Origin of the sequence: Streptomyces sp. NPDC088725 (genome assembly GCF_044751305.1) — a bacterium.
Lineage (GTDB): Bacteria > Actinomycetota > Actinomycetes > Streptomycetales > Streptomycetaceae > Streptomyces.
Map to the genome: position 1 here is coordinate 1 of NZ_JBIVLO010000016.1, position 57,056 is coordinate 57,056.

Below are 57,056 nucleotides of genomic sequence, written 5' to 3' on the forward strand. Positions count from 1 at the left end.
GTCCGCCGCGGCCGGCGCTTCTCCCGCGGGGGGCGGGGCGGCGGGGGCGGCGCCCGCCCCCGCGCCCCGGGGGGGGGGGGGGGGCCGCGGGGGGGGGGGGCCCCCCCCCGGGGGGGGGGCCCCCCACGCCGCGCGTGGAGCGGAACCGGTCAGCGCAGGCGGGCGACCTGGGGGTCGTGGTCGCTGGCCTGTTCGGCGAACTCGGCGTTGATGTGGACCACGTCGTAGTCCGGCTTCTTGATGGCCGGGCTGGTCAGGATGTGGTCCAGGGTCTGCGAGTTGCCGTCGTAGACGTAGCTGTACCGCTCGTTCTTCGGCAGGGTGTTCATCAGGTCCTTGAGGACACCACCGTCGGTCAGCGCGGCGAGCGGCGCGGAGAACCCGTAGTCGTTCAGGTCGCCGAGGACGACGACCTTGGCCTTCTTGTCCTTGGCCAGCAGACTCGTGACGAAGGTGTTGACCTCCTTGGCCTGGGCCAGGCGCTGGACCTCGGAGCTGAGGACCGGGGGCTGGAACCGGCCGTAGATCGGCTGGTCGCCGCCCTTGGAGTTGAAGTGGTTGCCGATGACGAAGTACGGCTCACCGTGGAAGGTGAACTCCCCGACGAGCGGCTTCCGGCTGCTCTTCCAGGCGTCCGAGGCCGGGTTGATCCGGCCCGGGGACACGGACAGCGTGACTTCCTTGCCCTTCTTGCTGTTCGTCACGGCCTCGACCGCCGTGGTGGCGTCGCCGCCCGGACGGTCCACGAAGGAGACGCGCTTCGGGTTGAAGAGGAAGACGTTGCGGATGTTGCCGCCCGGCTCACCGCCGTCGAGCTTGTCCTGCGGGTCGATGCCGCGCCACTCGTACGCCGGGCCGCCGGCCGCCTTGATGGCGTCGGTGAACTGCGTGAGGGTCCGGTCGGCCGCGACCGTGCCGTCGTCCTTGGCGCCGTTGTTGTCCTGGATCTCCTCCAGGCTGATGATGTCGGGCGACGCGAGGTTCTTGACGACGGCCTCGGCCAGCTCGTCGAACTTCGACTGCGGGTCGGTCGGGTCGAGGTTCTCGACGTTGTACGTCGCGACGGACAGCTCGTCCTCCTCGGCCTCGCGGGTCACCTCCCGCTCGATGCCGCCGGACTCGACTGTGCCGAGCTTGGTGGTCTGGAGGCTGTAGCCGCCGTAGTTCGCGTAGTCGAGGACACCGGTGCTGTCACCCGTCAGGGTGTCACCGACGTTGGCCTTGACCTGCTCACCGGTCAGCGAGGTGACGAGGAGGCGGCCCTGGTTCACCTGGTCGTACGCGTTGTAGAGCGTGCCGCCGCGCGAGGTCTTGTTCTGGTTGGGCTTGGTGGTGATCCAGGTCTCGCCGTACGAGTTGGACGCGCCCACGACCCGGCTCGTGCCGACCCGTACGAGCATGCCCTCGCGGGACTCCAGCCAGTCGAGTGCGTACTTGGTGGGGCGCAGCGCCAGGTTCTCGATGTTGCCGTCGGCCTGGTTCGGCGTCGGGGAGTAGACGTCCGCGAGCGTCTTGTTGTCGATCAGCTCGGCCGCGGGGAGAGCGTTGCCGGAGGACACGACGGTGGTCGCCGGGCCGCTCAGCTCGGTGACGGACTGCCCGCCGGCGCTCGCGCCGCCCGGGTAGTACTCGGAGATCTTGCCGGTGACGACGACGGAGTCACCCACCTTGACCTGCGGGGTGACCGAGCCGGTGAAGACGAACAGGGCCTCGCTGGTGGAGGGGTCCGAGTCGGGCTTGGTGTCCTGTACCCAGAAGCCGCGCGAGGAACCGGTGGCGCGGATCGCGGTCACGACGCCGGGCACGTTGGTCACGGTCGCCCCGTTGTACGGGGAGAGCCTGGTGGTGCCCTGGATGTCGTGGATACGCAGGTCGCCGGGGGTGGGGTCGGCGGGCGGTGCCGGCGGGGCAGGGTCGCCGCCACCGGTGCCGCCCTCTTCGCCGGCGCTGTTGCGCGGGGACGGGGTGGCGCCGGACAGGTCGGCCGCGTTGTTGTCGGTGTCGGTGAGGGCGGCGTCCCTCGTGACCGAGGTGGTGTTGCCCGCGCCGGTGGCCGGAGAGGTCTCGCGCACGACGGCGGTGCCGAAGCCGACGAGGTCCTTGATGCTGTCGTTCGCCGCGCAGTCGGCCGCGGTGAGGCAGGTCAGCGGGGTGGTGGAGTGGACCAGCGCGACGGTGCCGCTGGTGCCGGACAGGGCCAGGGTGCCGGACGCGTCGGGGGTGGGCAGGGCGGTGTCGCCGCCGGCGCCCTTGGCCTCCGCGACGAGGTAGCTGCCGCCCGCCGGGATGGCTCCGCTGAGCGGGGTGGCCTGCCACTTGGAAGTGCCGGTGGGGGCGCCGCTGAGGTACTGCACGGACCAGCCGGTGAGGTCGAAGGGAGCGCTGCCGGCGTTGCCCAGCTCGACGAAGTCGTTGGTGAGGGTGGCACCGGAGTTCCCGCCGCCGCCGTACACCTCGGCGATCACGGCGTCCGGGGAGGGCGTCGCCTGAGCTACGAGCGGGAACCCGACCAGGGATCCGGCCAGGCCGACGGGGAGGGCGAGGGCAGCCACCTTGGCCCGCCGGCCACGGAAGGCCGCAGGGATGGATGAGGGCACGATGAAACTCTTTCTCTAGCGTGTTCTCAGTTGCGTTCTCCCGCCTGGTCCGCCACCCGCCGGTCTTCGCCAATTCCCGCGCGGGCGACCGCACATGCAGCCGCGCGTGGCATGCGAACGTGGTGAGCGGAGAGGTACGAGAGGGCTCTGGAGTCGGCTCAAGATACGCGCGTAGATACGCGCCCAACAAGGGGCGGACGGCCCAAGATGTAAGTGTTTACCGGCCGTTCGCCGGATTTATGCGAAGTTCTCTGTGTCGGTCGGCTCGTCGGGCTGGTCGTGTGGGGCAGGCGTGCGGGTGATTCGTCCGGTTTCGCTACGGGAGTGAACGCTCCGTCAAGTTGCCGTGCACCACACGTCAATGACAGCGGTGGACCACGCGGCACAGGATGACTGCGTAAGGCGGCGTAAGCGCCGGTGCGGGCTCGGAGGCCGCCGTCCACGGGGGTGACGGCGGCCCTGGTGCCGCGTGTGCGTACGTGCGGAGCAGGTCAAAGAGGGGAGCCGAGGGCCTGGTGGCGGTAGTCGCGGGGCGGGAGGCCGTAGGTGGCGCGGAAGGCGCGGGTGAACGTGGCGTGGCCGGGGAAACCCCAGCGGGCCGCGATCCGGTGCACGGGGACGGTTCGCAACGTGCGGTCGGCGAGGTCGCGGCGGGCGTGTTCGAGGCGCTGGCCGCGTATCCAGGCCGCGACGGTGCTGTCGTGCCCGCGGAAGAGCCGGTGCAGATAGCTGACGGAGATGTTGTGAGCTGCGGCGATGATGGCCGGCGACAGCCCGGGATCGTGCAGATGCCGCTGAACGAACGCCCTGACGCGCAGAAGCAGGGCGCGGTGCCCGCGCCGTCCGGCACGTGCGCGCCGGCGTCGAGGTGATGGGCGAGCACCGCGGTCAGCAGGTCGGGGGCGACCGTCCCCAGCCGGGCGGCGTCGGCGGGCCGGCAGACGCCGGAGCCGGTGGTCAGACCGGTCAGGAACTGCGTGAGCGGTGCCCCCATGCCCGCGCGGCCGGGGAGCGGTACGGCCATCAGCTCCGCACTCCGGTCCGCGGGCAGCGGCAGCAGCGCACGCGGTACATGGGCACGTACGAGCGCGGCCGTCCCCTGGTCGGCGCCGATCTTCAGGTCGAACGGCCGCGAACTGTCGTACAGCGCGAAGTCGAACTGCCCCAACTCCGCCTCGCGGGCGTCCTGGACGACTCCGAGCCGGCCGCGCAGGGCGAAGATGACCGAGTACAGCTCGGGATCGCACTGCCGGATCAGCCGCGGGGTGCGGCGTACGTCCGAGGGCGAGCACGTCAGGTCCACGACGTTCAGCGCCCGCGCCGTGGCGGTGAACCGCTCCGGCTCGCCGCTCTCCACCCGCATCGGGTGCGGGCTGCCGACCTGGAACGCGTCGAAGCGGGCCAGCCGCTCCGCCGGCGGAAGGTCGTCGCCGCGAAAGACGGTCTGCATCATGGTGCCCCTCCCCGGGCGTCACCGTAGTGGCCCGGACGGCGGGCGGACACGAGGACGGCCGTTTCCGGCCACGCGCGTGCCGTCATGCAGGCTGGGGAAAGCGGGTCGTCGCGTCCTCCGTGGGCCGGACGCGTACGGTGTGCGGCCGTTTCCCGGCCTGTTTGGGCCTGTTCCGGGGCCGCACACCGCCGGGTCGGCCGGCCTACGTTCCCTGGGACACGCCTTCCGGTTGCCGCCCGGCGCCCGCGCGTTCGGCCCGGCTCGGCTCGTGCGGCTCGGGTGCCCGGTTCGGTGCTCCACCGGCTCCCGTGTTTCGGGGGCGCAGTGTGAACAGCAGGACGGGCGCGGTCAGCAGCGCGGTGACGGCCCCGATCCACAGGATGACGTGGAAGGCGTCGGTGAAGACCGCGGCGGCTTCGAGCGAGGTCGTGTGCAGCCCGGCGTTGAGCGCGTCGGCGACCGCCCGCGGGTCGGGGACACGGCCGGTCAGGCCGGCGGCGGTCATGCTGATCATCAGGGACCCGCCGACGGCCGCCGCGGCCGTGTCCGCCGTCAGCCGCATCGCGTTGAACATGCCGGACGCCATGCCGGAGCGGGCCAGTTCGACGCTGGACACGGCGGCGCCGTCGAGGACGGCCAGCGTGAGTCCGTATCCGACACCGATGACGATCAGCGGGGCGGCCAGTGTGCCGAGCCCCACATGCGGTGCGATGACGGTCAGCCAGCCCATACCAACGGCCATGATCACCATGGCGGCGGCCAGTTGGACTCGCAGGGAGACCACCTGCGGGAGCCGGGCGGCGAGCATCGAGACGATCACGGCGGGCCCGGTGAACAGCAGCAGGACGGCCCCGCCGCGTACCGCGCTGAAGCCCTCGACGGCGCTGAAGTAGGTCGGCAGCAGGACCAGCAGCGGCAGCAGGCTGAAGGCGAGGACGATCACCGCCACGTTGACACCTACGAAGCCCGGGTAACGCAGCAGTGAGAGGTCGAACATCGGCGCGCTCTGCCGGTGTTCGACGATCACGAAGCCGGTGAGCAGCAGGACGCAGCCGATGAGTGAGCCGATCACGAGACCGGAACCCCAGCCCAGGGCCGGAGCCTGCACGAGGGCGAAGATGAGCAGGAAGAGTCCGCCGGTGAAGGTGACGGTGCCGGCCCGGTCGAGCGGGCGCGCGTCGGGGTTCTTCGACTCCTGGAGCACACGAGAGGTCAGCGCCACGGTCAGGCCGAGCACGGCCGGGATGGCGAAGACGCCGCGCCAGCCCATGACGGAGAGCATCGCGCCGGAGAGCAGGGGGCCGAAGGCGAGGCCCGCGCCGAGCGCCGTGCCGAAGACGGCGAAGGCACGGACCCGTGCCGCGCTCTCGAAGCGGGCGGCCAGCAGCGTCGATCCGCTGGTGAGTGTCGCGGCGGCGCCGACGCCGGCCGCCGCACGCGCGATGTCGAGGAAGACGATCGACGGGGCCAGGGTGCAGAACAGGGCTGCCAGGCCGAACAGTCCGACGCCGGCGCGGAACACGCGGCGGCGGCCGATCCGGTCGGCGAGCGTGCCGAAGGCGAGCATCAGCGAGGCGAACGTGACGTTGTAGCCGTTGATCACCCACTGCAGCGACTGCGCCCCGGGGTGCAGGTCACCGGCGATATCGGGGATCGCCACCGCCGGGCCGGTCAGCGACAGCGGTACGAGGGTGACCGACAGGCTGATGAGCAGCAGCGTGACCCAGGCGGGACGCTGCTCGCCCCGATGGGATGAAGATATCTTCAATGAGTTAGGTTGCTTCACAAGGGCAGGACCATACAGGCAGGCGGAGATCACGGAAGACAGGGGGGTTCCTCGGTGGCTACAGTCACTCGGGATGACTGACGACGCGACGAACGAGACGAGCCGGGAGACGGGGGCCGACGCCGATGCCGGTGCGGTCGGTGAACTCGGCTTCCACCTCAAGGTCGCCGAGCAGGCGATCATGGCGCGCAAGGCGGAACTGCTGCGCGGTCTCGACCTGACCGTGCCTCAGTGCAGGACGCTCGCCGCTCTCATGGGGGGTCTGTCCAAGTCCTGCACGCAGCTCGCCCGGGAGGCGCTGGTCACATCGCAGACGATGACCACCAATGTGAGCAAGCTGGAGACGAAGGGGCTGGTCGAGCGCCGGATGTCACCGGACCACGGGCGGGTCGTCCTCGTCTCCCTCACCTCCTCCGGTGTCGAGCGCGCGCGTGCCGCGCACCGCCTCTCGGCCGCGGTCGAGAGAGATGTGTGGGACGCCTTCTCCGCCGGTGACCGCTCGCTCCTGCTGGCCATGCTGAACAGGGTCGTCGAGGTCGCACCGGCCGCGGGCCCTGAAGCGGGCACGGAGGCCTTCGGCGCCTGACGCTTCAGGCCCGCACGCCGTCATCCATCCGCTTCCGGGGCCCGGACGAGGACCCGTGGCCCAGCCGGCGCGGGGCCCTCCGGTTCCGTGCGCGTCGCGTCCGGGGCGTCCGTCGCCCGGGGGTACCTTTCAGGCGGAAGAAGGCACAACCCCTCCGACCGAGGTGCGATCATGCCGCCACCCTCCTTCGTCTACCTGTTGAGAAGGCTGCTGAGGAGCACGCACGGGCACCGGCTCCACGTCCAGGCGGCCGTCTGGGCGGCCGTGATCACGGTGCTGTTCCTGCTCGGCGGATCCTGGCTGATCGTCCCGGTCGAGGAGTCGGCGCCGCATGCGACGATCACGTCGTTCCCGAAGGCGCTGTGGTGGTCGATCGAGACAGCCACTACCGTCGGATACGGGGATTTCTTCCCCGTCACGGCGGCGGGGCGGGTCATCGCGTCCGTGGTGATGGTGGTCGGGATCGCTTCGTTCAGCATCGTCACCGCCGCGATCGCGACCTGGTTCGTCGGCGGGGCCATGCGGCGTGTACGGCGGGCGGCCGCCGGTTTCGAGCTGGTGGAACGCAAGGGCAGGACGGAGGCGTCCGACGAGATGCGGGTACTGCACGAGCGCTTCGACCGCCTTGAGCGCCTGCTGGAGGATTCCGGGCGGCCCGGAGACAGCTGAACCGGCGTGCTCCCCTGCGCTCCACGGCCTCCGCGTGCTCCCGCGCTTTCCGGAAAAACACTCCCCGAGCAGATCTCCTCCTGGCTGACAAGGAGGACAATTGTTCTCGGGAAGAGTCGTACTGGAGATGACGATGGCACGGAGTCGCTACATTCCCGACCGCGGTCTGACCACGCGCATGGTGGGCACCATGTTCCTCATCGGACTGCTCTACGTGGTGCTGGTCGGCGTGCTGCTGGCCGTGCTGCACGGCGCGTGGCTGATCATCCTGATCGCCGCCGGTGTTCTGTTCGTCGCGCAGTTCTGGTTCAGCGACAAGATCGCGGCCGCGAGCATGGGCGCGCGCCAAGTCACCGCCGAGCAGGCCCCCGAGCTGCACGGAGCGGTCGACCGCATCTGCGCGCTGGCCGATATGCCGAAACCCCGGGTGGCGCTCGCCCAGAGTGACATCCCGAACGCCTTCGCCACCGGACGCAGCGAGCGCACGGCTCTGGTCTGCGCCACGACCGGCCTGCTGCGCAGACTGGAGCCCGAGGAACTGGAAGGCGTCCTGGCGCACGAGATGTCGCATGTCGCCCACCGTGATGTCGCGGTCATGACCATCGCGTCGTTCCTCGGCATACTCGCCGGGCTGATCACCCGTGTCGCGCTGTGGAGCGGGCTCCTGCGCGGAGCCAGAAACGCCGGCCCGGCGGGTCTGGCGATCCTGCTGATCCCGCTGGTCAGCGCGGTGGTCTACGTCATCGGGTTCCTGCTGACCCGGCTGCTCTCCCGCTACCGGGAACTCTCCGCGGACCGGGCGGCCGCCCTGCTCACCGGACGTCCCTCGGCGCTCGCCTCAGCACTCACCAAGGTGAGCGGCCAGATGGCGCGGATTCCGACGCGCGATCTGCGGAAGGCCGAAGCGTTCAACGCGCTCTACTTCATTCCGGCGTTCTCGTCGAAGGAGAGCCTCAGCCACCTGTTCTCCTCCCACCCCACGCTCGAACAGCGCCTTGAGCAGCTTGCCCGCATCTCCGCCGAACTCGCCCGTCCGTGAGCTTGTGCCGGCGAGCCCGTGAGCCCGGCTGCCTGCCGGGCCCGCCCCCAGCAGCCCCGCCCAGCAGCGAGGAGTTTCGTCCGTGGGTCTTCTCGACACCATCCTCGGCCGCAGCAAACCGGTCCGCCCCGATCTGGACCAGTTGTTCGCCCTGCCCTCCGCCGCGCTCACCCTCCAGGCCGGTGCGGGCTTCACCCCCACAGGCACCGGCTCCGTCTGCTTCGCGGGCGTCGAGGGCGGCGGTTTCGCCCGGATCAAGCAGGACGTACAGGACCTGCTCGACGCGGACGTGGCCGAGGACGGCTCACCTGTCCGGTTCACCAGCGACTCGTACGGCTATACGTGGCTGCTCGCCCGGCAGGCCCCCGACAACCTCGCCGCCCTGGTCAACGACTTGCACGCGGTCAACACACTGCTCCAGGACGGCGGCTTCGGGCCCCAGCTCCTCTGCTCGCTGGTCGGATTCCGGGACGCCGGGCAGCGGCCTCTCGCCCTCGTGTACCTCTACAAACGCGGCACGTTCTTCCCTTTCGCGCCCGTGCCCGGTGGCGCGGAGAAACGAGACAGCGAACGCGAACTCCAGGTGAGGGCCGTGCTGGGGGACGATCTGCGGATCGAGCCCGACCTCAGCCGCTGGTTCCCCGTCTGGGGAGCACCGGGCCTTTGACGGCGCCGACAGCCTCGGCCGGGGCGCCACCGGCGGCCGTCAGCGGCGCCACCAGCGCCTTCCCGGTTTCGGCCGGGGCAGCACCGGTACGTCGGGCAGGGGCACGGCGGAATCGGAAGGACCGGCGCCGGATCGGGGATGGAGATCCCCGGCCGAGTAATCGGCCGCCGCGATGCAGTCAACGATCTGCTCTTCCGTGAAGTCCTCGGATCCGGCCACGTGCGGTACGTAACCGATGAGCACGCCGTTACTGAGTACTTCCGCGTCCAGCCCCGCCGCGCCGTCGGTGTCCCACAGCGCCTCCGCGTCCTCATTGATGACCACACGGATACCGAATTCATAGACCCCGACTTCGGCCACATGCGCCATCACCCTGCGGGCGCGTAGCGCGGTCACCAGCCGGTGGGCACGTTCCGAGTTCATGAGCGCCGCTGCCTTTCCGTTCCCATTCCACTGTATTCCTCGGCTCAGACGTGGAAGGGAACCGTGGTCACCACGATTTTCGGCAGAGGCCGAAGCGCCCGGCGCAGCCGTCCGCCGAGCGGGCTGTGCAGGAGGCGGTACCGCCAGGGACGTACGACGATCTCCGGCAGGATGACCGTGATCGTCAGGTCGGTGCGCTGGTGGTGCAGGGCCTCGATGTACGAGACGAGCGGCGCCACGGTCGCGCGATAGGGAGACAGGAGCACCCTGAGCGGGAGATGGTCGCCCCACAGGAGCCAGCTCTCCCGGAACCGCTCCGCGTCCTGCTCGCTCGCGCTGACGTGCACCGCCAGGACGGGCTGGTGCAGGGAGGCCGCGTAGGCGAGCGCCCGCATGCTCGCCTGGTGCAGCGCGTCGATCGCGACGACGGACAGATGAGTGACCTCCTCCGGGGAATCCTCGGACTCCCTGTCGGCGGCGCCCCCGGAGGACGGCATCGGGCGCGCCGGCGGCGGTACGGGCGCGGGCGAGCAGACGCCGGAGCGGGGGGTGTCCGTACGGCCGGGAATCTCGATCGTCTGGGGATGCAGCCGCAGCGCGTCCCGCACCCGTTCGTAGTGACGGCGGATCCGGGTGGTCAGCAGCAGGAACAGGCCGACGGTGAGCAGGGCGAGCCAGGCACCCGCGGTGAACTTGACGATGCCGGCCGTGATGAACACGACGGCGGAGAGGAAGGCGCCGGTGGCGTTGAAGCACAGACTCTTGCGCCAGTGCCGTTCACGGCTGCGCCACCAGTGCACCACCATGCCGCTCTGCGAGAGCGTGAAGGCGAGGAACACCCCGACGGCGTACAGCGGAATCAGCGAGGCGGTCTTGCCGTCGAACGCGACATAGACCACGGCCGCCGCGACGGAGAGCACCATGATCCCGTTGCTGAAGCCGAGCCGGTCGCCGAGCCGCAGGAAGATCCTGGGCGCGTGGCCGTCGCGCGCCAGCAGGAACAGCACCCGGGGGAAGTCGTTGTACGCGGTGTTCGCCGCGAGCAGCAGTACCAGCGCCGTGGCCGCCTGGGTGAAGACGTACATGCCGCCCGACCCGAAACTGCGGTGGGCCAGCTGGGACAGCACGGTCTCCCGTGTCTGCGGGAGCACGCCCTCCAGGCGGACGATGGCGATCGTGCCGGCGAACATCGAGACCAGCAGGACGATCATCCAGGACAGGGTGGTGCGCGCGTTGCGCCAGGACACCGGTTTGAACGCCGGTACCGCGTTGGAGATCGCCTCGATACCGGTCATCGCGGTCGACCCCGACGCGAAGGCCTTCATGATCAGCAGCAGACCGACCCCTTCCACCGCGTGCGTCGGCGGATACGGTACGGCGGCGAAATTCCGCCCCGCCGCGTGATAGATGCCGAAGCCCACCAGCGCGAAGATGGCGATGATGAAGGCGTACGTGGGCGCGGCGAACAGCGCGCCCGCCTGGCGCACTCCCCGCAGGTTCCCCGCCAGCAGGACGGCGATGACCAGTACCCCGATCGGGACGATGTCGCCGGTCAGCCCGGGAATCGCCGATGTGACCGCGGCCATTCCCGAGGACACGGAGACGGCGACGGTCAGGATGTAGTCCGTCATGAGTCCGGCCGCGGCCACCAGTCCGGGCACCCGCCCGAGATTGTCCGTGGCGACGATGTAGGAACCACCGCCGTGCGGGTACGCGCGGATCGTCTGACGGTACGACAGCCCGACGGCCAGCATCAGGAAGACGATCGCCAGGGCCACCGGCACGGAGTACGCCAGCCCCGCGCTGCCGCCGGCCGCGAGCACCAGCACCAGCGCCTCGGGACCGTACGCGACCGACGACAGCGCGTCCGCCGAGAGAACCGGCAGTGCGACGATCTTGCGCATGCGTTCCCGGGCGATCGCGGTGCTCTTCAGCGGCGCTCCCAGCACCGCGCGCCGCAGCCGGGAGCCGAGCCGCCCGGTGCCCGTCTCCTCCGGCTCCGAGGGCTGCTCGTCGCCGAGCGGAGGCACCGGCACGAAGCGTCCGAAGCGGGCCGGCACGATCTGGGAGGGTTCCGGATAGCTGCCGACCTCGGGATCCACCGGCAGCGCGCGGCGCCAGGCCTCGGGAGCCGCGGACACCCGCCCCCACTCCCGCCCCACCAGCCGCAACAGCATGGACTGCTCGGCGGTCAGCTTCGGAACGGACACCAGCGCACTGGAAGGGTCGCCCGCCGCTTGAGCGCCCTGGGAGTCTTCGCCCTTGGTATTCGTCACCCTGCGAGTCTCATGGGCCGACGCCGTCGCCGGTCGCTCCTGACCGGGCGACACACGCGCGAGAAGGCCGACCACCCGTCCGGACGTATGCCGGACTCCGCACGCGAAGGCCCGCGCTCCGTCCTGATAACCGCAAGGACGAAGGCACCGTATGGTGACGTATGTGGCGAATCATCCCGAAGGGCAACAGGATGATTCGGGACGCCCTTCGGCCAGGACGGTGCGCCCGATCTGGTGGGTGGTCTCCGGGGGTCTGCTGGCGGCCGCCGTGGTCATCGCCATTTCCCGGCGCCATGAGCTGCTCAGCGCCGTACACCTGATCACCGATGTGCGTCTGTCCGGACTGCTGCTGGCCGCCGGGTTCGAGGCGGGGTCCCTGGCCGCCCTGGCGGCTCTGCAGCACTGGCTGCTGCGGGCCGGAGGCGTACGGATCCGCTTCCGGGCCGTCGTCGCCATCGTGCTGGCCGCCAACGCGATCGCGGGAGGACTGCCCGGCGGGGCGGCGTTCGCGGCGGCCTGGGGGTTCCGTCAGCTGCGCCGCAGGGGCGCGGGGCAGATGCTGGCGGGCAGCGTACTCGCGGTCTCGGGACTGCTGTCGGGGCTGACACTCTTCGTGCTGCTGATGTCGGGTGTGCTGGCGGACGGTTCCTCGGGGCCCGTCACCGCACTGCGTCCCACCGTCGTGGGGCTCGCGGTCGTCGCGGTCGTGGTGGTGGGCGCGGCGGCCCTGCTGTCACGCTTCCGCCGGGTGCGGCGCCGGGCCTGGCGGGTCTGGCGGCGGATCGGCCTGCGGTCCCGGCGCCTGTGGGACATGGAGCAGTCCCTGTCCCTGCTCGGCCGTCACGTACGCGCCACCAGGCCCGGGGTGCGCCCGTGGCTGTGGCCCACCGCCCTGGCCCTGCTCAACTGGACCCTCGACATGGGGTGTCTCGTCGCCTGCGCGTGGGGTCTGGGGATCGGTGTGCCGTGGCACGGCATCCTCGTCTCGTACACACTGACGCAGTTCGCGGGAAGCCTGCGCCTGACACCGGGCGGGCTGGGCGTGGTCGAGACGAGCCTGACCGCGCTGCTCGTGCTGTACGGACTGACCACCGATCAGGCGATCGCCGTCACGCTCCTGTACCGGGTGCTGAGTTACTGGGCCCTCCAGCCGGTCGGCTGGGCGAGCGGGCTGGCGCTGATCGTGAACCGCAGACGCGGAGCGCGGCGGACGCCGGCCGGCTGAGAGCGGACGCCCCCGGGGAGGTCAGCGGGGACCCGCGTGCGACGCCTTGCGGGCCCGCCAGGTGAGGAAGGAGCCGATGGCCCCGCTGACGACCAGCAGGCCGGCCATGGTCAGTGATCCGTTGCCGGGGAAGACGTACGCCGCCGGGACGGACAGCAGGAAGGCCACCAGGTCGAGCCAGAGTTCGTGCTTCTGCGTCTCGGTTCCGACGTCCGGGGAGGACCGGTGGCGCCCGGCCACGTAGCGGATCATCAGGAGAGACGCGACGGCGCATGCGTTCACCCCGGCGTAGGTGACCAGGGCGAAGCCGGTCTCGCTGCCGTACGAGGCCAGCAGGCCGGTCACGAACGGCATCGCGCAGACGGTCAGCAGCAGGAACAGCGTCCACCGGACGAGAGCCGCGTGACTGACCACGACACTGCGGGTCTCGGTGCGGTGGCGCCGCCAGTAGCTGCCGACCACGTAGAAGCTGAGCAGGAATGCCAGGTAGTGGGACGACTGGTCCCCGAGGGCGTGTCGCAGCTCCTGATCGGTGGTGTGGCCGCCGAGATCAGGCACCCGCAGATCGAGCGCGAGCAGCGTCATCGCGATGGCGAACACGGCGTCGGCGAGGCCGAACATCCGGATGGTGGCGCGTTCCGTGACGACTTCGTCGGTCAGGCCACTGCTGGTGTCCATCGTTGTCTCCGAAAACGGGATGCGGGCTGCGGGGCGCGGCGGTGGCGCCGTGGTCGCCGGGAGCCGCCCGGTGGTTCCTCAGCATGCTGACGGGTCGGTGAGCCGCATACGGGTTACGGCGCGTCAGGACGCGTGGCCGATTCGGCGGCAGGGCGGTCGGAAGCACCCGGAGGTTCGGATTCATGAGGGCCCGGGTCCGCGCAGACGGCGTGGCGGTGCGCTCAGCTACGACACCATGTCCGGGGCGCCGTCGGCAGGCCCACCGGGGCTTTCCCCGGGGTCAGTTGGCGCGGAGCATCGCGGTGCGGGCGTGCGCGCGGCTGGCTCCCGCGTGGAACACCAGGATGATCAACCGGGCGCCCGGGGCGGTCAGCGGCTGCGCCGCGCACATGGTCACCCAGCCCGCGCCGTGCCGGTGATGCAGTATGGGACGTTCGTCGCCGTCGGGGTGGATGGAGGCGCCTCCCGCCTCGTACAGCGGAGCGCCCACGGGATCGGCGTAGATCTCGTTCTCGATCTGCCGCAGTGTCAGATCGTCGGGACGCGAGGCCAGCGCGGAGCGCAACTGCGGCATGACCGGCGGTGCCCAGGCGTTCTCCCAGTCCGTCAGGGTCTTGCGCGCTTCCTCCTCCAGAAGCATCCACCGCATGATGTTGGCGGGGACCTGCCCGGCGGGGAACAGGTCGGCGAACGCTTCGTTGCAGGTGAGCAGGTCCCAGGAGGCGTCGGTGATGTACGCCATGTGCGTGATGCCGTCGACCGCCTCCTGCCAGGCGCCGGGGACCGCCTTGCCCGAGGAGGTGTGGAGCGGGCCAGGCGGGTCCTGTGCGCGGGCGTACCGGCACAGTGACACCCACTCCTGCTCATTGAGGGCGAACAGCTGGGCGACATCGCGCAGCAGGTCGACGGGCGGGTTCGGATAGGTGCCGGCTTCGAGCCGGTGGTACGTGTGGATCGCGCGGTTCAGGAGCTGGTCGACCTGCTGCTGTGAGAGGCCGGGCGCGCGCCGGCCCTGTCCTGTGGGACGGCTCAGACCGTGGGATTCCGGATCAATGAGGGCGCGGCGTTCTCGGAGCAGGGTACGGAGCGCCTTCTTGTGCATGTCCGGTAATCCTCTGGCGATTCAGGGGGAGTTGAGCGTGTGCAGTCTAATTATTCATAGCCGCTTTGGTATGAGAAATTGCCCGAAGAAAACGATCGGCGGATGAGGGATGCTGCTTCACGAGAGGTTGTCGGTCCGCCGAAACCGGTATGGCTCGGAAATGGGCCGAATTGACCGGTGCGGTAACCGTTCCTCGGTCCCGTGGGCTCATTGGCCCGGGACCCACTGGCTGCGGCCGGTGCCGACACTCGCCATTATGCGCGGCCTCGGTACCGGTCGCGTTTGTGTGTGTCCGGCCCTGTGCGCGTCCGGCTCCGGATGTGTTGGGAAGTGAGCGGGCGGGGTTTTGAGCGGGCCGGTTTCGTACGACCGGCTTTACGCGGGCCCGTACATCGGAAAGGCGCGGACGAAGGGCACGGGCCGCACGTGCGAAACGCGCCGGACCCGTGCCCCGGACTGCTGGTCGGGGCTTATGCCTCTGTGCCCCTCTGTGTCCCTGTTCCCTTATTCGGCGGTCACGTGACGTTGACCGCGCTCCAGGCGGCACCGACCGCCGCGTACTCGGTGCTGTCCGCGCCGTACAGGTCCTCCGCCGCGCTCAGCGTCGCGGTGCGCGCGTCCGCGTAGTCGGTGGTGGACGTCATGTACGCGGTGAGCGTCTTGTACCAGATCTGGACGGCCTTGTCCCGGCCGATGCCGGTGACCGTGGAGCCGTCGGAGGTCGGGCTGTCGTAGTCGACTCCGTTGATGGTCTTCGCGCCGCTGCCCTCGGACAGCAGGTAGAAGAAGTGGTTCGCGACACCGGACGAGTAGTGCACGTCGAGGTTGCCCACGGAGGAGGACCAGAAGTCCGCGGAGCCGGAGCCGCCGTGTTCGGCGTCCTTGCTCGGCTTGTCCATGTACCGCAGCGGGGTGCCGTCGCCGTAGAGGTCGACCAGCTCACCGATGTTGTAGTCGCCGGTGTCGGCGGCGGTCCCGGAGTGGAACTCCACGGCGGTGCCGAAGATGTCCGAGGTGGCCTCGTTGAGGCCGCCTGACTCGCCCGAGTAGATCAGGCCGGCCGTGGCCGCGGTGACGCCGTGGCTCATCTCGTGCCCGGCCACGTCCAGTTCGGTGATCGAGCGGGCATTGCCCTCACCGTCCCCGTACGTCATGCAGAAGCAGCTGTCGTCCCAGAAGGCGTTGACGTAGCTGTCGCCGTAGTGGACACGGGAGTAGGCCGCGACACCGTCACCGTTGATACCGGTGCGGCCGAGGACGTCCTTGTAGAAGTCGTACGTCTCCGCCGCGCCGTACTGCGCGTCGACGGCGGCGTTCTGGCGCTCGCTGTCCCAGACGTCGTCGTCATCGGTGAACAGTGTGCCCCTGGCCGAGGACGTGCTCTGGTTCGCGTCGTACGTGCTGTGGCCGCCGCGGTCGGTGTCGGTCAGCTCGAAGGCGCCGGCGCTCCCGGTCGAGCCGATGGTGACGTCGCCGTCCCACGTGCCCGTTCCCGTGCCGGTCTTGACGTCCTCCTGGCGGGACAGCTCCTTGCCGGTGGTGGCGTCGGTGATGACATGCAGCTCGCTCGGCGTGCCGTCGGGCTGGACGCCCCGGACGAGGGTGTCCCAGGCGAGCACGGGTGTGCCGCCGGCCGCCCAGATCACCTTGACCGGGTCGGTGCTCGCCTTCGCTTCCGTGGTCCTCTCGGCCGAAGCGGCCTTCAGCGCCGCGGACCTGGCGGTGGAAGCGGTGACCGCGGCCTCGGTGGTCGCCACCGATATGCGGGCCGCGGTCGCCTTGGTGACCTTGCTCGTGCCGCCGCTCGTCCGGTGGACGACGAGGTCGCCGCCGATGACGCGCAGACCTTCGTAGGTGCGGTCGTAGCGCGTGTGCACCGTGCCGTCGGCGTCCTTGATGACGTCCTTGACAACCAGCTTCTCCTGGGCGCCGAGCCCGAGGGCCTGGGCCTCGCTCGCGGTGTCCGCGCGGGCGGACCGGAGAGCCGCGGCGTGCCGGCCGGGGGAGAGCGCCAGAGCGGCGCCGTTCGCTCCACGGGGCGCCGACTGGGCGCTGGCGCCGGTCTGTACGCCGAGCGCCACCATGGCGGCGGAGGCGACCAGGGCCGCGATGCGGAGGGTGTTCTTGCGAGAGGTGTGCTTCTTGCGAGAGGTGTGCTTGCGGGGGCTGGAAGCTACGTTTCTCACTCGGTCTCCCAAGGGCGTCGGGCCGCCCGGAGGCAGCCCTGTGTGGGGGGTGGGGCCTCACCGCGAGCCGTGGGGACGCGTGGTGAGCTGTCCCGAGAGTGACATTGATCGGTCGGGTTCGGACAGATCCGAAACGGTAATTTGACCTTGTGTTATCAGATGAGCCCCGCATAGAGGCAGCAACCGGACGCTACGCGCGTCCGCCTGCCGTTCCTGGAATGACAGGCGACATGCGTCAGGCACCGGGCAGCGGCCGGCGGGTGGAGTCCGGCGGCCCGGAACTGACGGGCCGCCGGTGCGCGGCCGCGGTTCGTCCGGCGTGTCTCAGAGGTGCACGGTCGCCCGGATGAGCTTTCCGCCGTCCGCGTGCGGCACGACCGCGACCTCGGCCGGCCGGTTCACCAGAGGCCAGCCGTATCCTCCGGGCAGCCAGTCCGCGGTGTGCTCGGTGAAGGTGGGAACGCGCGCGCCCGCGTCCCGCACCGTGATCTCCACCACTCCGTGACCGGCGGCCAGCCGGAAGCCGGTCACCCCTCCCGCGTGGCGTATGGCGTTGGTCACCAGCTCCGAGACGATCAGCAGCACATCGGCCACGGCGGGCTCCGCCGCGAGCGGTACGTGCAGGCCGAGGAAGTCACGTGTCAGCACGCGGGCCTCCGCCGTGTCGGCGGGCCAGGCCTCGATCCACACCGGCGTCCCCGCGACGGCGTTGTCCGCCCCGTCGTCGACTGTCGTCATGCCCCGCACCCCCGTACACGGCTCTCGTCCCTGCCCTGCGGTTTACCACATCAGGGCCCCGGCCGGTTCACCCACCGGCCCGGCGAGATGCTCCTGTTGTCGCATATGCTTCCGGCCGGAACGATGCCATGAACCCGCGTCGTCCGGGTGAGGGGGTGGAGAGAGTGACCGATTTTCCTGTGGGCGTCTCCGCGCGTCCCGTGCAGCGCCGCAGAGGTACCGGGATCGTACCGGCACAGCAGGCCTCCGCGGCCGTGCGCGAGTCCGTCTGGGCCATGGACGCCGTCATGCTGCTGGTCGAGGACGACTCCGGTGACGCGCTGCTCGTCGAGGAAATGCTGATCGACAGCGACCTGGACTCCTCCCTCACCTGGTGCAAGACGCTGGCGGAAGCCCAGCAGTTCCTTCTCACCTGCACCACCCCGGTCTGCGTACTCCTCGACCTCCACCTGCCGGACGCGCACGGTGTCGACGTCGTCACCCGCGTCCTGAGCAGCGCCCCCGACGCCGCCATCGTCGTCCTCACCGGCATGGCGGAGGGCGAGGCCGGGCTCTCCGCCGTGGCGACCGGCGCGCAGGACTACCTCGTCAAGGGGCGCATCGACCCGGAGGGACTGAGCCGCGCGGTCCGCTACTCCCTCCAGCGCAAGCAGGTCGAACGGGCCACCGCCGCCCTCCGGGCCAACGAGCTGATGGCTCAGGAGAACGCCCGCCTCGAACGCGGCCTGCTGCCCGTTCCGCTGCTGCGCGGCGAGGACTTCGAGGCGATCGCCCGGTACGAGCCGGGGCGCGCCCACGGACTGCTGAGCGGTGACTTCTACGACGTCGTACAGACCGCGGACGGCACGGTGCACGCCGTCATAGGTGACGTGTCGGGGCACGGCGCCGCGGAGGCCGCCCTCGGCGTCTGCCTGCGGGTGGCCTGGCGCACCGCCGTGCTGTGCGGAACGCTCCCGCTGGAACAGGTGCGCCTCCTGGAAGAGATCCTGGTCGCCGAGCGCGCGGACCATCATGTCTTCGCCACGGTCACCTCGCTCGTCTTCCCGCCCGACGGCCGCCGCGTCCAGGTGATCCGGGCCGGCCACCCGGGCCTGCTCGTCCGGGACGCGACCGAGGTGCGCTGGGAGGAGCCGCAGGTGGGGATGGCCCTCGGTCTCCTTCCCGGTACGGGCCGCTGGACCGAGACCGAACTGCCGCTGCGGCCTGGAGGACATGTGGTGCTTTTCACGGACGGACTCTTCGAAGGACGTACGGGCCCAGCGGTCAGACTCGGCGAGGAGGGGCTGCTCAGACTCGCCAGAAAGCACGGCGCGCTGCCCGCCCAGTCCTTCGTCGACGCCCTGGTCGACGAGGCGGCCGAGGGCGCCGCCCCGTTCGGCGGGCTCGCCGACGACGTCGCCGTACTCCATCTCGGCTGGGGGGACGGCCGGTGAGCTTCTGGAGCACCACACGCACCAGGCTCTCCGTCCAGGGATGGGTCCAGCTGATCCTCGGGGCGCTGGTCCTGGTCGTGTGCGCCTGCACGGTCGCGGGCGGGGTGCTGCTGGCCCAGACGAACGCCAGAACCAACGAACTCGTGGACCGCATCCAGCCGGCCCGCTCCGGCGCCTTCCAGCTCCAGAGGTCGCTCCTCGACCAGGAGACCGGCGTACGCGGCTTCGCGCTGACCGCCGATCCGGCGTTCCTCGATCCGTACGGCCAGGGCCGCAAGGACGAACAGCGGCTGACCAAGGCCCTCGCCCGCGTCGTGGCGTCGGATCCCGGCTTCACGGCCGACCTCGGCCGCATCACGCGCGCCGCCGAGAAGTGGCGGAGCGAGGCGGCCGAGCCGCTCATCACCTCCGTGCGCACCCGGGGCGCCCAGTCGGCGTCCGGGGAGGACCTGGCGCGGAGCAAGACCACGTTCGACGAGCTGCGCCGGCTGTTCACCGAACAGCAGAACCACCTCAACACCGCCAGGAAGCAGGCGCGCACCGACCTCGACCACAGCCGCTCGCTGCGTGACACCGTCTTCCTCACGGCGCTGATCGTCTTCGTCGTGGTGGTCGTGGGCCTCGCCTTCGTGCTGCAACGCATGGTGGGCCGGCCGCTGAAAGCGCTGCGCGCCGCGTCCGAGGACGTGCGCGCCGGGGCCTTCGACCGGCGCATCGAGGTCCACGGCCCCTCCGACCTGCGCGCCGTGGGCGCCGCGGTCGAGGACATGCGCGCCCGCCTCGCCGACGAACTGGCCGCGTCGCGCGCGCGTGAGAACCTGCTCGGGGAGCAGACCGAGGAACTGCGCCGCTCCAACTCGGAGCTGGAGCAGTTCGCGTACGTCGCCTCGCACGATCTCCAGGAGCCGCTGCGCAAGGTCGCCTCGTTCTGCCAGCTGCTGGAGAAGCGTTACAGCGCGGAGCTGGACGACCGGGCCAGGCAGTACATCGACTTCGCCGTCGACGGCGCCAAGCGGATGCAGGTCCTGATCAACGACCTGCTCACCTTCTCCCGGGTGGGCCGGGTGCACGACGCCTGGCAGACCGTCGCGCTGGAGCAGATACTCGACCGCGCACTGGGCAACCTCGCCATGATCGTCGAGGAGTCCGGGGTGACGGTCGTACGGGAGGACCCGCTGCCGGAGGTGAACGGCGATCCCAATACACTCGTCATGCTCTGGCAGAACCTCGTCGGCAACGCTGTCAAGTTCCGCAGGCCCGACGCCCCGTCCCGGATCACCGTCGGCTGTGTCCGCGAGGGCGACGACTGGCATCTGACGGTCTCGGACAACGGGATCGGCGTCGCACCCGAGTTCGCCGAGAAAGTCTTCATCATCTTCCAGCGCCTGCACGCCAAGGACGAGTACGAGGGAACCGGCATCGGTCTCGCCCTGTGCCGCAAGATCGTAGAGTTCCACGGTGGCAGAATCTGGTTGGAGCCCGTGCCGGAGGGTGGCACACGCATCCACTTCACCATCCCCGCCATCCCCACCATCCCGCCGGGAGACACTCAGTGACCACGCCCCTGCAGTCCATCGAAGTCCTGCTGGTCGAGGACGATCCGGGCGACGAGCTGATGACCCGCGAGGCGTTCGAGGACAACAAGATCCGCAACACCCTCCATGTGGTGCGCGACGGCGAAGAGGCCCTTGACTTCCTCTACCGGCGCGCGCCCCACGAGGAGGCGCCCCGGCCCGACCTCATCCTGCTCGACCTCAACCTGCCGAAGTACGACGGCCGGCAGGTGCTGGAGAAGATCAAGACGGATCCGGAGCTGGCGCTGATCCCGGTCGTCGTGCTGACCACGTCGTCCGCCGAGGAAGACATCCTGCGCAGCTACAAGCTGCATGCCAACGCCTACGTGACCAAGCCGGTCGACCTCGACCAGTTCATCGCGGCGGTACGGCAGATCGACGAGTTCTTCGTCACCGTCGTCCGGCTGCCCGGCCGCAGGTGACACCCTTCACACAACGCAACACAACGGGGCGGGCATACCGTCCACGGACAAAGGGCATAAGGGCCTCGTAGAAGGGGGACCCGGTCGCCCCCACAGGGCGCGGGCAGGGAGCGTATGAACGAGACCACCATCGGCAGGGCCCTCACCCCCGCCCCAGCGGATTCCGTGGACCCGCTGCGCCGTGCGGCGCAGTTCAGCGGGGAGCCGGGCTGTATCGCCGAGGCGCGGCGGCTGGCCGTGCAGTTCCTCCAGCAGCTGGAGGCGGAATGGTTCGCCGCCCTGGGAGACCGCACGCGCGACGACGTACTGCTGGTCGTCAGTGAGCTGGTCACCAACGCGGAGCGGCACAGCCACGGGCCGTACGTCCTGGAGCTGGAAGGCACCGACCGGCGGGTGACGGTCACCGTTCTCGACAGCAGCGCGACCCTGCCGCGCCGCTTCGAGCGGGACCCCACCCGGCTCGGCGGCCACGGCATGGAGATCGTCCACGCGCTGTGCGACCGGCTCACGGCCGAGCGCGTCCCGGTCGGCAAGAGGGTCCGGGCCGACTTCGTTCTGGAGCCGGACGGCGCGACGGGCTGAGGCCCACGCCCCCGGCTCTCCTGCGGCTGACGCGGTCACGGCTCCGGAGGGAATCCCGCCCGGAGCCGCGGCGTGTGCTGAGCCCGGGAGCCGGTAGCCCGCAGCGCCGAAGGGCGAGAACACGCAGCACGCGTCGCTGAGTTCGAGAGCGCCGGAGCCGAGAACCCGGAGCCGGAAGCCCGTGGCCCGGGAGCGCCGGCCCTATGACGTGTGGCATCCGGCTCAGCCGTACCGTCCCGCCCCGGGACGGCTCAGCTCCGCTCTCCTTCGTCCTTCTGTCTGCCGAACCAGTCCAGGCAGAGCACCAGCGCGTCGTCGGTCGACTCGGTCTCCCGGTGGGCCGCCAGCTCACGCAGCACCGCGCGCGGCACCATGGCGGCCGGCAGCAGACTCGTCGCGCTGACCGCACGGGCCAGCGCGCGCTCCGCGTACACCTCGCCGCGCGGCGAGACCGCCGCGTACACCCCGTCGCTGAGGAAGAACAGCCGGTCGCCCGGTTCGACCTGGAAGGTCTGCGCCACGTAGTCCGACTCCTCGAACATGCCGAGCGGCAGCTGCGCGTCGAACTCGACGCGTTCCACCGTCTTGCCCCGCTGCCGCCACAGCTGCGGTGAACCGGCGTCCACCGCCTCCACCCGGCCCGTATCCAGCTCGAACCGCAGCAGCAGGGTCGACACGTAGGCGGCGCCCCGGTGCCGCTCGTACAGCGCCTGGTCGGCCAGCGCCGCCTGGTCGGCGATACCGATGCCGGCCCGGCGCGCGTTGCGCAGCGCGTTGACGGCGAGATTGGTGAGCAGGGACGCCTCGATGCCCTCGCCCATGCCATTGGTCACCGCGAGCGTCAGCTCATCGGCGTCCGACGCCCAGTCGAAGTTGTCGCCGTGGATGGCGTACGCGGGCTCCAGCTGGGCCCCGATCGCGTACTCCCGCGCCGTACACGCCCGCGCGGGCAGCAGCTCCCACTGCATCTCGGCGGCCAGAGTCAGCCGGTTCACGCGCCGGGCCCGCTGGTAGAGGTCGGTGTCACGATCGGCCACCAGGATCTCGTGCCCGAGCAGCTCCGCGATTCGCGTCAGCTCCTCGACAGTGTCCGCGGTGGAGCGGTCGGCCGGGAGCTGGACCGTGAGGATGCCGAGGCGTTCCCCGCGTACCGTCACCGGCAGATGGTGGTCCACCGCCTCTCCGTGCCTGACCTGCCGCTCGCGCGCCTCCTGGCTGCCGAAGGCCCGGCCCTGGGCACTGTTGTTCAGCGACAGCGCCCCCTCCGGGTGGGTGACGAAGTCGACCGGCTGGAGCACCGTGAGTCCGTAGTCGGCGAGGTACAGCTGTACGGATGTCACGCCGTACGCCGCGACGAGCGCGCCGCGCACGGCTTCCACCAGGGCATGCGGCTCCGCTGCCCGGACCGCTCTTTCCACATCCGCGAGTACAGTCACTGTCGTTCAGGCCTTCTTCTTCCAGGGGCGAGTCGGGTCGGGTCGGTCGGTCCGTCCGGGCCTGCGCCGGGCTGACAAAGGCCCGTGCCGGATGAAAGGGTGGATCGATGTCGCGCTTCACCGGTCAGCCACGCCCGCGCGCGCAGGTCGCCGAGGCAGCCTGCGCCGCTTCGGAGCTGCTTGAGGTGCTGTGGGGACGTGGCCAGGAGGCGGCGCCCTCCGGACCGGTCTCGCCTTCCCAGCTACGGGCCCTTCTCGTCATCGAATCGCATGAGGGCGCGAATCTCCGGACGCTGGGCGAAGTTCTCGGTTCGCGTCCCTCCTCGCTGAGCAGGCTGTGCGACCGGATGGAGGCCATGGGCCTCGTGCACCGCTCGCCCAGCCCGACGAGCCGGCGGGAGGTCGAGCTGCGGCTGAGCAGGCGGGGCCACCAGGTCCTCGACGAGCACCGGGCGTTCCGTACCCGGGAGGTCGCCGTGGTGCTCGCGGAAATGGATCCCGCGGAGATCATCGCGCTCGCCGAGGGGCTGGCCGCGTTCCGCGCGGCCGCGACAAGGCGTCTCGGCACCGCCGGCGGCGGGTCCGCCGCATGCGGGCAGGACGGCGTGGCGGACACCGCGTAGCTTCATTGGGTCCCACTTCCTGGCCTCTGCACGTTACCTTCCGCACGCTTCGCACCTTCCGTACTCTCCGCGTGAAGACGGGCTGCGGAAGCAGTGAACAGATTGTTGCCCACCAGAGAATGTTGTCAAATGGCAACTATCGCTTCTATCGTGGTGGACGCACAGTCAGCTGTTCGTCCAGACCCCGAAGGATCGTCGTGCCCCCTCCCCACAGCGCGGGCCCCGTCATGGGACTGACCGCGCGGCAGGACGGCGACGCGTTCGTTCTCGCCGTCAGCGGTGATCTCGACCTCGAGAACACCGGACCGCTCACCACCGCCGTGACCGAGGCGGGCGAGAGCGCGCGTGGCCCTGTCGTCCTCGACCTGTCCGGCGTCACCTTCGCCGACTCCACCACCGTGAACGTGCTTCTCCAGGCGTACCGGGCGCTCGGCGGGCGGTTGCGGCTCGCCGCTCCCTCCGCCTTCGTGAAGCGCCTGTTCGACGTCATCGGGCTGTGGGAGGCACTGCCCGTGCACGACAGCGTCGAGAGCGCGCTCGCGGCCCCCGTCCCCGCGGACACGGCGGAGGGATCAGCCCCGGCCGTCTCTGACAGCGGCGAGTGACGCGGCGAAGGAACGCAGCCCGGTGAGCAGATCGCCGAGGTCACTCGCCGGCATCCGGCGTATGACCTCGGCGATCTGCCCCGCCCGCCTGTCCTGGTAATCCGTCAGCAGCGCGGCGCCCCGCGGGGCGAGCGCCAGCTCGATCTCCCGGCGGTCCGTGGTCACGGGACGGCGCTCCAGCAGCCCCGCCGCCTCCATCGCGCTGCACACCCGGCTGGCGCGGGAGAGCGTCAGCCCCATCGATTCGGCCAGACCGGTCAGATTGACCCCCGGCCGCCGCTGGATGACGGAGAGCAGCCGGAGCCGGTGCGGCGGGAGCCGCGGATCCAGCGCGGCTGCCGCGGAGGCCGAGATCTCCGTCACGGCCTCCGCGGAGACCGCCAGTTCCTCCGCGGCCTCGCGCGGGGTGTTCCCGGGCTGTTCGGGGCCAAGCCCTTCCATGTGCGCATCCGTTCCGCCAGTCCACCATCGCCGGGGTCTGAGGATGCCCTGCCCGCTGTGCTCTGTTTCACACGGGGTACCGGTCCGACCCGTCCGGCGTCACAGGAACCGCCGGATGGGCGCGATCGCCGCCTCCTGGGCACGCCGGGCGGCGGAACGCCGCTTCCAGCGGCCCGGCTCGATCTTGTTGCTCGCGGCGAGATCGGCGTCGAAATCCGCGTCCAGGACGGCGGTGAAGTCCTCGTCGAGAGCGGCGAGCATGACCTCTTCGTCATGGTCGAGCGAGCGCCGGTTGATATTGGTGGATCCGATGAGCGAGGCGACGCCGTCCACGGTGATCACCTTGGCGTGCATCATCGTCGGCTGGTACTCCCAGATGCGCACACCGCAGGCCAGCAGTTCCTCGTAGTGGTTCTGCCCGGCCAGCCGGCAGACCCGCTTGTCGGTGTGCGGGCCCGGCAGCAGGATCTCCACGGACACACCGCGCCGCGCCGCACGGCACAGCAGATCCACGAAGTACGGGTCGGGCGCGAAGTAGGCGGTCGCCATCCGCAGCCGCTCCTCGGCGGACTCGATCATCACCCGCAGCAGGGTCTGCATGTCCTGCCATCCGAAGCTCGCCGAGCCCCGTACGACCTGCACCACCGCGTCGCCCGGCTGGTTGTGCTCGACGAAGCGGTCGCGCTCGTCGAAGAGTTCTTCGTGGCACTCCGCCCAGTTCTGCGCGAACGCCGCGGCGATTCCGTCGACGGCGGGGCCGCGCACCTGGACGTGGGTGTCCCGCCACTCGTTCTCGTTCCTGGCGTCGCCGCACCACTCCTCGGCTATGCCGACGCCGCCGGTGTACGCCGTCGACTCGTCCACCACGAGCACCTTGCGGTGGCAGCGGTGGTTCTGCTTCATCGGCGAGAGGCGGTGGGGCCTGCGGAACCAGGCCACCTGAACTCCCGCCTCCGTCATGGACGTCAGCAGCTCGTGTTCGATGAGCCGGCTGCCGAAGCCGTCGAGCAGGAGCCGGACGCGTATCCCGGCCCTGGCGCGCTCGGCGAGCGCGTCGGCGAACTCCGCCGCTATCGCACCGCGCCAGTAGACGAAGGTCATCATGTCGACGGTGTGCTCGGCCTCGCGGATGCCGCGCAGCATGGCCGCGAAGATCTCGTCGCCGTTGCGGAGCCTGACGAGCGCGTTGCCTTCGGTCGCCGCGATGCCGATGAGCCGTTCCAGCCGGCGGCGGAGCGCCTGTCTGCGTTCCGCCGTCACGCGGTCAGCGCCACGGTGTCTTCCGCGGTGCGCGATGCGCCCGCGCCGGTGGTGGGTGCGGCGGCCAGCCGGCTCCCGGCGCGGGCGAGCGCGTCCTCGATCGCCCGGGTGCCGGTCAGCACGCAGAGTGTGTAGGCGAGATCTTCCCGTCTTCTGCGGATCTCGGAGCTGTCCCGCTCGGAACGTGGGGCCTGGACGGCTTCGTACCGCGAGAGAACGTCGTGGAGTACGTCGGGGTGCGCCATGAGCACGGGCATGCCTTCCTTCGTGGCCGGTCGGATTGTCGTTTTGCGTGTGCCCGGCCCGGGGCGGACCATGTGGCCCTATGCCGGCCCACCCGCTCGTCCCGCTCTCCCGGCGTGGTCGGCCTTCGCGCTTGTCCGGCTCCCTCGGCGCGGTCGGCCTGCGGGCTCGTCCCGCTCTCTCCGGGCGCCCTGAGAACCGCCGGATCGCGTTCGGCACTGTTGGCTTCCGATCTCGGGGGTAAACGGCCAGGGACCAGGCCGACAACGCGCTTCAACCTCCGGGGTGAGCCACATGCACCACCCGTACACACGCGAAGACCGTAACCAGTCCCTCGCGGAGTGGGACTGCCGCCCACGGCTGGCCGCCGAGGCCCGTGACGCCACGTACGGCTTTCTCGCCGGGCTGTACCCGACACCGTCCCCGCACACGTCGCAGGATCTGGTGCTGGTGGTCTCCGAGTTGGTGACCAACGCTCTGCGCCACGCGGGACAGGTGACTGCTCTGCACCTGCGCGCGGACCGGCGGAGTCTGCAGATCGTGGTGGACGACCCGAGCTCCGCACACCCACTGGACCGTACGCCCGATCTCACCGGGCACACGGGCGGGTTCGGGTGGCCGATGGTGCGACGACTGGCCGAGAAGGTCACCGTCCATTCCCGTCCGGGCGGCGGAAAGTCGGTCCGGGCGGTTCTCGCCCGGTAGCGCGTCTTTTCACGGAGACGTCCGGACAGCGGTGCGGGCCCGGCTTTCGGCCGGGCCCGCACTCGTGTCCCGAGGAGTGTGCCCTGTGCGGTTTAGCCGGTGTACGCCTCGAACTCGGAGACCTGGCCGGCCGGCCAGCCTGTGTTGGCGGTGATGTTGAGCCGCAGGTAACGGGTCGGCGTACCGGGCAGGCTGATGGTCACGGTGTTACCGCTCGACGGGTTGAAGGTGTAGCCCGCCGAAGCCTTGAGCGTGCTGAACGACGCGTTGTCGGTGGATCCCAGCACACTCAGGGTCTGCGTGCGGGTCGCCCACGACGTCGCCGGGGGGAGCTTGAGGACCACGCGTTTGACGGCCTTCGACGCGCCGAGGTCCACAGTGATGGTCTGCGGGAAGGCGTTGTTCTTGCTCTCCCAGTAGGTGTCCGCGTTGCCGTCGACCGCGTTGCCCGCGCCGTACACATCGGCGTGGCCGGACTCGGCGACCGGACGGTTCTTGGCGAGGTTGCCCGTGTCGGCCGGCGGCGTCGTCGGCGGGTCGGTCGGCGGCGTGGTGGGCGGGTCGGTCGGCGGGTTGCCGGTGGAGGGGACACCACCGTTGGTCCACACCGGGGCCGGCCAGTTGCCGCAGAAGGTCTGATCGGTGAACCAGCCGGAGTTGCCGGTGCCCTGCGCGATGGTGAACGCGTCGCCCTGGCAGCTGTAGATCGTCTTCGCCTGGGCGATGTTCTTGGCCTTGACGTTGGTGAAGTTGCCGGCGCCGCCCGCCTGGAGCTGGAGCGCGAAGGTGCCGGCGCCGTCGATGTTGATGTTGTTGAAGTTGAGCGTCCTGACCGGGCCCTCGATCGTCTGGATCGCCTCGTAAGAACTGTCGAGGATGTCCGAGTCGCTGACGTTGATCGTGGCGTTGACGGCTTCGTTGAGGCCGTCGAACCACATCGCGCCGACGCCGAACTGCCAGTTGAAGTCGCTGTTGCCGGCCCGGATCAGGGTGTTTCTCGCCGCCGTGATGGTGCCGGAAACAGCCGTTCCGCTACCGGAGTTGACCCCCGGGTACCGGTTGGCGACGTGCAGGCCGCCACCGTTGGAGACGGTGTCCGACATGACGTTGTCGGAGAGGGTGATGTTCTTGCCGCCGTACGTGACGATGTTGTTCGCCAGGACGGGCGCCACGACCGTGTTGTGCGTGAACGAGTCGCTCACGTTCGGTACGGACTCCGCCCACATCGCCAGACCGTCGTCACCGGTGTTGCGCACGAAGGTGTTGGTGACGGTCGAATTGGTCACGCCCATGTGGAAGTTGACGCCGTCGGCCGTCTGGTCCAGGATCCGGCTGTTCTTGATGGTGAAATTGTCCATCGGGCCGTCCATCCACGCCCCGACCTTGGTGTGCTGGATCCACAGGTTGTCGACGGTGGTGTTGGACATGGCGCCGCCGAGGCCGTTGACCTGGTCGTTGTCGACCCGCTCGCGGATGTCGCCCAGAATGGCGAAGTTCTTGAGGGTGACGTTGCTGCTCCCGCCCTGGTTGGCGTACTTGCCGTACACACCGACGGCCTTGGAGCGGTCGGACGGGTCACGCCCCGTCAGCACGCTGTACCAGGGACCCGCACCGGCCAGTGTCACCTTGTCGACGACGATGTGGTCGCGCACCTGGAAGGTGCCCTGCGGGATGTAGACGGTCTTGCCCTGCGCCGCGCCCGCGGTCACGGCCGCCTGGATCTTGGCCGTCGAGTCCGCGGCCCCGGTCGGGTCGGCGCCGTAGTCGGTCACGACGTTCAGCGAGCCGGAAGGCTGCGCGATCGGTGCGGCGACCTGCTCGAAGTCCGCGAGGTCGATGGTGAACGACGGCGACTGCGAGGTCGAGGACACCTGGAGACGGACCTTCGTGCCGGCTGGCAGCGTGGAGCCGAACAGGGCACGGGTCTCGTCGAAGAAGTGGTGCGGGTTTGTGTCGCCGGGGTTGTTGTTGAAGGGGTAACCGCCGTAGTACCAGCTGTACTTGGAGGTCACCGGCACACTCTTGAGCTGGTTGCCGTTGGCCTTCAGGTCGATGGTCGCGTCGCGTCCCGCACCGTCCGAGGTGTCGGGCAGCGAGTAGCGGAACGTCACCGCGTTCGCCGGGGCGGTGAGAGTGAACTCCACGTACTCACCGGCCGCGTCGAGCGTGACGGCCTGCCGCCCCGACGCCTCCGAGGGGAGGTGGCCGTAGAGGCGGTCGGGGCCGATGAACGTGCCGTTGGTGGCGGCGTATTCGGCCTCCTGCTCCTGGAACGGCACGGTGGCGCCGCGTCCGGAGATCCCCACGGGCGACGGGGCGGGAACCCCCGCCGCCTGAGCGGCGGGAGCGGTGGACAGGACCACCGCGGCGGCCGTCCCGGCCGCGGCGAGGGCGAGAGAGACCGATGCGGATATGCCGCGGCGGAGCAGGCGGCGTCTTGGGTTCGGGGGAGGTGTCACAGACATACGTCCTTGCGGCTCGTGGGGACTCTGCGGACGCGAAAATGCTAGGAGGGGTGCCGCAGGAAGTCTATGAATCCGCGCAAATTTCGAAGGCAGTTGTAAAAATCTTCGACCCAAGTGCCCATATGGAGAGGGGCATACCGGATGGGAGGGACCAACTCGCCCTGGAGAATTGGGGGTTATGCGTGATCGGGGCGACTGCGTGAGGGTCGCAAGAAATATGCCAAGGGAGGAAAGGAGGGAGCGGGGGCCGGAGTCGGTCGTCGCGCGCGGCGCGCCGACGGCTTTCCCTCCTCCAACTCCCGTCTCGTGCGTACCTCTTGTAGTGGGTTCGCGATGGCCCATACCATGCGGAGAGGGAAATTATGAAACGTTTCAATTACGCGCGGGGAAGGATTCCGATGGGCATGGGCTGGACACGCAGGGGTCTTCTGCACACCTCCGTGGTGGGTGCGGGGGCCGGCCTCGCCGGGCTTGCCCCAGGGCCGGCCTCGGCCGCCCAGGAAGCGGGTGGCGCGCGCCGGCCGGGAGCGCTGGGCGAAAGCGCGGGGGCCGGCCGGCTCCGTATCGTCGCCACCACGGTCGAGAACGCGGCACATCTCCTCGGTACCGACAGCGGCACGCCCTCGCTCTCCTGGGAGTTGACCGCCGGGGGAAACTCCGCACGGCAGAGCGCGTACCAGATCAGAGCCGCCCGGGAGCCCGGTGATCTCACCGCCGGGCGAAGACTGCTCTGGGACACCGGCCGTACGGTCTCGGACCGCAGCGTCGCCGTCCCCTACGCGGGGTCCGCTCTGCCGCCCCGCACCCGCTGCCACTGGCAGGTCAGGGTCTGGGACACGGAAGGACACGCCTCGGCCTGGAGCGAGCCGGGCTGGTGGGAGACCGCGCTCGGCGACGAGAAATGGCAGGCGCGGTGGATCGGAGCCGACCAGCCGGCCGCGCCGCCCGGCTTCGACGGCGCCTCCTGGATCTGGTCCGAAGGGGCGACGACCGGCAACGCCCCCGTAGGACCACGGTGGTTCCGCGGCGTCCTCAATCTGCCCGAGGGCGCGGTGGCCGAACGCGCCACGGTCGTCGCCACGGCCGACGACGACTTCACGCTCCACCTCGACGGCGGCCGGATCCTGGAGGCGCCCGTGCGGGAAGACGGCTGGCGCACCGGCCTCACCGCCGATGTCACCGAGGAGGTGAAGGCCGCGGGCGGCCGGATCGTCCTTGCCGCACTCGCCACCAACCGGGGCGACGTGTCCGTCAACCCCGGTGGGCTGCTTGTGCGGCTGACCGTCGAGACCACCGGCGGAGAGAGCCGTGAACTCGTCACCGGGGCGCACTGGTGCGGCTCCGACACCGAGCAACAGGGCTGGGAAAAGCCGGAGTTCGACGACACCGGCTGGCCGGCCGCCGCCGTGCTCGCCCCGTACGGCCAGGGGCCGTGGGGCGACGGCGTCACCGTCGCCGTTCCCGAGGCGCCCGCGCCCCTGCTGCGCCGCGAATTCACCGTACGCAAACCGGTCTCCCGTGCCCGGCTCTACCTCAGCGGACTCGCCTACTACGTCGCCGAACTCAACGGGAAGCGCGTCGGCAGCCAGGTCCTCGACCCGGCCTTCACCGACTACGACGAGACCGTGATGTACGCCGTCCACGATGTCACCGCGCTGCTGCGCGCCGGGAACAACGCGATCGGTGTGACGCTCGGCCGCGGTTTCTACGGCATGACCACCCCCAACGTGTGGAACTGGCACCGCCCGCCGTGGCACGGCGAACCCCGGCTGCTGTGCCGGCTGGAGGCGGAACACCCCGACGGCTCCCGCACCACCGTCGTCTCCGACACCGACTGGCGCCTCACCGAAGGCCCCACTCTCTCCAACTCCCTCTACGCGGGCGAGACATACGACGCCCGGCTCGCCCCGGCCGGCTGGACGAGCCCCGGCTTCGACGACAGCGCCTGGCGAAGCCCGCATGCCCAGGAAGCACCGAAGGGCACACTGCGCGCCCAGCCGCACGATCCCATCGAGATCATCGAGACCCTGACACCCACCGGCATCACCGAGCAGCGCCCCGGTGTGTACGTCGTGGACATGGGCCGTACGACGGCGGGCTGGAGCCGGCTGACCGTACGCGCCCCGGCGGGCACCACCGTCCGGCTGGTCCACGGCGAGAAGCTGAACGCGGACGGCAGCGTCCAGGCGGAGAACGGGAACGTGCCGGGACGCTGCCAGCGCGACGAGTACATTTGTGCGGGCGGTGGCACCGAGGTGTGGGAGCCCTCGTTCTCGTACAAAGGCTTCCGGTACGTCGAGGTCAGCGGCCTGCCGACCCGCCCGCGTCCCGCCGACGTGCTGGGCAGGGTGGTCCACACGAAAGTCGCCGAAGTCAGCGACTTCAGCTGCTCGGAGCCGTTCTACGAGCAGCTGGACCGTGCGATGCGCCGTACCCTGCTGAACAATCTGCACGGCATTCCCACCGACACACCCATGTACGAGAAGAACGGCTGGACGGGTGACGCGCAGCTCGGCACGCCCGTCATGGCGTACGCCTTCGGTGTGCACCGCTTCCTCGGCAAGTGGCTGGGCGATCTGGCGGACAGCCAGCACGCCGACGGTCAGCTGCCGGTGATCGTGCCCAGCGGCGGCTGGGGGCTCGGCGATCCCGGTTCACCCGAGTGGACGACGGTCTACCCGTTCGTGCTGCGCGAGATGTACCGGATCTACGGCGACGACCGGCCGGCCCGCGCCCACTGGCCTGCCGTGACCCGCTATCTGGACTGGGAGTTGAGCCGGCTGCGGGACGGTCTCGCCGTCACCGCGCTCGGTGACTACCTGCCGCCCGGCTACGGCGGCAATCCGCCCGAGGACACCCGGCTGACAGCCACCGCATATCTGCACCGCGCCCTGACGGAGACCGCCGAACTGGGTGAACTGCTGGGCCACGACGATGTCGCCACCCGCTACCGCACGGCGGCGAACGGCCTCAAGGACGCGCTCAACGCGGCCTTCCTCGACGAGTCCGGCCACTACCGCACCGCGAAGGACCCCGACTACCGGCAGACCTCCAACGCCCTCCCGCTCGCGTTCGGCCTGGTGCCGGGCGGGGCCAGGGCATCGGTCGTCGACAGCCTCGTGGCCGACATCGCCGCACGCGGCAACCACCTCAACACCGGAGCCCTCGGCACCAGTGTGCTGCTGCGCGTCCTGTGCGCACACGGCCACCCCGACGTCGCGCACGCCATCGTCACCCAGCGCGGCTATCCCGGCTGGGGCTACTGGTTCGACAACGGCGCCGACACGATGTGGGAGATGTGGCCGCTCGACTCGCGCTCACGCGACCACTACTTCCAGGGCACCGTCGCGCAGTGGCTGTACGAGAACGTCGCGGGACTGCGGCCCGGGGACGCGGGCTACCGCACCTTCACCGTACGGCCAGACGCGCGCACCGGGGTCAGCTGGGCACGTACCTCGATCCGTACGGTACGCGGCACCGCGGCGGTGGCCTGGTCGCAGGTCGGCCCGGACCTGCGGCTCACCGTGGAGGTGCCGGTCGGCGCGAGCGCCGAGGTGCAGATACCGGCGACGCGCCGTGACCAGGTCCGGGCCCCCGGATCCGCCGCGTACCTGCGCACCGAGCCCGGCTTCGTGGTCTACCGCGTGGATCAGGGGACCTGGGACTTCGTCGGACGCGGCTGACGCGTGGCACACATCGGGGCGAGTGGAACATTCATCGGAGGTCTCATGGGCTATCCCACAGGGCGGAGGTCTTACGCGCCCGCCCGCGCGCGGCATATGCTCCGCCCATGCGCGCCGCTCTCTTCGTCACCTGCGTCAATGACGCCGTGTATCCGTCCACCGGGATCGCGACTGTGCGTCTCCTCGAACGACTGGGCGTCGAGGTCGACTTCCCCGAAGCGCAGAGCTGCTGCGGGCAGCCCCAGTACAACACCGGATACCGCAAGGAGACCGAGCCGCTGGTACGCCGGATGGTGCGGGCCTTCGAGGGGTACGACCATGTGGTGACGCCCTCGGGGTCGTGTGCGGCGATGGTCAGGCAGCACTACCCGAAGATCGGCGGCGCGGCCGCGGCCTCACTGGCCGCCCGCACCTACGAACTGACCGAATTCCTGGTCGACGTGGTCGGGGTGACGGATGTCGGGGCGTACTTCCCGCACACCGTCACCTACCATCCGTCCTGCCACGGACTGCGCCTTCTCGGCCTCGGCGAGAGGCCGAGAAAGCTGCTCCAGGCGGTGAAGGGCCTCGAACTGCGGGAACTGCCCGGCGCCGAGGAGTGCTGCGGATTCGGCGGCACGTTCGCCGTCAAGAACTCCGATGTTTCGGTGGCCATGGGACAGGACAAAGTGAACAACGCGCTCGGGACCGGCGCCGGTGTGCTGTGCGGCGCCGACAACTCCTGCCTGATGCACATCGGGGGCATCCTCAGCCGCGAGGACGCTCCGATGCGCGCCCTGCATCTCGCGGAAATCCTGGCGTCGACGGAAGAGGAGCCCTGGGCATGAGCGGTACGTATCTGGGGATGCCGGCCTTCCCCGCGGCGGCGAAGGAGGCGCTGGGCAACGAGACGCTGCGGGGAAATCTGCGGCACGCCACGCACACGATCCGGGACAAACGGGCCGTGGCGGTGGGCGAGTTGGCGGACTGGTCACTCCTGAGGGAGGCCGGAAAGCAGATCAAGGACCACACACTGCGCCATCTGGACCGTTATCTGGTGCAGTTGGAGGAGTCGGTCACGGCGGCCGGCGGGGTGGTGCACTGGGCGTCCGACGCGGCAGAGGCGAACCGGATCGTCGTGGAGCTGGTCAGGGCGACCGGCGAGAGCGAGGTCGTGAAGGTCAAGTCGATGGCCACGCAGGAGATCGGCCTCAACGAGGCGCTGGAGGCCGAAGGCATCTCCGCGTACGAGACCGACCTGGCGGAGCTGATCGTACAGCTCGGTCACGACAGGCCCTCGCACATCCTGGTACCTGCCATTCACCGCAACCGCGGCGAGATCCGCGACATCTTCCGCGAGCAGATGGGCCATTGGGGCCGGGCGGCGCCCGAGGGCCTGTCCGACAGCCCCGCCGAACTCGCCGAAGCGGCACGGCTGCACCTTCGTGAGAAGTTCCTGCGGGCCAAAGTCGGCATCTCCGGCGCGAACTTCATGGTCGCCGAGACAGGCACCCTGGCCGTGTTCGAGTCCGAGGGCAACGGCCGGATGTGCCTGACCCTCCCCGAGACACTGATCTCGGTGGTGGGCATCGAGAAAGTCGTGCCGACCTGGCGGGACTTGGAGGTCTTCCTCCAGACACTGCCGCGCTCCTCGACGGCCGAGCGGATGAACCCGTACACGAGCATGTGGACCGGAACCCACGACACCGACGGGCCCCGCACCTTCCACCTGGTGCTGCTGGACAACGGACGTACGGACACACTGGCCGACGAAGTGGGCCGCCAGGCGCTGCGCTGCATCCGCTGCTCGGCATGCCTGAACGTGTGCCCGGTGTACGAAAGGGCCGGCGGCCACGCGTACGGCTCGGTCTACCCCGGCCCGATCGGAGCGATCCTCAGCCCCCAACTCAGGGGCACCGAGAGCGATATCGACAAGTCACTGCCGTACGCCTCCTCACTGTGCGGCGCCTGCTACGACGTCTGCCCGGTGGCCATCGACATCCCCGAGGTCCTGGTCCATCTGCGCGAACGCGTGGCGGACGAGGGCGGGAAGGGCCACCGGCTGGAGAAGGCCGCCATCAAGGCGGCGGGCTGGGTCTTCGACCATCCGCGCGTCCTGGCGGCGGGGGAGCGGGCCGCGTCCAGGACCCGCGGGCTGCACCCGAGGAAACCACCGGGCGCGGGCGCCTGGACCGACAGCCGTGACCTGCCAGAACTGCCACCCGAATCGTTCCGCGACTGGTGGAAGAAGAACCGGAAGGACGACCCCAGACCATGAGTACCGCTTCTGGTTCGCGGGAACGGATCCTCGCCCGCATCCGCGGCGCCGTCGCCGACGCGCCCGACGCGCCCGAGGCGACCCGCGACTATCTCGACACGCACACCCCCGACAGCCGGACCGTCGATCTCCTCGCCGAGAACCTCGCCGACTACCGGGCGCTCGTCCACCGTACGGACGAGGCAGGACTGCCGGCGCTCATCGCCCGGCTGCTCACCGAACGGGGCGCCCGCACCGTGGCCGTACCGCCGCGCCTGCCCGAGTCCTGGCTCAGCGTCACCGACGTCACGCAGGTCCAGGACCAACCGGACTCCAGCGCAGCGGAGTTGGACGCGGTGGACAGTGTGGTCACGGGCTGCGCGCTCGCCGTCGCCGAAACCGGCACGCTCGTCCTCGACGCGAGCCCCGACCAGGGCCGCCGCCGCATCACTCTCGTCCCCGACCACCACATCTGCGTCGTACGGACCCCCGGCCAGGTCGTCGCCTCCGTCCCGCAGGCGATGCCGCGCCTGGACCCCACGCGCCCGCTGACCTGGATCTCGGGCCCGTCGGCCACGAGCGACATCGAACTCGACCGGGTCGAGGGCGTCCACGGGCCGCGCACGCTCGAAGTGATCCTGGTGGCGGCCGGCGAACGGTGAGGGCCGACGCGCGGCGTCCGGTGGCGGCCGGCGTGCGCTGCCCGGCGAACAGTGACGGTCGGCGTGCGGCGCCCGGTAACGGCCGACGCACCGTGCCCCGAGAGCCGGTCAGCCCGCTGAGGCCGGCCTCGGCCTCACCCTCGCAGCCGGGGCGCGGAGGCGGCGGCGTCCACCGGCTGGCCGCCGGCCGCGACCCGCTCCGCCAGCTCCCGTGCCCATACGGTCAGACCGGGCACATCGAGGCCGTGCGGCCGCAGCGGACCGTACGCCTCGACGGAACCGGCGCCACGCAGCAGCAGACGCGCGCCGCCCGTCGTATTGCCCCGCGCGGCGTGCGTCAGCCCCACGGCGAGCTGGGCGAGCCCGCGCCACAGCTCACGCTCGTCCTCGGGCCCGGACTTCCAGGCGTCCTCGAACACCTCATGCGCGTGGAACGGCTTTCCGGCGTCAAGCAGCCGCTGCGCCTTCCCGACGGTCTCCTCCGGCGTACGCACCACCCCCTCCGGCTGCCGCTCCACCCCGGAAGCCCCATACGGCAACGGCCGCCCAAGCCCGTCCCGCGGCCGCGCACTGCGCGCCCGGCCCTCGTCGTCACGGTCCCGCTGGTTTTCCTTCATGCTCCGATTGTCACCTGGACAGGGTGCGTCTTCCCGCCGCACAGAGTGAGGTAAAGTTTCCCACGCACGGCAACCTTCACCTTCCGGTGGGGCGCTGAGCATCGGGACGTGGCGCAGCTTGGTAGCGCACTTGACTGGGGGTCAAGGGGTCGCAGGTTCAAATCCTGTCGTCCCGACCAGCGTTTACGCAGGTCGCAGGCGGTATCGGAGAAATCCGGTACCGCCTTTCCGCGTTTCTTGGGGACCAGTTGGGGCCAATCGGTCCAGCGGTCTCGTCCGGGGGCGGCTTGGGCGGCGAGGGCGGCGGGGGAGCGGACGGAGGGCAGGCGGGCGCTGAGGGCATTCTCGGCATTGGTGATCTGGGTCACGACGGTGGAGGCGGTGCCGGAGCGGCGTGCACGCCCGGGCCGGCCAGGGCGGCCCGGCTCAGACGTCCCGCGGGCTCAGACGTCTTCCTCGTCGCCCGCCACGATCAGTCCCGGCAACTGCTCGTTGATCTCCTCGCGGGCCCGCGCGGGCAGCCCCCCGTCCGTCACCAGTGTGTCGATCTGACCCAGCGTCGCGAACGAACTCAGCCCCACCGTCCCCCACTTGGTGTGGTCGGCGACGACCACCACCCGGCGGGCGGAGTGCACGAACCGCCGGTTCGTCTCCGCCTCCGCCAGATTCGGTGTGGACAGACCGGCCTCGACCGAGATGCCGTGCACGCCGAGGAAGAGCACGTCGAAATGGAGTGAGCGGATCGCCTGGTCGGCGACCGGTCCCACCAGTGAGTCCGACGGGGTCCTCACGCCGCCGGTGAGGACCACCGTGGCCGCTCCCGGGCGCTGGCCGCCCGCGCCACCGGCCGGCTGCGCGGCGTAGAACACCTCGGCCACCCGCACCGAGTTGGTCACCACCGTCAGATCCGGTACGTCGAGCAGATGCCGCGCCAGCGCGTACGTCGTGGTTCCGCCGGACAGCGCGATGGCGGTGCCGGGGACGGCCATGGCCGCGGCCGCCCGCGCGATGTCCTCCTTCGCGCTCAGCTCCAGCGCCGACTTCGCCTCGAACCCCGGCTCGTGCGTGCTCCCGTCGACCACGGGCACCGCGCCGCCGTGCACCTTCTCGATGACACCCTGGCGGGCGAGCGCGTCCAGATCCCGCCGGACGGTCATGTCGGAGACCTTGAGCTTGCGGGTGAGTTCATTGACGCGGACCCCGCCGTGCCTGCGCACCTCGTCGAGGATCAGCGCACGGCGCTGCTCCGCGAGCAGATTCTGATGGTCGCTCACCGCCAAGGCCCGTTCCTCCCCTTCGTCAACGGTTTCCCATCCTCCCACGGGACCCGGTCGCACGCCCCGGAGGTCGGCGGGGTGATGAATCGAGGAGATTCCGTGCAGACCGGACATCGGGCGGTACGGATCCGGGAACGTGGGGGCTGTGGCGCGTTTCGTACCGCGCCGTCGCCCTCACCTGCCGCCCCCACATCGAGAGCGAGTCACGGACATGTCCTCCGAAACCGATGTGCCGCCCGAAACACCTGTGTCCACCGAAGCGGAAGCGGACGCGTCGCCCGGGACTCCGGCGCCGGGTGACGCCGGACCCGCCCTCGAACTGCTCGTCCACGGCGTCGGCGGGACCACCCCGCAGGACATGCTCGACGACGCCCGTACGGTCAGAATCGCCGGTGACGAGACCGCGGCCGTGTACCGCCGCGCCACCGACGCCGACGCCGAACAGCACCCCGAGCGCTACCGGGACCGGCCGATCCCCGAGGCGTACAGCTGGGCCAACCTCACGTCGGGCAACGCCTCGCGGGCGCTGTGGCTGATCCTGCTGCCCTTCATGGTCGTCAACCTCGCGCACTGGATGCGCCCCGCCACCCAGGGCCTCGCCCGGGCCCAGCGGCTGTACGGCGTGTGGGTACGGCTGATCGCGCTCACCCTGACCGTGCTGCTGACCGCGGCCGCCTGCGAGGTCGCGCTCGATCTCACGGCGTGGCAGTGCGCGGGCTCCGCCGCCTGCGCGGACGACCATTCCTGGCTCGGCTTCCTGGCGCCCGCGCGGCACGGCTGGTGGAGCATGCCGGGCCGGCGGCTCGCCCTGGCCTCGCTGGTGCCCACGGCCCTGGTCGTCCTGCTGTGGTACCTCTCCAACCGCACCTGGACCGCGTACGAGGCCCAGCGCCCGCCCGCCCATGAACAGCCCGGCACAGCGGCGTCCGGCAGCGGAAGCGGCGCGGGAGACGCCGGAGACGGCCCGCCCGGGATCCGGCCCGCCCTCGGCCGCCCCGGGTTCTGGTACGGCCGCAGGCTCGTCGCCCGGCTGCGCGCCGCGCACACCGCCGCGGGCTTCCTCACGGTCGCCGCCCTGCTCACCGCTCCCGCCGTACGTCACGACCGCGCGGCCGCAGGCGCAGCGGCGCCCTTCGCCGGCACACTCCTCCAGGCGGCGCTCGGCGTCTGCGCGGTGGTGGCCGTGTACGTCGTGTGCCGCAGGGGCCGCAGCGAGCGCACCCGCGACGCCGTACTCGACCGGACGCTCATCACCTGGCTGCCGGGATCCGCCCTCACCCTGCTCGGCCTGTCCCTGGTGTACACCGCCTGGTCGCGGCCCGGATGGGCCTCCTCCGGCGCGCTTCCCGGCGACGGCGCGTTCTGGGTGACCGCGCTGGCCCAGGGCGTCCTGGTCGCCCTTCTCGCCGTCACGGCCCACGCCCTGTACCGCCGCGCGCCCCACCCCCGGATCGTGCTGCGCGGCCTCGGCGGCCCCACGGTCGCGATGCTCGCCTGCGCCCTGGGCGATGTGATGACCGGCGGGATCGCCCAGCGCGTGGCCGACTGGCTCGACGGAGACGCCACACCCGGGATGGGCGGAGGCACGATCGCCGGGCCTCCCGTGCTGCTCAGCTGGCAGGCCGCGGTCATCCCCGTCCTGCTCGTCCTGCTGCTGATCCCGGTCGCGGCCCTCGCCGTCCGTACCGTACGCGCCTCCCGCAGGCTGGGCCCGGCTGTCGAGGCGGAGTATCCGGACGCGACCGCGGACTCCGTCCGCACCCGGCAGATCGCGGCCGTCCGTGCCAGGGCCGCCCTGACCGAGGCCACCTCCTGGCTCGTGGGGCTCCTCTCCGGCACCGCGCTGCTGCTCGGCGCCGGAGCGGTCGTGGGCTCGTGGCTGACCGGCGAGGTGCCCGGCAGGGCGGCGGAGGGCGCGGCCCCGTTCGTCCGGTCGGCCGCCGACACGGCACAGGCGCTGGGATCGTGGCTGATCGGCCTCGGCTTCATACTGTTCGTCACCTGGGGCCGCCGCGCCTACCGGCAGGCCTCCGCCCGGCGCACCGTCGGTATCCTGTGGGACGTGGGTACGTTCTGGCCGCGCGCCGCGCACCCCTTCGCGCCGCCCTGCTATGCCGAGCGCGCCGTTCCCGACCTGGCCTGGCGGATCGCCACCTGGACCGGGAGCACGGGCGGCAGGCTCGTCCTGTCGGGGCACTCCCAGGGCAGTGTGCTCGCCGCCGCCGCCGTCTGGCAGCTCCGGGACACCACACGGCACCGGGTGGCGCTCCTGACGTACGGCTCGCCCCTGGAGCGGCTGTACGGCCGCTGGTTCCCCGCGTACTTCGGCGCGGGTCAGCTCAGCGGGCTGAACCGGGAGCTGCACTGCTGGCGCAACCTGTGGCGCGCCACCGACCCCATCGGCGGTCCCGTCCGGGTCAGTGCCGACGACGAGCGGCCCGGGGTCGACCGCGGACCGCTCAAGGACCCGCTCGCCTACGGGCGTTCGGCGCGCCACCCGCTGCCCGCGCCGATCCTCGGCCACGCCGACTACCAGGCCGATCCGGTGTTCGCCGAGGAGCGCGCGGCGCTGCTCGCCCGGCTGCCGTCCGCGCTGCCGGGACAGCGCTCAGAGCTGCCCGCACCGGCTCCGGGGGGACCGGCTCCGGCCGGACCTGCCGCGAACTCCGCTCGTCCTCAGGGAAGTTCGGGCAGATCGTCGGCGTAGAGCAGGGTCAGGTCGTCCGTGCTGCTCTCCGGCAACTGGGCGACCCGGCCCGCGTGCCGCTCCACCATCGCCTCGAACGTCTGCCGCGCGGTACGGCCGTTGCCGAACGCGGGGCCCTTCGGCAACGCGGTGAAGTACTTCAACAGCGCCTCCGGCGTGCCGCTGCCGAGCCGGTACTCCTGCTCGTCGGACTGCTGCTCCACGATCCGCAGCAGTTCGTCGGGCTCGTAGTCGCTGAAGGTGATGGTGCGTGAGAAACGTGACGCCACACCGGGGTTGACGGTCAGGAACCGCTCCATCTCGGCGGTGTAACCGGCGACGATCACCACCACGGCCTCGCGGTGGTCCTCCATCAGCTTCACCAGGGTGTCGATCGCTTCCTTGCCGAAGTCACGCCCGGAGTCCTCCGGCGACAGCGCGTACGCCTCGTCGATGAACAGCACACCGCCGCGCGCCCGGTCGAACGCCTCCTGCGTGCGGATCGCGGTGGAACCGATGTGCTCGCCGACGAGATCCACCCGTGACACCTCCACGAGATGGCCCCGTTCGAGCACCCCGAGGGAGGCCAGGATCTCCCCGTACAGCCGGGCCACGGTCGTCTTGCCGGTACCGGGGGAGCCGGTGAAGACCAGATGGCGGCGGACCGAGGCGGCCTTGAGGCCCGCCTCCTTGCGGCGGCGGCCCACCTCGATCATGTCGGTGAGCGCCCGGACCTCGCTCTTGACGCTGTCGAGGCCGACCAGCGCGTCGAGTTCCCCGAGGACGTCCTCCGAGCTGCGAGGCGGCTCCGCGGGTGCGGCTGTGTCCGGGGACGCCGTGGCGGGCGCGGTGGCGGGTGCGGGCGGGAGCGCGCCGAGCACGCTCGGCGTCTGCGTCGCGGTCAGCACGGCCGGCGGCGGCTCGTACGCGGGCGTCGCGATCGCGCTCTCGTCGCTGGAGCAGTCCTCGGCGTTCGGCCCGTTCTCCCCGAACTCGTAACCACCGCGCGCACAGCGCTCCGTACGGCAGCGGGTGAGAGTCGTACGGCAGCCGTCCATCACATGGAAGCCGTAGCCGCCGCTGCCCGTCACCTTGCAGTGGTGGAAGGTGCCGCGGCCCTCGGCGGATACGTAGAAACCCGCCTCGGCGGGGGAGGCGACCGTGCACCGCTCGATGGTGGGGTCGGCGCCCTTGGTGACGATGACACCGGTCTGAACGGCGTCCATCGTGCAGGAGTTGAGCGTCCCGCCACTGCCGTGGTCGCGGAACCATGCCCCCGTCGAGGCCTCCCTGATCCGGCAGTCGTCGAGCTGGGCGGTCGCGCCGTCGCTCACCGACACCGCGGTGTTGCGCACCTGCGAGAGGTCGCTGTCGACGACGTCCGCGCGCGAACCGCGGTCGAGGACGAAGAGCGCGTCCGGGACGTCGTGCACCCGGCAGGAGTCGAGGACGACGGTCGCGCCGTCGCTGACCCAGACGGCCGGGTAGTCGCCCGTACTGTCATGTATCTCGCACTGGTTGGCGTCGACCCGGGTGCCTGGGTCCCAGACCGAGAGACCGTTGCGGCCGAAGCGCCGTACCGTCGAGCGGGTCAGCGTCAGCACGGAACGCGACCGCAGGTCGACGGCGTTCTCCGGGATGTCGTGGATGTCGCAGTCGGAGAGGGTGAGGACGGCGTCGGTGTCGAGTGTGATCCCGTCGGCCGACGTGCGGTGCACGGAGGAGTCGGTGAGATGGGCCGAGGCGCGGGAGGCGATCTGCACGCCGGTGCCCTTGATCTCGTACACCTCGCAGCCGACGGCCTCGAGCGCGCTGCCCTCGCCCGTGACCATCAGGCCCGCACCCGACGCGTGATGGACCCGGCAGCGCTCCAGCCGCGGACGCCCGCCGCCGCGTACCGAGACGCCCGACTGCCCGGCGGCGACGATCTCGCACTCCTCGAAGAGCCCGCCCGCGCCCTCTATGACGCCGATCCCCACTCCCGCCGGATTGTCGACGGTGCAGCGCCGTACGTTGGGCCTGGCGTTGCCCCGTACCTCTATACCGGCGGCGGAACGGGTCACGATCCGCAGGTCGAGCAGTTCGGGTGTGCTGTCCTCCACGAGCAGCGCGGGAGCCGCCGAGTCCTGGCCCTCGACATGGAGGTCCTGGATCGTGGCGGCGGCGCGCACGGTCAGCGGGACGCCGTCCGTCGGCGCGATGCGAACGGAACCCAGCGAGCCTTCGGGGCCGCGCAGTGTGACGGCCCGTGAGACGGTGAGATTCTCCCGGTACGTGCCGGGGGCGACGGTGAGGACATCGCCGTCGCCGGCGGCCTCCAGGGCAGCGGCGAGAGAGGCGTACTCGCCTGTGCGGCGCCGCCATCGCGATGTTCCGGTGTGCGTCACCTGGACCGTGCCCTGTGCCATGGCGCTGTTGTGCCCCCACCTCGTGCGTGTGCGCGTGCCGTGCCGTCCGGAGCGCCGCGCGCCCAGGATCCCCGGCCGCAACGAGTGGACCGGGCGGCACCACCGTAGCGCGCGCGGCGCAGGTGAGTTGACCTGAGTGGCCGGTCTCAGCTGTCGGCGCCCGCGCGTCCCCAGTCGGGACCGGCCTCGGCCCAGGCGCGGTCGAGCCGCCTGTACCGCCGTTGTACCAGCCGCCATACGAACAGCCGCCTGCCGCACTCCACCAGGACCGCGGCCAGTGCGGCCGCACCGACCCCGGCCAGGACGGCCCGGATCCGGGCCGCACCGCCGCTCACCGGTCCGTTCGCGGGCTCACCCCGCGTGTCGGTCCAGAAGTGGAACGTGGTTCCCGCACGGGCGTCACGCCCCGGCGCCGACAGCGTGCCGGTGTGCGTACTGCCGTCCATGGCACGCCACTTGGCGACCACCCGGGTGCTCACGTCGTGCGGCCCGCGCCGCCGGTCCGGCGTCAGGCGCAGCACCGTGCCCGTGGCCAGGTGCCGCTGCTCGTGCTGGGCACGTACGGTCTTCTGAAGCGCCGAGTCGGCCAGGATCCCGCAGATCACACCGGCGGCCGGAGCCGCCAGGACGAGCAGCAGCGCCGCGGTCAGCGCCGCCCACGCCTCCGCGAGGTCGGTGGTCCTGCACAAGGGGTTGTGCCGCCAGCGCCGGAGCCCCGTGATGACATTCACCTGTTCCGCACCCCATTTCCGTGTCCGCGCACGGCCGTTCGTGGCCTGGGGGCGGCACGGGGCATATGCCCGGACGCGAGACGCACAGACTCGAGACGCACAGACGCAGACGCACTCGGCGTGACCGCCGCCGGGTCGTGTTCCCGGGGCGGGCGGCTTCACACCGCGATGGGCGGCGCGGGCCGGGAAGCGTCAGCGGAGCACCGTCACGGGGTCGCCGACCCGGAGCGTGCCGGTGGTCTCCGGCACGAGGTTCTGTCCGAAGATCAGGCCGTCCTCGAAGCGCCGGTACCTGCCGAGTGTGTGCAACGGCTCCCTGCCGCGCTCGGTGGTGCGCTGGTCCGTCGTGGTGACGACACACCGGGAGCAGGGCTTCGCGACCCGGAAGACGACCCCGCCCACCGCGATGCGCCGCCAGTCGTCCTCCGCCCACGGCTCGGTGTCCGCCACCACGAGATTCGGCCGGAACCGGTCCATCGGGAGCGGGCCCTCATCCGCGTGATCCCCTTGGGCGATGAGCGAGTTGAGCGCGTCGAGCGAGGCGAGCGTGGTGACCAGCAGAGGAAAGCCGTCCGCGAAGCTGACCGTCTCGCCCGGCCGTGCGAAGTCCGGGTCGACGGGCCTGCGTTCGGCCGGCCGGTCGAGATGGACGAGCCGGACCTCCACCCCCAGGTACGTACTGAACCAGCGGTGCGCCTCGGACCCCGCCGGCACCGACTCGATCCTGGTGCCGAAGATCACGGTCACGACGGTCTCGCCCGCCGTCCCTCCGTCGGGCGGCACACCGACGGTCAGCGGCTCAAGACCGGGCGCGTACAGCCGGATTCCCCCGCCCGGCTCCAACTCGGCACGAGACAGCGCCAGCAGTGGCTGCCGGCGCTGTGTGACCACGTTCCCCATGCCGTCGATCAGTGCCCAACGCCGGTCTCCCGCGAGGCCCCAGGGCTCGACCTCCGCCGTCTGCGGCGTGGTACCACCGAGTGACTTGACCGGATGCACCCGCAGGGCTCGCAGGACCGGATGAGGGTGCGGCGTGGGCATGCGGGCATCCTGTCAGGCCTCCCTGACCTCCCGGAGGTCAGTACCCCCGATTCTGGTAGGGGCGGTTGTACGGGTCCTCGTACTGGTTCTGCGGCGGGGGCACCGGCCGCGTGGCCGCGGGGCGCATCGCCTCGTACCCCGTGCCGGGCGCGGGGCGCTGCGGCTGCTGCTGCGGCTGCTGCTGGTACGGCTGGTACTGCTGCGGAGCGCCCTGCCCGGGATAGCCGCGGGGCGGTGCCTGCTGCGGGATGTACGGCGCGGGGGCGTGCTGGAGCGGCTGCTGCTGCTGCGGCATGGGCTGCTGCTGGTAGCCGCCGTACGCGGGAGCGGGCTGCGAAGGCGCGGCCGGCAGGGCGGGCAGAGCCGACGGCAGCGCCGGCAGATAGCTGTTGGCCGAGTAGCCGCTGCTCGGTTCGTAGGCGGGAGACACTCGGATCGGGGCGATCTGAGGGGTGCCCCGCTCCGCGACCAGGGAGTCGTAGATCGGGGTGTCCGGGAACGACGGTGCGGTGTAGTAACTGCCGCCATAGCTGGCACGGGGGGAGGTCATAGAAATAAGTTAAGCCCACGATGTGCCGGTTGGGGAGCCCCAGTCTCGGGGGCATCCGTTTTATGCTCGTTCTACCGGGCTGACTTGCCCAAACGCCGTTAAAACTTCCGTAACAGAGGGAGCTTATCGTTGGAGGATCCCGTGGCGAACAAGAGGCGGCGGATGGGCTGTGCGCGCATGGCGCTCGCCTGGGCTCCGGACGCCCGACCCCGGGTGTCCGGAGAAGGGTGCCGGACTCAGGGCAAGGATGCGCGCACCTTTCCGGACCGGCTCCATCCGACCTGCTGGTGCTCCGCCCAGGGACCGGAAGCGGATCGGAAGCGGAACGGAAGATGCGCTGCGCTATCGGTCCAATGCTCCCGACGATCAAAGATCAACGTCACGGCCTTCGGATAGACTGATCTTCAGGCCGCTCGCTTCAAGCAGGGCCGTCACTGTGCCCGTGGATACGGCCCGGCGAAAGCAGGGGGTCAGCGGCGGGACGCCGCAGGCCCCATCCGTTCAGTTGCGTAACTCGCTTCGCTGAGAGGATCTTTCGCCCGATGGGGACCCCGCGCGAACAGGCGTGGGCGGCGAACACGCGGTCCGGATGAGCCGGAGTATCGGCCACCGCATTGCGCGCCGCACACTTCGGAGAGAGTTCTCCGTGTGCCGGCCGCGGTAGCTCCCGGTGTTCGGCGGATCAGCGCCGTCGACGTCACGCGGTTCGACCCGCCACCCGGCCCGGTTCTGCGGACGGATCCGCTCCTCCGCCTTTGCCTGGCCGGGCATCATCCCGGATCGGTCGAGGCGGACGCGCGCGCCGGTGGACGGCGCGGTCGGCAAAGGCGAACGGTCCTTCCTGCTGCCGTACTTCATGAAGACATTGCCGGCGCGGCGGACAGTCGGCGCGCCGGGGCTTCTTCGCTACGGGGAATTCACGGCCGCACAGGGCGAATACGACCGTGCGGGCGCTCCGCTGTCAGGCGCCGGTGCGGAAGCGCCGGAGGCAGTCATGCGAGTACAGCGCCTGCCGCTCCTCATCGGTGGCGCGGCCGCCGGGTCCGCGTTGTTCGGGACGCGTCCCGAACGCCGCTCGCCGCTTCCCTGACCTCATCCCGCGGCCCTCGCCGAATTCATTGACAGCGGACTGACCCCCTGCCACTGTCTCGTCTGGCAGCGGCAGTTCTCGGAGAGAGCCCCAAAGGGACCGCCGCTCGATTCTCCCCCCCACCCGCGTCTCCCCCGCGGCTGAGTCACCGCCGTTGTGGGAGCGCTCCCAGAGAGGGCTGCACTGATGAGAAAGATGATGCGTACGCTCGTCGCGTCCGCATTCGCGTGCCTGCTCCTGCCTCTCGGCACCGGGCAGGCCGACGCCGACGCCCTGGCCGATCCGATCGGCATGACCAGCGGGTTCTACGTGGACCCGAACTCGGGTCCGGCCGCATGGGTCGCGTCGAACCCCGGCGACGGACGGGCGCCGGCGATCCAGGACAACATCGCCTCGCGCCCCATGGCCCGGTGGTTCGGTTCCTGGAGCGGTGACATCGGGGCCGCGGTGGGCTCCTACGTGGGAGCCGCGGACGCCGCAGACAAGCTTCCCGTCCTGGTCGCCTACAACATCCCCGGCCGCGACGCCTGCGGCGGCTACTCCGGCGGCGGGGCGGGTTCTCCGGCGGAGTACCGCACCTGGATCTCCGCCTTCGCCTCGGCCATCGGCGGGCGACCGGCGCTGGTGATGATCGAGCCCGACTCGCTCGGCGATTACAACTGCATGTCCCAGCAGCAGATCGATGAGCGCAACGCCATGCTCAGGGACGCGCTGGCGCAGTTCTCCGCGCAGGCGCCCAACACGTGGACGTACCTGGATGCCGGAAACCCCGGCTGGATAGACGCGGGCACCATGGCCCAGCATCTCGACGGCGCCGGGCTCCAGCAGGCGCACGGCTTCGCGTTGAACATCTCGAACTACTACGGTAACGACCGGAACATCAGCTACGGCAACGCCATCAACTCGGCGCTGTCGGGCTACGGTTACACGAAGCCTTTCGTCATCGACACCAGCCGCAACGGCAACGATGCCAACGGCGAGTGGTGCAACCCCGCCGGACGGAGGACCGGGGCCGTCAGCCAGACGGGCGGCGGAGCCGAGATGCTGCTGTGGCTGAAGACCCCCGGCGAGTCCGACGGCGACTGCGGAGTCGGCGCCGGCTCCGCTGCCGGTCAGTTCCTCCCGGAAGTCGCGTACAAGATGATCTTCGGATACTGAGACTCCCTGATCTCGTCACTGTGGGCTGCTTCCTCCCGGTTGCAGCCCACAGTTGGCATGCCCGTCCCGCGCTCAGCCGCCGCGGCCCGGTGCGGCTGCTTCAGCACGCACACCACGTACGCGTCCCGGGCCACCGTGCCCTGCGGGGCCGGCATACGCCGGCCTGCGCCACGCGGGCGGCACCATCGTGCCGTCCACCTCGCGCGGGAGCAGCGGCTTGACGCCCACCTTCCGCCGCGCCAGTGCCGGAAGGCCGCGGACCCCGGCCGGGACCCGTTGGCCGGCGCCGCCGCGTCCAGCGCCTTCGGCTCGCCCGGCAGCGACAGGAACGGGCGCCCGCGCAGCGTGGCGTACCCGGTCGTGAGCGCGGCCCGCGGGGCGGTCTCCGCCGTGGGCCCCGACCCGCGGCCTCTGGCCTCCGCACGGGAACCTTCTGCCGAAGGCCCCCGTTGGGAGCCGGTCCGAGGGTCATTCGGGAGCCGCGGGCGGCTCGGGATCCCCAACGCGAGCGAACGTGCCAAAAAGGTCGCCCCTCCAATGTCCGGATTGTGTAAGGAGGGAGCTGAAGACACGTTGGCGGCGGGTCACGGGGGGCTTGATCGATGATGGTGCGATTAGCTTGTCAGGACGTAAAATTTCAGTCACCCCGACTCGCGATGGGGGCGAGCATGTCCATGCTTAAAGGGGCCAATGTTCCGGTACAGGCTTCGGCTGTACGCGTGGAATTGGGATGGCGAACAGGGCCGGGGGTGCCCGACGTCGACGCCTCGGCGCTGGTGCTGGTGTCGGGAAAAGTGCGCTCGGACGCGGACTTCGTCTTCTACAACCAGCCGGAGCACGCCTCCGGTGCCGTACGGCACGACGGCAAGGGAACCGGCGCTGACGGTGCCACGGACACGCTGACCGTCGACCTCGCGCGTGTCGAGCCGGCCGTCGAGCGGATCGTCCTCGCCGCCTCGGCCGACGGCGGCACTTTCGGGCAGGTGCCCGGTCTGCGCGTACGGGTGGCGGACGCCGCGTCGGGCGCCGAGATCGCGCGGTACGAGAGCCAGGACGCGACCGTCGAGACGGCCTATGTGCTCGGCGAGCTGTACCGGCGGCAGGGAAGCTGGAAGTTCCGGGCGGTGGGACAGGGGTACGACAGCGGACTCGCCGGTCTGGCAACGGACTTCGGCATCTCGGTCGACGAACCCCAGCGGCCGCCGGGGCAGGACCCGCACACCCTCGCTCCGCCGCCGGTGGCCGCGCACGCACCGGCGCCCGCGGCTCCGCCCGTGCCACCGGCCCCGGCCGGCCCGCCCCCCACGCCCGTACGCCTGAGCAAGGTCACCCTGACGAAGGAGGCCCCGTCGGTCTCCCTCGCCAAGCAGGGCGGCGGCTCCGGCGCCATGCGCGTCAATCTGACGTGGCAGATGCGGACCCGGGAGACGAAGGGCTGGGGCGCGAAATTGGGCAGGGCCGCCGGCATGCGACCCGCTCTCGATCTCGATCTGTGCGCCCTCTATGAACTGACCGACGGACGTAAAGGCGTTGTCCAGGCGCTGGGGAACGCGTTCGGCTCGCTCACCGGGCCGCCGTACATCCAACTCGACGGTGACGACCGCACCGGCGGCTCCACCGGCGAGAACCTCACCATCAACCTCGACCACAAAGACCGGCTCCGGCGCGTGGTCATCTTCGTCACCATCTATGAAGGCGCGAGCAGTTTCGCCGACCTGGACGCGACGGTCACGCTCCAGCCGCAGCACGGCGCACCCATCGACTTCTCGCTCGGTGAATCCACGGCGCCCTCGACGGTGTGCGCTCTCGCGCTCATCACCAATACCGGTTCGGACCTCGTCGTGCAGCGGGAAGCGCGTTTCCTGGTACCGGAACGCCGGGTCAGTCCGCAGCGCACCATCGACCAGGCCTATGGCTGGGGCATGAACTGGACGCCCGGCCGGAAGTGATCCGGCGCCCGGTCTCAGGCGTCAGAGCGTCAGAGGATCAGGCATCAGGCATCAGGCACTCCGGCGCTCAGGGCGCGGTCTCGGGCCGGGCGTACGTACGCCCCTTCCAGGCCGCGCCACGGCCCCGGTAGTGCTGCACCGCCGAATCGACCGTCATCAGCAGATAGAGCAGCGCCGTGAACGGAAGCAGCGGAGCCGTCCACAGCGACTGCCGGTAGTAGCGCAGCATCGGGACGTACGTCCCCGTCATCACCGCCCAGCCGGCGAGCCCCAGCCATCCCGCGGCCGGATCCCCGCCGAACAGCCCGGTGAGCACGGCGACGGGCGGTGCCAGATAGATGACCGCGAGCCCCACCACCGTGCCCGCGAGCACCAGCGGATGGTGCCTCAGCTGTGCGTACGCGCTGCGCGAGACCATCCGCCACAGATCCCCGAGCCCCGGATAGGGCCGCACGCTGTCCACCCGGTCGGCGAGCCCCAGCCAGATCCGGCCCCCGCTGCCGCGCACCGCCCGTGCCAGCGCCACATCGTCGATCACCGCCTGCCGGATCGACTCGGGCACCCGCGCCCGCTCCGCCGCGTCCGCGCGCAGCAGTACGCAGCCGCCCGCCGCCGCGGCCGTCCGCGCGCGGGGACTGTTCACCCAGCGGAACGGATAGAGCTGCGAGAAGAAGTACACGAACGCAGGCACGACCAGCTTTTCCCAGGTGCTCGCGACCCGCAGCCGCGCCATCTGGGAGACCATGTCGAGCCCGTTCGACCGGGCGGCCGCGACCAGCTCCCGCAGGCTGTCCGGCGCATGCGCGATGTCGGCGTCCGTCAGGAGCAGATATTCGGGGTCGCGGGCCCGTGCCAGCGCCAGACCGTGCCGTACGGCCCACAGCTTCCCGGTCCAGCCGGGCTCGGGCTCGCCGGGCGTGGCCACGGTCAGCGGCAGGCCGCCGTACCGCGCCGACAGTTCGCGCGCCAGCGCGCCCGTACCGTCCTGGCTGCCGTCGTCGACGAGAAAGATCTCGGCCCGCCCCGGATAGGCCTGCGCCAGCAGCGAAGGCAGGCTGTCCGGCAGGACGGCGGCCTCGTCCCGCGCCGGTACGACGATGGCGACGGACGGCCAGCCGGCGGGATTCTCCGGGGTGTCGCGTACGACGGGATCCTCACGCGCGGGCAGACGCTGATCCGTCCGCCAGAAGAAACCCTGACCCAGCGACAGCCAGCCCCACGCGGCCAGCGAACCTACGGCGATCCAGGCAACGGCGCTCATCCGCCGAGTCTGCCCCACATCGCCCGGGGCGCAAGCACGGTCGACTATGGTGACCGGGTGAAAATCGCGCTCATGGACTCCGGCATCGGTCTGCTCGCGGCAGCCGCGGCGGTGCGCCGGCTGCGCCCCGACGCCGCTCTCGTACTCTCCTCCGACCCCGACGGAATGCCCTGGGGCCCCCGCGCCCCGCAGGACATCGTCGAACACGCCCTCGCCGTCGCACGGGCCGCCGCCGCGCACCGCCCCGACGCGCTGATCGTCGCGTGCAACACCGCCTCGGTCCACGCGCTGCCCGCGCTCCGCGCCGAGCTGGAGCCGGGGCTGCCCGTCATCGGTACGGTCCCGGCCATCAAGCCCGCCGCTGCCGGCGGCGGACCGGTCGCTATCTGGGCCACCCCCGCCACCACGGGCAGCCCGTACCAGCGCGGTCTCATCCGGGATTTCGCCGCCTCTGCCGATGTCACGGAAGTGCCGTGCCCCGGGCTCGCGGACGCGGTGCAGGAGGCGGACCAGGCCGCGATCGACCGCGCGGTGGCCGCTGCGGCGGCTCTCACACCACGGGATGTAAGGACCGTCGTCCTGGGCTGCACCCATTACGAACTGGTCTCGGAGCGCATCCGCGCAGCCGTCTCCGCGCGCCGCGGCGACCTGCCGCCCGTCATCCTGCACGGCTCGGCCGGAGCGGTCGCGGCGCAGGCGCTGCGCCGTGTGGGTGAGCAGCCCGCGCCCGCCGCGGAGCCCGGTACGGACCTGACCGTGCTGCTCAGCGGGCGCGAGTCCGCGCTGCCGGAACCGGCCCTCAGCTATGCGGAGGGACAGCTCCTGATCGCGGTCGGCGAGCTGCGCCGACCGCTCCGCGGGACGTCCGTCCGAGCGGAACCTGGGTAGTCTGCTGGGCATGAGGGAGCAACCCCGGCACAAGGGCCACTCCGCTGAGCCCCTGCCCGAGATCTGGTCGGGCCGCGCCACCAACCACGTGCAGTGGCTGCTCGCGGCCGCGGGCGCCGCGTGCATCGGACTCGGTGTGAAGCTCGCCGTCGACTCCACCTGGACCACGGGATTCGTGGCTCTCCTTATGTCGGTGATCGGGTGCTTCGCCGCGGGACTGCTGATGCTCTTCGGCACCCTCGCCTTCGTCCATGTGTCGGTCCGGGTCGACGGTGACTGCATGGAGGTGCGCTGCGGGCACATGGGCCTGCCACGCCGCCGCATCATGCTCGCCCAGGTCGTGGACGCGGATGTCGCGCCCCGGGTCACTCCGCGCCAGTGGGGCGGCTGGGGCTACCGCTGGCGCCCCGAGAAGGGCTCGGCGGTGGTGGTGCGCTGCGGCGAGGCGCTGGTCCTCAAGATGGGCGACGGCCGGGTCTTCACCGTGACGGTGGACGACGCGGAGGCAGCCGCCCACATCATCCGCGACCGCTGCGGCGGCTCCCGGAAGACGCGCGGCCGGGCGCTCGGCAGGGCGAACCCCGACCGGAAACACCTCGGACAGGCGAGATCCGACCAGGCCGGACCCGACCAGGCCGCCCCCGCCCCGGGGTCCGGCGACCTCTGAGCCCGCCCGGCCCTCCGTGGCGCGCTACGGACCCGTGCGTACGGCCGACCCGTGTGTACGGCCCGATCCGTGCGTATGACCTGACCGTGCCTACGGTGCCCGACCCGTGAGCGCGCCCCGTGCGCAACGGGCCGCGCCGCCGGTCACGTCACTCGGGTCATGCCCATAACGCCCGTCACACTCCTCACACAGCTCCCGGCCGTAGACTCCGCCAGGTGAGCGCCACCATGACCTCAGTAGACGCCCCTCAGCCGTCTCCCGTTCCGGCCCCCCGCGGCAGGCGCCTGCTCCGGGGGCTCGTCAGGCCCGGGACAGCGGTGCTTTCCGGCGTACTGCTCTACCTCAGTTTTCCGCCGCGCACCGTGTGGTGGCTGGCCCTGCCGGGCTTCGCGCTGCTCGCCTGGACGCTGTACGGCCGCCGGCTGCGCGCCGGGTTCGGTCTCGGCTATCTCGCGGGTCTCGGGTTTCTGCTGCCGCTGCTGTTCTGGACGGGCGCGGAGGTCGGCGCCTTCCCCTGGGTCGCTCTGGTGGCGGCCGAAACGGTCTTCGTCGGATGCGCCGGCCTGGGGATCGCCGCCGTCTCGCGGCTGCCCGGATGGCCGCTCTGGGCGGCCGCCGTATGGATCGCGGGTGAGGCGGCCCGGGCCCGCGTGCCGTTCGGCGGGTTCCCCTGGGGCAAGATCGCCTTCGGCCAGGCCGACGGCCTCTTCCTGCCGCTCGCCGCGGTGGGTGGCACACCGGTGCTCGGCTTCGGCGTCGTCCTGTGCGGCTTCGGCCTGTACGAGGCGTTCCGCCAGGTCCTCGCGTACCGGCGGACCCGCCGGGTGCCGCGCGCGGCTGTGACCGCCGCCGCTCTCAGCGTCCTGGCGCCGGTCGCCGGGGCGTTCGCCGCGCTGCCGCTCGTGAGCGACACCGCGCAGCACGGCACGGCGACCGTCGCCGCGGTGCAGGGCAACGTGCCGCGCGCGGGCCTCGACTTCAACTCCCAGCGCCGCGCGGTCCTGGACAACCACGTACGCAGGACCGAGCAGCTGGCCGCCGATGTGAAGGCGGGCAAGGTGCCGCAACCCGATTTCGTGCTGTGGCCCGAGAACTCCTCCGACCTCGATCCCTACCGCAACGGCGACGCCCGGCTGGTGATCGACGAGGCGGTGCGGGCGATCGGTGTGCCGACCGTGGTCGGCGCTGTCGTGACACCCGACACGGGCAAACTGCGTAACACCCTGATCCAGTGGGACCCCGCGCGCGGCCCGGTGGCCACGTACGACAAGCGGCACGTCCAGCCGTTCGGCGAGTACATCCCGATGCGGTCCTTCGTCCGGATCTTCAACTCCGACGTGGACCGGGTCAGCCGGGACTTCGGCCCCGGCACCAAGGTCGGCCTCTTCGACCTGGCGGGCACCCGGGTGGGCCTGGTCACCTGCTTCGAGGCGGCCTTCGACGGTGCCGTACGCGACCCGGTCGAGGCCGGCGCCGAACTCATCGCCGTACCCAGCAACAACGCGACCTTCGACCGCAGCGAGATGACCTACCAGCAGCTGGCCATGTCGCGGGTGCGTGCCGTCGAGCACAGCAGGGCGGTGATCGTTCCGGCGACCAGCGGGGTCAGTGCGGTCATCAGGCCGGATGGCACGGTCGTCCGGCAGACGAAGATGTTCACGGCGGACGCGCTGGTCGAACGGGTCCCGCTGCGTACCTCGATCACCCCCGCCACCCGGCTCGGCACCCTGCCCGAGGCGCTGTTGGTGGCGGTGGCCGCGGGCGGACTCGGATGGGTGATCGTGCGTTCGGTACGGATCCGGCGGGCGGGAAGCAGGGCCTAAGGTCGACGCATGGGAACACCGGACTTCATCCGCGAGATCCGCGCCACCGCAGGCCACCAGCTTCTGCTGCTGCCCGGCGTCAGCGTCGTCGTCTTCGACGACCAGGGACGCGTACTGCTGGGGCGGCGCGCGGACACGGGCGGCTGGTCGGTCATCGGCGGGATTCCGGAACCGGGGGAGCAGCCCGCGGACACGGCCGTGCGCGAGGTGTACGAGGAGACCGCCGTGCGGTGCGAGGCGGAGCGGATCGTGCTCGTCCAGGCGATGCGGAAGCCGGTCACGTATCCCAACGGGGACGTCTGCCAGTTCATGGACATCACCATCCGCTGCCGCGCCGTCGGGGGCACGGCGCGGGTCAACGACGAGGAGTCGCTGGAGGTGGGGTGGTTCTCGGTGGACGCGCTGCCCGAGCTGGAGGAGTACGCGGTCTTCCGGATCAAGCAGGCGCTGGGCGACGAGCCGACCTGGTTCGAGCCCGTCACCTCGCTGTGAAGCGGGCGGGCTGTCCCTCATGACGGGGGAGCGCGGCCGGGCCCGGGAAAAGGACGTGGACATGCGTGCGGAGCGGGAGCGGGCCGGCTCCGGCCGGCCACGCAGCCGGAGAGGCCAGGGCGAGCTGCTGCGGCGCGACATCCTGGACGCGGTCAACCGGCTGCTGGTCGAGTGGGGCGGCGCGGACAAGCTGACCATCCGGGCGGTGGCGCAGGAGGTCGGCGTGGCCGCGCCCAGCATCTACCTGCACTTCTCGGACAAGGCCGAGCTGGTCTGGACGGCGCTGACGGACAAATACGCCCAGCTCGCCGAGCTGATGCGCGCGGCGGACGAGGGGGCGGCGGACGGCGATCCGCTGGCGCGGCTGCGCGCCCAGGTGCACGCGTACTGCCGGTTCGGGCTGCACAATCCCGGACACTACCGGCTGATGTTCGAGACCCGTCAGCCGGCCGTCGACGCGTCCCGCATCGGCCGCCACCCCGCGAAGCTGGTGTCGGGGTCCCTCCGTCACGCGGTCACCCGGTCGGCGGAGGCCGGCTGTGTGCTGTCGCTGCCCGCCGAACAGCTGGCGACCACGCTGTGGGCCGGGCTCCACGGCACCGTCTCCCTCTCGCACAGCATCTTCTCCGACGACCTGACCGAGCAGTTGGTGCTCGACCTGGCGGACGGACTGCTCGGCTCCCTGATCGCTCTCCCGGGAGACACGACGGCTCCGCGGCCCGGCGCCGAGGGCGCGGTGGACACGCTGGCCATGCGGCGCATCCGCGACCTTCTCGGCACCGCGGACGACAGCCCCCAGTCGTAGTCAATACGCCTCAACTCCGCACCCCGCATTGCCTTTCCGCCGTCGTGGCCGGATGGCTGCCGGTGCGTCCGGCGCCGACTGGACGGCACGGCGTTGGAGGTCTAACGTCCGTAACTGAACTTAGTTAGGTGACTGGGGCAACTGTCCTGGCCGCCCATTCCGTGCCACCCCACTCCGGGCACGATGGAGGCTTTCGTGAAAATTTCCCTTGATCTGGACAAGTGCTGCGCCGCGGGCCAGTGCGTCCTGGTGGCTCCCGAGGTGTTCGACCAGCGCGACGAGGACGGCCTCGTGGTGCTCCTCGACGCGGACCCGCCGAAGGAGCAGTACGAGAACGTCCGGCAGGCCGCCGCCGTATGCCCGGCCGCCGCCATCGAGGTGCAGGAGTGAGTACGCCCCCAGGGGCCGGCACGCCGCCGTCGCACGTCGTGGTCGTCGGCGCCTCGGCCGCCGGGCTCAGCGTCTGCGAGGGGTTGCGCCGGCTGGACTACCGCGGCCGGCTGACCCTGATCGGTGACGAACCGCACGTACCGTACGACCGGCCTCCGCTGTCCAAGCAACTGCTCGCAGGGGCCTGGGAACCGGAGCGGCTGCATCTGCGCGACCAGCGGATTCTGGACGAGCTGGACCTCGACCTGCGGCTGGGCGCCAGGGCCACCGGCCTGGACACCACCGGCCGTCAGGTCGAACTGGCCGACGGTGAACGGGTGGGCTACGACCAGCTGGTCATCGCCACCGGGACCCGCGCCCGGCGCCTGCCGGGCACCGAGGGGATCAGCGGCGTGCACGTCCTGCGCACGCTGGATGACGCGCTCGCCCTGCGCGACAACCTGCGGGGCAAGCCCCGTCTGGTCGTGGTCGGCGGCGGATTCGTCGGCGCGGAAGCGGCCGCCGTGGCCCGCGAACTGGGCTGCGACGTCACCCTCGTCACCGACACCGCCATGCCACTGGCCGACGTCCTCGGACCGGAACTCGGCGCCATGCTCACGGCCGTGCACACCGAACACGGCGTGCGGGTCCAGGCGGGCGTCCGGGTGGACCGGATCACCTCCGAGGACGGCCGGGTCACCGGCGTACGGCTCGCCGACGGCCGCACGCTGACCGCCGACGCGGTACTGGTCGGCATCGGAGCCGTTCCCAACACCGAGTGGCTGGCGGGCAGCGGCGTACCCGTGGACAACGGGGTGCTGTGCGACACGACGCTCAGCGCGGGCGACGGAGTCTGGGCGGCCGGCGACATCGCCTCCTGGCCCGCGCCCGACGGACAGCGGTGGCGGATCGAACACCGCACCAACGCGGCGGAGCAGGGCCTGCTGGTGGCGCGCAACATCCTCGCCGGCCCCGGGGCCGCCTCGGCGTTCACGACGGTCCCGTACGTCTGGTCCGACCAGTACGACCTGAAGATCCAGATCTACGGGCGGCCACGCGGCGCCGACCACATACGCCTGGTGGAAGGCGACGTGGCCGGACGCAAGCTCGTGGCCCTGTACGGCAAGGACGGCGCGGTCTGCGCGGCCGTGGGCGTGAACATGATCCGCGCCGCGCGCACCCACCGCGCCCAGGTCGCGGCGGCGGCTCCGTGGGAGCCGGGGACCGAGGCGGCGCGCGAATCGCTGGTGACGACGGGAGGCGCACGGTGACATCCGGAACACGACAGGACACCGCGGATCGGGAACTCAGAGCGGGAGTGGTGGGTCTTGGCATGATCGGCGGCGGGGTCGCCGTCAGCCTGGCCCGCAGCGGACGTGCTCCCGCCGTCCACGACATCCGCCCGGACGCGGCCGAGGGCCTCGACGGCGTGCCGGACGTGCTCGCCTC

Annotated in this window: 48 protein-coding genes, 1 tRNA gene and 3 pseudogenes (1 of these 52 running past the window's edge); 29 read left to right on the forward strand and 23 right to left on the reverse strand. The window is 70.9% G+C overall.

Annotated features, from left to right (window positions below; translation table 11 throughout):
• Positions 1-149 precede the first annotated feature (149 nt).
• From ACIP6N_RS28660 to ACIP6N_RS28675, 4 genes and pseudogenes are all read right to left on the reverse strand, one after another.
• Positions 150-2,597 (reverse strand): lamin tail domain-containing protein, encoded by a 2,448-nt coding sequence (locus ACIP6N_RS28660; RefSeq protein WP_401820392.1) that lies wholly within the window; start codon positions 2,595-2,597, stop codon positions 150-152.
• 491 nt (positions 2,598-3,088) lie between these two features.
• The gene (locus ACIP6N_RS28665; protein ID WP_401820545.1) at positions 3,089-3,538 is read right to left on the reverse strand and encodes a helix-turn-helix domain-containing protein; all 450 of its coding nucleotides are present in this window, start codon (positions 3,536-3,538) and stop codon (positions 3,089-3,091) included.
• A pseudogene (locus ACIP6N_RS28670) lies at positions 3,535-4,050 on the reverse strand (hypothetical protein); the annotation flags it as partial. The gene ACIP6N_RS28665 and the pseudogene ACIP6N_RS28670, both read right to left, overlap by 4 nt.
• Positions 4,051-4,252: 202 nt before the next feature.
• Complete coding sequence (locus tag ACIP6N_RS28675; RefSeq protein ID WP_401820395.1) at positions 4,253-5,818, reverse strand: MFS transporter; 1,566 nt, start codon at positions 5,816-5,818, stop codon at positions 4,253-4,255.
• A gap of 91 nt (positions 5,819-5,909) precedes the next feature.
• Between ACIP6N_RS28675 and ACIP6N_RS28680 the strand changes: the two genes are divergently transcribed.
• The 4 genes from ACIP6N_RS28680 to ACIP6N_RS28695 all read left to right on the forward strand — a co-directional run bounded on the left by ACIP6N_RS28680 (position 5,910) and on the right by ACIP6N_RS28695 (position 8,797).
• On the forward strand, positions 5,910-6,422 hold the full coding sequence (locus tag ACIP6N_RS28680; RefSeq protein ID WP_401820398.1) for a MarR family winged helix-turn-helix transcriptional regulator: 513 nt from the start codon (positions 5,910-5,912) through the stop codon (positions 6,420-6,422).
• 171 nt (positions 6,423-6,593) lie between these two features.
• Positions 6,594-7,091: a potassium channel family protein gene (locus ACIP6N_RS28685; RefSeq protein ID WP_401820401.1), complete on the forward strand. Its 498-nt coding sequence runs from the start codon at positions 6,594-6,596 to the stop codon at positions 7,089-7,091.
• Between the two features lie 127 nt (positions 7,092-7,218).
• Positions 7,219-8,130, forward strand: a complete 912-nt coding sequence (htpX, locus tag ACIP6N_RS28690; protein WP_401820548.1) for a zinc metalloprotease HtpX — start codon at positions 7,219-7,221, stop codon at positions 8,128-8,130.
• An 82-nt stretch (positions 8,131-8,212) separates the two neighbouring features.
• Positions 8,213-8,797 (forward strand): hypothetical protein, encoded by a 585-nt coding sequence (locus ACIP6N_RS28695; RefSeq protein WP_401820404.1) that lies wholly within the window; start codon positions 8,213-8,215, stop codon positions 8,795-8,797.
• Positions 8,798-8,836: 39 nt separating this feature from the next.
• Here the strand turns inward: ACIP6N_RS28695 and ACIP6N_RS28700 are convergent, their stop codons facing one another.
• A complete protein-coding gene (locus ACIP6N_RS28700) occupies positions 8,837-9,220 on the reverse strand; it encodes a hypothetical protein (protein WP_401820407.1) in 384 nt (127 codons plus the stop codon).
• Between the two features lie 44 nt (positions 9,221-9,264).
• Entirely contained in the window at positions 9,265-11,124 is a 1,860-nt protein-coding gene (locus tag ACIP6N_RS28705; RefSeq protein WP_401820550.1) for an APC family permease, read from the reverse strand.
• Positions 11,125-11,659: 535 nt separating this feature from the next.
• On the opposite strand from ACIP6N_RS28705, the gene ACIP6N_RS28710 reads away from it, so the two are divergent.
• Positions 11,660-12,721: a YbhN family protein gene (locus tag ACIP6N_RS28710; RefSeq protein WP_401820410.1), complete on the forward strand. Its 1,062-nt coding sequence runs from the start codon at positions 11,660-11,662 to the stop codon at positions 12,719-12,721.
• Positions 12,722-12,742: 21 nt separating this feature from the next.
• On the opposite strand, the gene ACIP6N_RS28715 is transcribed toward ACIP6N_RS28710, so the two are convergent.
• The 4 genes from ACIP6N_RS28715 to ACIP6N_RS28730 form a co-directional block, all read right to left on the reverse strand.
• Entirely contained in the window at positions 12,743-13,399 is a 657-nt protein-coding gene (locus tag ACIP6N_RS28715) for a TMEM175 family protein (RefSeq protein ID WP_401820412.1), read from the reverse strand.
• A 280-nt stretch (positions 13,400-13,679) separates the two neighbouring features.
• The gene (locus ACIP6N_RS28720) at positions 13,680-14,501 is read right to left on the reverse strand and encodes a helix-turn-helix domain-containing protein (RefSeq protein WP_401820414.1); all 822 of its coding nucleotides are present in this window, start codon (positions 14,499-14,501) and stop codon (positions 13,680-13,682) included.
• 515 nt (positions 14,502-15,016) lie between these two features.
• Positions 15,017-16,585, reverse strand: a complete 1,569-nt coding sequence (locus ACIP6N_RS28725) for a M4 family metallopeptidase (protein ID WP_401820552.1) — start codon at positions 16,583-16,585, stop codon at positions 15,017-15,019.
• Between the two features lie 426 nt (positions 16,586-17,011).
• Positions 17,012-17,425, reverse strand: coding sequence for an ATP-binding protein (locus tag ACIP6N_RS28730; protein WP_401820416.1), 414 nt, complete (start codon positions 17,423-17,425; stop codon positions 17,012-17,014).
• 275 nt (positions 17,426-17,700) lie between these two features.
• On the opposite strand from ACIP6N_RS28730, the gene ACIP6N_RS28735 reads away from it, so the two are divergent.
• From ACIP6N_RS28735 to ACIP6N_RS28750, 4 genes are all read left to right on the forward strand, one after another.
• Positions 17,701-18,858 (forward strand): PP2C family protein-serine/threonine phosphatase, encoded by a 1,158-nt coding sequence (locus ACIP6N_RS28735; RefSeq protein ID WP_401820553.1) that lies wholly within the window; start codon positions 17,701-17,703, stop codon positions 18,856-18,858.
• Positions 18,855-20,414, forward strand: a complete 1,560-nt coding sequence (locus ACIP6N_RS28740; RefSeq protein ID WP_401820419.1) for a CHASE3 domain-containing protein — start codon at positions 18,855-18,857, stop codon at positions 20,412-20,414. Before ACIP6N_RS28735 ends, ACIP6N_RS28740 begins: the two co-directional genes overlap by 4 nt.
• Positions 20,411-20,854 carry a response regulator gene (locus ACIP6N_RS28745; RefSeq protein ID WP_401820420.1) on the forward strand — a complete coding sequence of 148 codons (444 nt, stop codon included), beginning with the start codon at positions 20,411-20,413 and terminating at the stop codon, positions 20,852-20,854. The genes ACIP6N_RS28740 and ACIP6N_RS28745 overlap by 4 nt, the downstream gene beginning before the upstream one ends.
• A gap of 114 nt (positions 20,855-20,968) precedes the next feature.
• On the forward strand, positions 20,969-21,436 hold the full coding sequence (locus ACIP6N_RS28750; RefSeq protein WP_401820421.1) for an ATP-binding protein: 468 nt from the start codon (positions 20,969-20,971) through the stop codon (positions 21,434-21,436).
• Between the two features lie 251 nt (positions 21,437-21,687).
• Here ACIP6N_RS28750 and ACIP6N_RS28755 read toward each other — a convergent pair whose 3' ends face one another.
• Positions 21,688-22,872, reverse strand: coding sequence for a PP2C family protein-serine/threonine phosphatase (locus ACIP6N_RS28755; RefSeq protein WP_401820423.1), 1,185 nt, complete (start codon positions 22,870-22,872; stop codon positions 21,688-21,690).
• 107 nt (positions 22,873-22,979) lie between these two features.
• On the opposite strand from ACIP6N_RS28755, the gene ACIP6N_RS28760 reads away from it, so the two are divergent.
• Positions 22,980-23,495 (forward strand): MarR family winged helix-turn-helix transcriptional regulator, encoded by a 516-nt coding sequence (locus ACIP6N_RS28760; RefSeq protein WP_401820426.1) that lies wholly within the window; start codon positions 22,980-22,982, stop codon positions 23,493-23,495.
• 197 nt (positions 23,496-23,692) lie between these two features.
• Positions 23,693-24,100, forward strand: coding sequence for an STAS domain-containing protein (locus ACIP6N_RS28765; protein ID WP_401820427.1), 408 nt, complete (start codon positions 23,693-23,695; stop codon positions 24,098-24,100).
• On the opposite strand, the gene ACIP6N_RS28770 is transcribed toward ACIP6N_RS28765, so the two are convergent.
• From ACIP6N_RS28770 to ACIP6N_RS28780, 3 genes are all read right to left on the reverse strand, one after another.
• Complete coding sequence (locus ACIP6N_RS28770) at positions 24,068-24,541, reverse strand: MarR family winged helix-turn-helix transcriptional regulator (RefSeq protein WP_401820428.1); 474 nt, start codon at positions 24,539-24,541, stop codon at positions 24,068-24,070. The two genes, ACIP6N_RS28765 and ACIP6N_RS28770, sit on opposite strands and share 33 nt — an antisense overlap.
• A gap of 99 nt (positions 24,542-24,640) precedes the next feature.
• Positions 24,641-25,801: a phosphatidylserine/phosphatidylglycerophosphate/cardiolipin synthase family protein gene (locus ACIP6N_RS28775; protein WP_401820431.1), complete on the reverse strand. Its 1,161-nt coding sequence runs from the start codon at positions 25,799-25,801 to the stop codon at positions 24,641-24,643.
• A complete protein-coding gene (locus ACIP6N_RS28780) occupies positions 25,798-26,058 on the reverse strand; it encodes a DUF5133 domain-containing protein (RefSeq protein WP_401820432.1) in 261 nt (86 codons plus the stop codon). The genes ACIP6N_RS28775 and ACIP6N_RS28780 overlap by 4 nt, the downstream gene beginning before the upstream one ends.
• 280 nt (positions 26,059-26,338) lie before the next feature.
• On the opposite strand from ACIP6N_RS28780, the gene ACIP6N_RS28785 reads away from it, so the two are divergent.
• Positions 26,339-26,749 (forward strand): ATP-binding protein, encoded by a 411-nt coding sequence (locus ACIP6N_RS28785; RefSeq protein ID WP_401820434.1) that lies wholly within the window; start codon positions 26,339-26,341, stop codon positions 26,747-26,749.
• Between the two features lie 92 nt (positions 26,750-26,841).
• Here ACIP6N_RS28785 and ACIP6N_RS28790 read toward each other — a convergent pair whose 3' ends face one another.
• Entirely contained in the window at positions 26,842-29,208 is a 2,367-nt protein-coding gene (locus tag ACIP6N_RS28790) for a discoidin domain-containing protein (protein ID WP_401820435.1), read from the reverse strand.
• Positions 29,209-29,576: 368 nt separating this feature from the next.
• Between ACIP6N_RS28790 and ACIP6N_RS28795 the strand changes: the two genes are divergently transcribed.
• The 4 genes from ACIP6N_RS28795 (at position 29,577) to ACIP6N_RS28810 (ending at position 35,795) form a co-directional block, all read left to right on the forward strand.
• Complete coding sequence (locus tag ACIP6N_RS28795) at positions 29,577-32,897, forward strand: family 78 glycoside hydrolase catalytic domain (RefSeq protein WP_401820436.1); 3,321 nt, start codon at positions 29,577-29,579, stop codon at positions 32,895-32,897.
• 107 nt (positions 32,898-33,004) lie between these two features.
• A complete protein-coding gene (locus ACIP6N_RS28800; protein WP_401820439.1) occupies positions 33,005-33,724 on the forward strand; it encodes a (Fe-S)-binding protein in 720 nt (239 codons plus the stop codon).
• Positions 33,721-35,154 carry a LutB/LldF family L-lactate oxidation iron-sulfur protein gene (locus tag ACIP6N_RS28805; protein WP_401820441.1) on the forward strand — a complete coding sequence of 478 codons (1,434 nt, stop codon included), beginning with the start codon at positions 33,721-33,723 and terminating at the stop codon, positions 35,152-35,154. The genes ACIP6N_RS28800 and ACIP6N_RS28805 overlap by 4 nt, the downstream gene beginning before the upstream one ends.
• On the forward strand, positions 35,151-35,795 hold the full coding sequence (locus ACIP6N_RS28810; protein ID WP_401820444.1) for a lactate utilization protein C: 645 nt from the start codon (positions 35,151-35,153) through the stop codon (positions 35,793-35,795). The genes ACIP6N_RS28805 and ACIP6N_RS28810 overlap by 4 nt, the downstream gene beginning before the upstream one ends.
• 134 nt (positions 35,796-35,929) lie before the next feature.
• Here the strand turns inward: ACIP6N_RS28810 and ACIP6N_RS28815 are convergent, their stop codons facing one another.
• Positions 35,930-36,412, reverse strand: a complete 483-nt coding sequence (locus tag ACIP6N_RS28815) for a DUF309 domain-containing protein (protein ID WP_401820447.1) — start codon at positions 36,410-36,412, stop codon at positions 35,930-35,932.
• Positions 36,413-36,514: 102 nt separating this feature from the next.
• Between ACIP6N_RS28815 and ACIP6N_RS28820 the strand changes: the two genes are divergently transcribed.
• A tRNA-Pro gene (locus ACIP6N_RS28820) sits at positions 36,515-36,591 on the forward strand.
• 264 nt (positions 36,592-36,855) lie between these two features.
• Here the strand turns inward: ACIP6N_RS28820 and ACIP6N_RS28825 are convergent.
• Positions 36,856-37,686, reverse strand: coding sequence for a DeoR/GlpR family DNA-binding transcription regulator (locus ACIP6N_RS28825; protein ID WP_401820450.1), 831 nt, complete (start codon positions 37,684-37,686; stop codon positions 36,856-36,858).
• 214 nt (positions 37,687-37,900) lie between these two features.
• Between ACIP6N_RS28825 and ACIP6N_RS28830 the strand changes: the two genes are divergently transcribed.
• Entirely contained in the window at positions 37,901-40,396 is a 2,496-nt protein-coding gene (locus tag ACIP6N_RS28830; RefSeq protein WP_401820451.1) for a hypothetical protein, read from the forward strand.
• Here ACIP6N_RS28830 and ACIP6N_RS28835 read toward each other — a convergent pair.
• The 4 genes from ACIP6N_RS28835 to ACIP6N_RS28850 all read right to left on the reverse strand — a co-directional run bounded on the left by ACIP6N_RS28835 (position 40,366) and on the right by ACIP6N_RS28850 (position 45,105).
• Positions 40,366-42,783, reverse strand: a complete 2,418-nt coding sequence (locus ACIP6N_RS28835) for a right-handed parallel beta-helix repeat-containing protein (RefSeq protein WP_401820453.1) — start codon at positions 42,781-42,783, stop codon at positions 40,366-40,368. The two genes, ACIP6N_RS28830 and ACIP6N_RS28835, sit on opposite strands and share 31 nt — an antisense overlap.
• Before the next feature lie 146 nt (positions 42,784-42,929).
• On the reverse strand, positions 42,930-43,514 hold the full coding sequence (locus ACIP6N_RS28840) for a hypothetical protein (RefSeq protein WP_401820456.1): 585 nt from the start codon (positions 43,512-43,514) through the stop codon (positions 42,930-42,932).
• A gap of 192 nt (positions 43,515-43,706) precedes the next feature.
• Positions 43,707-44,555: an MOSC domain-containing protein gene (locus ACIP6N_RS28845; RefSeq protein WP_401820459.1), complete on the reverse strand. Its 849-nt coding sequence runs from the start codon at positions 44,553-44,555 to the stop codon at positions 43,707-43,709.
• 37 nt (positions 44,556-44,592) lie between these two features.
• On the reverse strand, positions 44,593-45,105 hold the full coding sequence (locus tag ACIP6N_RS28850; protein WP_401820461.1) for a DUF6643 family protein: 513 nt from the start codon (positions 45,103-45,105) through the stop codon (positions 44,593-44,595).
• Positions 45,106-45,910: 805 nt separating this feature from the next.
• On the opposite strand from ACIP6N_RS28850, the gene ACIP6N_RS28855 reads away from it, so the two are divergent.
• Positions 45,911-46,195 (forward strand): hypothetical protein, encoded by a 285-nt coding sequence (locus ACIP6N_RS28855; protein WP_401820463.1) that lies wholly within the window; start codon positions 45,911-45,913, stop codon positions 46,193-46,195.
• Between the two features lie 186 nt (positions 46,196-46,381).
• On the forward strand, positions 46,382-47,353 hold the full coding sequence (locus ACIP6N_RS28860) for a glycoside hydrolase family 6 protein (RefSeq protein ID WP_401820466.1): 972 nt from the start codon (positions 46,382-46,384) through the stop codon (positions 47,351-47,353).
• Positions 47,354-47,436: 83 nt separating this feature from the next.
• Here the strand turns inward: ACIP6N_RS28860 and ACIP6N_RS28865 are convergent.
• Positions 47,437-47,745 (reverse strand): annotated as a pseudogene (locus ACIP6N_RS28865) (hypothetical protein); the annotation flags it as partial.
• Between the two features lie 276 nt (positions 47,746-48,021).
• On the opposite strand from ACIP6N_RS28865, the gene ACIP6N_RS28870 reads away from it, so the two are divergent.
• Positions 48,022-49,302: a TerD family protein gene (locus tag ACIP6N_RS28870; RefSeq protein WP_401820467.1), complete on the forward strand. Its 1,281-nt coding sequence runs from the start codon at positions 48,022-48,024 to the stop codon at positions 49,300-49,302.
• A gap of 67 nt (positions 49,303-49,369) precedes the next feature.
• Here the strand turns inward: ACIP6N_RS28870 and ACIP6N_RS28875 are convergent, their stop codons facing one another.
• Positions 49,370-50,563, reverse strand: coding sequence for a glycosyltransferase (locus ACIP6N_RS28875; protein ID WP_401820469.1), 1,194 nt, complete (start codon positions 50,561-50,563; stop codon positions 49,370-49,372).
• 57 nt (positions 50,564-50,620) lie between these two features.
• On the opposite strand from ACIP6N_RS28875, the gene ACIP6N_RS28880 reads away from it, so the two are divergent.
• The 8 genes and pseudogenes from ACIP6N_RS28880 to ACIP6N_RS28915 all read left to right on the forward strand — a co-directional run.
• A complete protein-coding gene (locus ACIP6N_RS28880; RefSeq protein ID WP_401820471.1) occupies positions 50,621-51,451 on the forward strand; it encodes a glutamate racemase in 831 nt (276 codons plus the stop codon).
• Between the two features lie 10 nt (positions 51,452-51,461).
• Positions 51,462-51,983, forward strand: a pseudogene (locus ACIP6N_RS28885) (hypothetical protein); the annotation flags it as partial.
• Positions 51,984-52,345: 362 nt separating this feature from the next.
• Positions 52,346-53,941 (forward strand): apolipoprotein N-acyltransferase, encoded by a 1,596-nt coding sequence (gene lnt / locus ACIP6N_RS28890; protein ID WP_401820474.1) that lies wholly within the window; start codon positions 52,346-52,348, stop codon positions 53,939-53,941.
• Positions 53,942-53,950: 9 nt separating this feature from the next.
• Positions 53,951-54,433: an NUDIX hydrolase gene (locus ACIP6N_RS28895; protein ID WP_401820475.1), complete on the forward strand. Its 483-nt coding sequence runs from the start codon at positions 53,951-53,953 to the stop codon at positions 54,431-54,433.
• Positions 54,434-54,494: 61 nt separating this feature from the next.
• Entirely contained in the window at positions 54,495-55,238 is a 744-nt protein-coding gene (locus ACIP6N_RS28900) for a TetR/AcrR family transcriptional regulator (protein WP_401820478.1), read from the forward strand.
• A 195-nt stretch (positions 55,239-55,433) separates the two neighbouring features.
• On the forward strand, positions 55,434-55,628 hold the full coding sequence (locus tag ACIP6N_RS28905; RefSeq protein ID WP_401820480.1) for a ferredoxin: 195 nt from the start codon (positions 55,434-55,436) through the stop codon (positions 55,626-55,628).
• Entirely contained in the window at positions 55,595-56,878 is a 1,284-nt protein-coding gene (locus ACIP6N_RS28910) for an NAD(P)/FAD-dependent oxidoreductase (protein ID WP_401820483.1), read from the forward strand. The genes ACIP6N_RS28905 and ACIP6N_RS28910 overlap by 34 nt, the downstream gene beginning before the upstream one ends.
• Positions 56,875-57,056 carry the beginning of an NAD(P)-binding domain-containing protein gene (locus tag ACIP6N_RS28915; protein ID WP_401820486.1) on the forward strand. 1,117 nt of this gene lie beyond the right edge of the window, so 182 of the gene's 1,299 nt are visible here — the first part of the coding sequence; the start codon lies at positions 56,875-56,877; its stop codon lies off the right edge, out of view. The genes ACIP6N_RS28910 and ACIP6N_RS28915 overlap by 4 nt, the downstream gene beginning before the upstream one ends.

What these genes read in the sequence shown, in the direction of transcription:
- ACIP6N_RS28680 (WP_401820398.1), top strand. Translation starts at nt 5,910, where the DNA reads ATGACTGACGACGCGACGAACGAGACGAGCCGGGAGACGGGGGCCGAC.
- ACIP6N_RS28685 (WP_401820401.1), top strand. Translation starts at nt 6,594, where the DNA reads ATGCCGCCACCCTCCTTCGTCTACCTGTTGAGAAGGCTGCTGAGGAGC.
- htpX (WP_401820548.1), top strand. Translation starts at nt 7,219, where the DNA reads ATGACGATGGCACGGAGTCGCTACATTCCCGACCGCGGTCTGACCACG.
- ACIP6N_RS28700 (WP_401820407.1), bottom strand. Translation starts at nt 9,220, where the DNA reads ATGAACTCGGAACGTGCCCACCGGCTGGTGACCGCGCTACGCGCCCGC.
- ACIP6N_RS28705 (WP_401820550.1), bottom strand. Translation starts at nt 11,124, where the DNA reads ATGCGCAAGATCGTCGCACTGCCGGTTCTCTCGGCGGACGCGCTGTCG.
- ACIP6N_RS28715 (WP_401820412.1), bottom strand. Translation starts at nt 13,399, where the DNA reads ATGGACACCAGCAGTGGCCTGACCGACGAAGTCGTCACGGAACGCGCC.
- ACIP6N_RS28720 (WP_401820414.1), bottom strand. Translation starts at nt 14,501, where the DNA reads ATGCACAAGAAGGCGCTCCGTACCCTGCTCCGAGAACGCCGCGCCCTC.
- ACIP6N_RS28725 (WP_401820552.1), bottom strand. Translation starts at nt 16,585, where the DNA reads ATGGTGGCGCTCGGCGTACAGACCGGCGCCAGCGCCCAGTCGGCGCCC.
- ACIP6N_RS28730 (WP_401820416.1), bottom strand. Translation starts at nt 17,425, where the DNA reads ATGACGACAGTCGACGACGGGGCGGACAACGCCGTCGCGGGGACGCCG.
- ACIP6N_RS28735 (WP_401820553.1), top strand. Translation starts at nt 17,701, where the DNA reads ATGGACGCCGTCATGCTGCTGGTCGAGGACGACTCCGGTGACGCGCTG.
- ACIP6N_RS28750 (WP_401820421.1), top strand. Translation starts at nt 20,969, where the DNA reads ATGAACGAGACCACCATCGGCAGGGCCCTCACCCCCGCCCCAGCGGAT.
- ACIP6N_RS28760 (WP_401820426.1), top strand. Translation starts at nt 22,980, where the DNA reads ATGTCGCGCTTCACCGGTCAGCCACGCCCGCGCGCGCAGGTCGCCGAG.
- ACIP6N_RS28770 (WP_401820428.1), bottom strand. Translation starts at nt 24,541, where the DNA reads ATGGAAGGGCTTGGCCCCGAACAGCCCGGGAACACCCCGCGCGAGGCC.
- ACIP6N_RS28780 (WP_401820432.1), bottom strand. Translation starts at nt 26,058, where the DNA reads ATGCCCGTGCTCATGGCGCACCCCGACGTACTCCACGACGTTCTCTCG.
- ACIP6N_RS28785 (WP_401820434.1), top strand. Translation starts at nt 26,339, where the DNA reads ATGCACCACCCGTACACACGCGAAGACCGTAACCAGTCCCTCGCGGAG.
- ACIP6N_RS28795 (WP_401820436.1), top strand. Translation starts at nt 29,577, where the DNA reads ATGAAACGTTTCAATTACGCGCGGGGAAGGATTCCGATGGGCATGGGC.
- ACIP6N_RS28800 (WP_401820439.1), top strand. Translation starts at nt 33,005, where the DNA reads ATGCGCGCCGCTCTCTTCGTCACCTGCGTCAATGACGCCGTGTATCCG.
- ACIP6N_RS28805 (WP_401820441.1), top strand. Translation starts at nt 33,721, where the DNA reads ATGAGCGGTACGTATCTGGGGATGCCGGCCTTCCCCGCGGCGGCGAAG.
- ACIP6N_RS28810 (WP_401820444.1), top strand. Translation starts at nt 35,151, where the DNA reads ATGAGTACCGCTTCTGGTTCGCGGGAACGGATCCTCGCCCGCATCCGC.
- ACIP6N_RS28815 (WP_401820447.1), bottom strand. Translation starts at nt 36,412, where the DNA reads ATGAAGGAAAACCAGCGGGACCGTGACGACGAGGGCCGGGCGCGCAGT.
- ACIP6N_RS28830 (WP_401820451.1), top strand. Translation starts at nt 37,901, where the DNA reads ATGTCCTCCGAAACCGATGTGCCGCCCGAAACACCTGTGTCCACCGAA.
- ACIP6N_RS28835 (WP_401820453.1), bottom strand. Translation starts at nt 42,783, where the DNA reads ATGGCACAGGGCACGGTCCAGGTGACGCACACCGGAACATCGCGATGG.
- ACIP6N_RS28845 (WP_401820459.1), bottom strand. Translation starts at nt 44,555, where the DNA reads ATGCCCACGCCGCACCCTCATCCGGTCCTGCGAGCCCTGCGGGTGCAT.
- ACIP6N_RS28850 (WP_401820461.1), bottom strand. Translation starts at nt 45,105, where the DNA reads ATGACCTCCCCCCGTGCCAGCTATGGCGGCAGTTACTACACCGCACCG.
- ACIP6N_RS28860 (WP_401820466.1), top strand. Translation starts at nt 46,382, where the DNA reads ATGAGAAAGATGATGCGTACGCTCGTCGCGTCCGCATTCGCGTGCCTG.
- ACIP6N_RS28870 (WP_401820467.1), top strand. Translation starts at nt 48,022, where the DNA reads ATGTCCATGCTTAAAGGGGCCAATGTTCCGGTACAGGCTTCGGCTGTA.
- ACIP6N_RS28875 (WP_401820469.1), bottom strand. Translation starts at nt 50,563, where the DNA reads ATGAGCGCCGTTGCCTGGATCGCCGTAGGTTCGCTGGCCGCGTGGGGC.
- lnt (WP_401820474.1), top strand. Translation starts at nt 52,346, where the DNA reads ATGACCTCAGTAGACGCCCCTCAGCCGTCTCCCGTTCCGGCCCCCCGC.
- ACIP6N_RS28895 (WP_401820475.1), top strand. Translation starts at nt 53,951, where the DNA reads ATGGGAACACCGGACTTCATCCGCGAGATCCGCGCCACCGCAGGCCAC.
- ACIP6N_RS28900 (WP_401820478.1), top strand. Translation starts at nt 54,495, where the DNA reads ATGCGTGCGGAGCGGGAGCGGGCCGGCTCCGGCCGGCCACGCAGCCGG.
- ACIP6N_RS28910 (WP_401820483.1), top strand. Translation starts at nt 55,595, where the DNA reads ATGCCCGGCCGCCGCCATCGAGGTGCAGGAGTGAGTACGCCCCCAGGG.